At 70.1% G+C, this 56,885-nt stretch carries 50 protein-coding genes and 3 tRNA genes (2 of these 53 running past the window's edge); 27 read left to right on the top strand and 26 right to left on the bottom strand.

Going from position 1 to position 56,885, the window contains the following annotated elements:
* Nucleotides 1–63: the start of an MFS transporter gene (locus OHS16_RS21880; RefSeq protein ID WP_328540934.1), read on the bottom strand. It extends 1,176 nt beyond the left edge of the window; only the first 63 of its 1,239 coding nucleotides appear in the window; the start codon lies at nt 61–63; its stop codon lies beyond the left edge, outside the window.
* A gap of 313 nt (nt 64–376) precedes the next feature.
* On the opposite strand from OHS16_RS21880, the gene OHS16_RS21875 reads away from it, so the two are divergent.
* Nucleotides 377–688, top strand: a complete 312-nt coding sequence (locus OHS16_RS21875; protein WP_328538926.1) for a hypothetical protein — start codon at nt 377–379, stop codon at nt 686–688.
* A 272-nt stretch (nt 689–960) separates the two neighbouring features.
* Nucleotides 961–1,380 carry a TOBE domain-containing protein gene (locus OHS16_RS21870; RefSeq protein WP_328538925.1) on the top strand — a complete coding sequence of 140 codons (420 nt, stop codon included), beginning with the start codon at nt 961–963 and terminating at the stop codon, nt 1,378–1,380.
* Nucleotides 1,381–1,483: 103 nt separating this feature from the next.
* Here the strand turns inward: OHS16_RS21870 and OHS16_RS21865 are convergent, their stop codons facing one another.
* The 5 genes from OHS16_RS21865 to OHS16_RS21845 all read right to left on the bottom strand — a co-directional run bounded on the left by OHS16_RS21865 (nt 1,484) and on the right by OHS16_RS21845 (nt 3,370).
* The gene (locus OHS16_RS21865) at nt 1,484–2,005 is read right to left on the bottom strand and encodes a molybdopterin-dependent oxidoreductase (protein WP_328538924.1); all 522 of its coding nucleotides are present in this window, start codon (nt 2,003–2,005) and stop codon (nt 1,484–1,486) included.
* A gap of 152 nt (nt 2,006–2,157) precedes the next feature.
* Entirely contained in the window at nt 2,158–2,565 is a 408-nt protein-coding gene (locus OHS16_RS21860) for a TOBE domain-containing protein (protein ID WP_328538923.1), read from the bottom strand.
* Nucleotides 2,566–2,961: 396 nt separating this feature from the next.
* Nucleotides 2,962–3,038, bottom strand: a tRNA-Ile gene (locus OHS16_RS21855).
* Between the two features lie 181 nt (nt 3,039–3,219).
* Nucleotides 3,220–3,292: transfer RNA gene (locus tag OHS16_RS21850), tRNA-Asn, on the bottom strand.
* A 5-nt stretch (nt 3,293–3,297) separates the two neighbouring features.
* Nucleotides 3,298–3,370, bottom strand: a tRNA-Asn gene (locus tag OHS16_RS21845).
* A gap of 174 nt (nt 3,371–3,544) precedes the next feature.
* Here OHS16_RS21845 and OHS16_RS21840 point away from each other — a divergent pair.
* From OHS16_RS21840 to OHS16_RS21825, 4 genes are all read left to right on the top strand, one after another.
* Nucleotides 3,545–3,844, top strand: a complete 300-nt coding sequence (locus OHS16_RS21840; protein WP_328538922.1) for a YtxH domain-containing protein — start codon at nt 3,545–3,547, stop codon at nt 3,842–3,844.
* Between the two features lie 61 nt (nt 3,845–3,905).
* Nucleotides 3,906–5,351, top strand: coding sequence for an FGGY family carbohydrate kinase (locus OHS16_RS21835; RefSeq protein ID WP_328538921.1), 1,446 nt, complete (start codon nt 3,906–3,908; stop codon nt 5,349–5,351).
* A gap of 125 nt (nt 5,352–5,476) precedes the next feature.
* The gene (locus OHS16_RS21830) at nt 5,477–7,210 is read left to right on the top strand and encodes an ABC transporter ATP-binding protein (RefSeq protein WP_328538920.1); all 1,734 of its coding nucleotides are present in this window, start codon (nt 5,477–5,479) and stop codon (nt 7,208–7,210) included.
* The gene (locus OHS16_RS21825) at nt 7,210–9,132 is read left to right on the top strand and encodes an ABC transporter ATP-binding protein (protein ID WP_328538919.1); all 1,923 of its coding nucleotides are present in this window, start codon (nt 7,210–7,212) and stop codon (nt 9,130–9,132) included. The genes OHS16_RS21830 and OHS16_RS21825 overlap by 1 nt, the downstream gene beginning before the upstream one ends.
* A gap of 66 nt (nt 9,133–9,198) precedes the next feature.
* Here the strand turns inward: OHS16_RS21825 and OHS16_RS21820 are convergent, their stop codons facing one another.
* The 5 genes from OHS16_RS21820 to OHS16_RS21800 all read right to left on the bottom strand — a co-directional run bounded on the left by OHS16_RS21820 (nt 9,199) and on the right by OHS16_RS21800 (nt 16,304).
* Nucleotides 9,199–10,443, bottom strand: a complete 1,245-nt coding sequence (locus tag OHS16_RS21820) for an RNA polymerase sigma factor (protein ID WP_328538918.1) — start codon at nt 10,441–10,443, stop codon at nt 9,199–9,201.
* Nucleotides 10,444–10,571: 128 nt separating this feature from the next.
* Nucleotides 10,572–12,485: a DNA primase gene (gene dnaG / locus OHS16_RS21815; RefSeq protein WP_328538917.1), complete on the bottom strand. Its 1,914-nt coding sequence runs from the start codon at nt 12,483–12,485 to the stop codon at nt 10,572–10,574.
* A 185-nt stretch (nt 12,486–12,670) separates the two neighbouring features.
* The gene (locus OHS16_RS21810) at nt 12,671–13,933 is read right to left on the bottom strand and encodes an NAD(P)/FAD-dependent oxidoreductase (RefSeq protein WP_328538916.1); all 1,263 of its coding nucleotides are present in this window, start codon (nt 13,931–13,933) and stop codon (nt 12,671–12,673) included.
* A gap of 153 nt (nt 13,934–14,086) precedes the next feature.
* Nucleotides 14,087–15,367 (bottom strand): deoxyguanosinetriphosphate triphosphohydrolase, encoded by a 1,281-nt coding sequence (locus OHS16_RS21805; protein ID WP_328538915.1) that lies wholly within the window; start codon nt 15,365–15,367, stop codon nt 14,087–14,089.
* 139 nt (nt 15,368–15,506) lie between these two features.
* Nucleotides 15,507–16,304, bottom strand: a complete 798-nt coding sequence (locus tag OHS16_RS21800; protein WP_328538914.1) for a sirohydrochlorin chelatase — start codon at nt 16,302–16,304, stop codon at nt 15,507–15,509.
* 223 nt (nt 16,305–16,527) lie between these two features.
* Here OHS16_RS21800 and OHS16_RS21795 point away from each other — a divergent pair, with 223 nt between their 5' ends.
* From OHS16_RS21795 to OHS16_RS21785, 3 genes are all read left to right on the top strand, one after another.
* Nucleotides 16,528–17,115, top strand: a complete 588-nt coding sequence (locus OHS16_RS21795) for a dihydrofolate reductase family protein (protein ID WP_328538913.1) — start codon at nt 16,528–16,530, stop codon at nt 17,113–17,115.
* A 113-nt stretch (nt 17,116–17,228) separates the two neighbouring features.
* Nucleotides 17,229–17,894, top strand: a complete 666-nt coding sequence (locus tag OHS16_RS21790; RefSeq protein ID WP_328538912.1) for a SanA/YdcF family protein — start codon at nt 17,229–17,231, stop codon at nt 17,892–17,894.
* Between the two features lie 132 nt (nt 17,895–18,026).
* Nucleotides 18,027–20,126, top strand: a complete 2,100-nt coding sequence (locus tag OHS16_RS21785) for a molybdopterin oxidoreductase family protein (RefSeq protein WP_328538911.1) — start codon at nt 18,027–18,029, stop codon at nt 20,124–20,126.
* Between the two features lie 71 nt (nt 20,127–20,197).
* On the opposite strand, the gene OHS16_RS21780 is transcribed toward OHS16_RS21785, so the two are convergent.
* From OHS16_RS21780 to OHS16_RS21770, 3 genes are read right to left on the bottom strand one after another with little or no spacing between them, the layout of a single operon-like run.
* A complete protein-coding gene (locus OHS16_RS21780; protein WP_328538910.1) occupies nt 20,198–20,851 on the bottom strand; it encodes a response regulator transcription factor in 654 nt (217 codons plus the stop codon).
* An 18-nt stretch (nt 20,852–20,869) separates the two neighbouring features.
* The gene (locus OHS16_RS21775; RefSeq protein WP_328538909.1) at nt 20,870–22,114 is read right to left on the bottom strand and encodes a sensor histidine kinase; all 1,245 of its coding nucleotides are present in this window, start codon (nt 22,112–22,114) and stop codon (nt 20,870–20,872) included.
* Nucleotides 22,115–22,124: 10 nt separating this feature from the next.
* Nucleotides 22,125–22,742, bottom strand: a complete 618-nt coding sequence (locus OHS16_RS21770; protein WP_328538908.1) for a hypothetical protein — start codon at nt 22,740–22,742, stop codon at nt 22,125–22,127.
* A 201-nt stretch (nt 22,743–22,943) separates the two neighbouring features.
* On the opposite strand from OHS16_RS21770, the gene OHS16_RS21765 reads away from it, so the two are divergent.
* From OHS16_RS21765 to OHS16_RS21750, 4 genes are all read left to right on the top strand, one after another.
* Nucleotides 22,944–24,110 carry an NAD(P)/FAD-dependent oxidoreductase gene (locus OHS16_RS21765; protein WP_328538907.1) on the top strand — a complete coding sequence of 389 codons (1,167 nt, stop codon included), beginning with the start codon at nt 22,944–22,946 and terminating at the stop codon, nt 24,108–24,110.
* Nucleotide 24,111: 1 nt separating this feature from the next.
* Nucleotides 24,112–26,637 carry a nitrite reductase large subunit NirB gene (gene nirB / locus OHS16_RS21760; RefSeq protein ID WP_328538906.1) on the top strand — a complete coding sequence of 842 codons (2,526 nt, stop codon included), beginning with the start codon at nt 24,112–24,114 and terminating at the stop codon, nt 26,635–26,637.
* Entirely contained in the window at nt 26,634–26,957 is a 324-nt protein-coding gene (gene nirD / locus OHS16_RS21755; RefSeq protein ID WP_328538905.1) for a nitrite reductase small subunit NirD, read from the top strand. Before nirB ends, nirD begins: the two co-directional genes overlap by 4 nt.
* Nucleotides 26,958–27,160: 203 nt before the next feature.
* Entirely contained in the window at nt 27,161–28,090 is a 930-nt protein-coding gene (locus tag OHS16_RS21750) for an oxidoreductase (RefSeq protein WP_328538904.1), read from the top strand.
* Between the two features lie 25 nt (nt 28,091–28,115).
* Here OHS16_RS21750 and OHS16_RS21745 read toward each other — a convergent pair whose 3' ends face one another.
* Nucleotides 28,116–28,520, bottom strand: a complete 405-nt coding sequence (locus OHS16_RS21745; protein ID WP_328538903.1) for a VOC family protein — start codon at nt 28,518–28,520, stop codon at nt 28,116–28,118.
* A gap of 239 nt (nt 28,521–28,759) precedes the next feature.
* Here OHS16_RS21745 and OHS16_RS21740 point away from each other — a divergent pair, with 239 nt between their 5' ends.
* Genes OHS16_RS21740 through OHS16_RS21730 form a run of 3 tightly spaced genes read left to right on the top strand, consistent with a single transcriptional unit; the run spans nt 28,760 to nt 31,815 of the window.
* Complete coding sequence (locus OHS16_RS21740; protein WP_328538902.1) at nt 28,760–30,043, top strand: ABC transporter substrate-binding protein; 1,284 nt, start codon at nt 28,760–28,762, stop codon at nt 30,041–30,043.
* Between the two features lie 7 nt (nt 30,044–30,050).
* On the top strand, nt 30,051–30,956 hold the full coding sequence (locus OHS16_RS21735; RefSeq protein ID WP_328538901.1) for a carbohydrate ABC transporter permease: 906 nt from the start codon (nt 30,051–30,053) through the stop codon (nt 30,954–30,956).
* A 1-nt stretch (nt 30,957) separates the two neighbouring features.
* Nucleotides 30,958–31,815 (top strand): carbohydrate ABC transporter permease, encoded by an 858-nt coding sequence (locus OHS16_RS21730; protein WP_328538900.1) that lies wholly within the window; start codon nt 30,958–30,960, stop codon nt 31,813–31,815.
* A gap of 185 nt (nt 31,816–32,000) precedes the next feature.
* Here the strand turns inward: OHS16_RS21730 and ppdK are convergent, their stop codons facing one another.
* Nucleotides 32,001–34,721, bottom strand: a complete 2,721-nt coding sequence (ppdK, locus tag OHS16_RS21725; protein WP_328538899.1) for a pyruvate, phosphate dikinase — start codon at nt 34,719–34,721, stop codon at nt 32,001–32,003.
* A gap of 476 nt (nt 34,722–35,197) precedes the next feature.
* On the bottom strand, nt 35,198–36,325 hold the full coding sequence (gene dusB / locus OHS16_RS21720; protein ID WP_328538898.1) for a tRNA dihydrouridine synthase DusB: 1,128 nt from the start codon (nt 36,323–36,325) through the stop codon (nt 35,198–35,200).
* 52 nt (nt 36,326–36,377) lie between these two features.
* Between dusB and OHS16_RS21715 the strand changes: the two genes are divergently transcribed.
* Complete coding sequence (locus tag OHS16_RS21715) at nt 36,378–37,832, top strand: MFS transporter (protein WP_328538897.1); 1,455 nt, start codon at nt 36,378–36,380, stop codon at nt 37,830–37,832.
* Here OHS16_RS21715 and OHS16_RS21710 read toward each other — a convergent pair.
* Entirely contained in the window at nt 37,805–38,659 is an 855-nt protein-coding gene (locus OHS16_RS21710) for a helix-turn-helix transcriptional regulator (protein ID WP_328538896.1), read from the bottom strand. The genes OHS16_RS21715 and OHS16_RS21710 overlap by 28 nt on opposite strands.
* Nucleotides 38,660–38,760: 101 nt before the next feature.
* On the opposite strand from OHS16_RS21710, the gene OHS16_RS21705 reads away from it, so the two are divergent.
* On the top strand, nt 38,761–40,215 hold the full coding sequence (locus tag OHS16_RS21705; protein ID WP_328538895.1) for an MFS transporter: 1,455 nt from the start codon (nt 38,761–38,763) through the stop codon (nt 40,213–40,215).
* A gap of 89 nt (nt 40,216–40,304) precedes the next feature.
* Here the strand turns inward: OHS16_RS21705 and OHS16_RS21700 are convergent, their stop codons facing one another.
* Nucleotides 40,305–40,499, bottom strand: a complete 195-nt coding sequence (locus OHS16_RS21700) for a DUF6243 family protein (protein ID WP_328538894.1) — start codon at nt 40,497–40,499, stop codon at nt 40,305–40,307.
* Between the two features lie 373 nt (nt 40,500–40,872).
* Between OHS16_RS21700 and OHS16_RS21695 the strand changes: the two genes are divergently transcribed.
* The 4 genes from OHS16_RS21695 to OHS16_RS21680 all read left to right on the top strand — a co-directional run bounded on the left by OHS16_RS21695 (nt 40,873) and on the right by OHS16_RS21680 (nt 44,652).
* A complete protein-coding gene (locus OHS16_RS21695; protein WP_328540933.1) occupies nt 40,873–42,351 on the top strand; it encodes an amino acid permease in 1,479 nt (492 codons plus the stop codon).
* Between the two features lie 10 nt (nt 42,352–42,361).
* Entirely contained in the window at nt 42,362–42,817 is a 456-nt protein-coding gene (locus OHS16_RS21690) for an Lrp/AsnC family transcriptional regulator (protein WP_328538893.1), read from the top strand.
* A gap of 167 nt (nt 42,818–42,984) precedes the next feature.
* Nucleotides 42,985–44,004, top strand: coding sequence for an aldo/keto reductase (locus tag OHS16_RS21685; RefSeq protein WP_328538892.1), 1,020 nt, complete (start codon nt 42,985–42,987; stop codon nt 44,002–44,004).
* Nucleotides 44,005–44,058: 54 nt separating this feature from the next.
* Nucleotides 44,059–44,652 carry a TetR/AcrR family transcriptional regulator gene (locus OHS16_RS21680; protein ID WP_328538891.1) on the top strand — a complete coding sequence of 198 codons (594 nt, stop codon included), beginning with the start codon at nt 44,059–44,061 and terminating at the stop codon, nt 44,650–44,652.
* 441 nt (nt 44,653–45,093) lie between these two features.
* Here OHS16_RS21680 and OHS16_RS21675 read toward each other — a convergent pair whose 3' ends face one another.
* A complete protein-coding gene (locus OHS16_RS21675; RefSeq protein WP_328538890.1) occupies nt 45,094–46,476 on the bottom strand; it encodes a glycine--tRNA ligase in 1,383 nt (460 codons plus the stop codon).
* Nucleotides 46,477–46,632: 156 nt separating this feature from the next.
* On the opposite strand from OHS16_RS21675, the gene OHS16_RS21670 reads away from it, so the two are divergent.
* The 4 genes from OHS16_RS21670 to OHS16_RS21655 are packed head-to-tail and all read left to right on the top strand — an operon-like array spanning nt 46,633 to nt 49,785.
* Nucleotides 46,633–47,598: a metal ABC transporter substrate-binding protein gene (locus tag OHS16_RS21670; RefSeq protein WP_328538889.1), complete on the top strand. Its 966-nt coding sequence runs from the start codon at nt 46,633–46,635 to the stop codon at nt 47,596–47,598.
* Between the two features lie 50 nt (nt 47,599–47,648).
* On the top strand, nt 47,649–48,413 hold the full coding sequence (locus OHS16_RS21665; protein WP_328538888.1) for a metal ABC transporter ATP-binding protein: 765 nt from the start codon (nt 47,649–47,651) through the stop codon (nt 48,411–48,413).
* A gap of 1 nt (nt 48,414) precedes the next feature.
* Entirely contained in the window at nt 48,415–49,308 is an 894-nt protein-coding gene (locus OHS16_RS21660; protein WP_328538887.1) for a metal ABC transporter permease, read from the top strand.
* A gap of 57 nt (nt 49,309–49,365) precedes the next feature.
* Nucleotides 49,366–49,785 carry a Fur family transcriptional regulator gene (locus tag OHS16_RS21655; RefSeq protein WP_328538886.1) on the top strand — a complete coding sequence of 140 codons (420 nt, stop codon included), beginning with the start codon at nt 49,366–49,368 and terminating at the stop codon, nt 49,783–49,785.
* 116 nt (nt 49,786–49,901) lie between these two features.
* On the opposite strand, the gene OHS16_RS21650 is transcribed toward OHS16_RS21655, so the two are convergent.
* The 5 genes from OHS16_RS21650 to OHS16_RS21630 all read right to left on the bottom strand — a co-directional run bounded on the left by OHS16_RS21650 (nt 49,902) and on the right by OHS16_RS21630 (nt 55,879).
* Nucleotides 49,902–50,711 (bottom strand): isoprenyl transferase, encoded by an 810-nt coding sequence (locus tag OHS16_RS21650; RefSeq protein WP_328538885.1) that lies wholly within the window; start codon nt 50,709–50,711, stop codon nt 49,902–49,904.
* Nucleotides 50,712–50,729: 18 nt separating this feature from the next.
* Entirely contained in the window at nt 50,730–51,476 is a 747-nt protein-coding gene (gene recO, locus OHS16_RS21645; protein ID WP_328538884.1) for a DNA repair protein RecO, read from the bottom strand.
* Between the two features lie 306 nt (nt 51,477–51,782).
* Nucleotides 51,783–52,445: a response regulator transcription factor gene (locus tag OHS16_RS21640; protein WP_328538883.1), complete on the bottom strand. Its 663-nt coding sequence runs from the start codon at nt 52,443–52,445 to the stop codon at nt 51,783–51,785.
* Nucleotides 52,442–53,734, bottom strand: coding sequence for a sensor histidine kinase (locus OHS16_RS21635; RefSeq protein WP_443042662.1), 1,293 nt, complete (start codon nt 53,732–53,734; stop codon nt 52,442–52,444). The genes OHS16_RS21640 and OHS16_RS21635 overlap by 4 nt, the downstream gene beginning before the upstream one ends.
* A gap of 45 nt (nt 53,735–53,779) precedes the next feature.
* Nucleotides 53,780–55,879, bottom strand: a complete 2,100-nt coding sequence (locus OHS16_RS21630) for an MMPL family transporter (RefSeq protein ID WP_328538882.1) — start codon at nt 55,877–55,879, stop codon at nt 53,780–53,782.
* Between the two features lie 171 nt (nt 55,880–56,050).
* On the opposite strand from OHS16_RS21630, the gene OHS16_RS21625 reads away from it, so the two are divergent.
* A complete protein-coding gene (locus OHS16_RS21625; protein WP_328538881.1) occupies nt 56,051–56,452 on the top strand; it encodes a VOC family protein in 402 nt (133 codons plus the stop codon).
* Between the two features lie 10 nt (nt 56,453–56,462).
* On the opposite strand, the gene OHS16_RS21620 is transcribed toward OHS16_RS21625, so the two are convergent.
* Nucleotides 56,463–56,885 carry the 3' portion of a TerB family tellurite resistance protein gene (locus OHS16_RS21620; protein WP_328538880.1) on the bottom strand. The gene runs 273 nt beyond the window's last position, so 423 of the gene's 696 nt are visible here — the last part of the coding sequence; its start codon lies off the right edge, out of view — the gene reads right to left on this strand; the stop codon is at nt 56,463–56,465.

Raw genomic sequence — 56,885 nt, 5'->3', positions numbered from 1 at the left:
CAGCCGCCGGAAATGGGGTGAGGTGCGCAGCGGGGTGAGGTCGGCGAGTATGCGCCGGCGTATCGGCTGTCCCTGAGGCGGGTCCTGGGAGGGGTCCCGGGGCGGAACCTGGGGCGGGCTTGTCTGGGTCACACAGGATGCTAACCGCTTTCCCTCTACATCTACGTGGCACCGGCGGCCCCGGCCTATCGGTACCGGCAGTCGCGGACCGAACGGACCGGCCACCGAGTGAGCAATTCCCCTCCGCCGTAAGGAAGTTGCCCGCAAAGTGGTCTAGACCTGCGGCGGTTTGTGGGCCATAGTGGGCCTCGGCCCGGCCGGCCGCCCCTTCACCCGGCTCGTCAGTCCTGAGAGCATCCGAGAGAGAGATCCCCCCATGCGCGTGAAGACTCTGCTGGCCCTGGCGGCATGCTCGGTGACCGCGGCAGGCATCCTGGCCGCCGCCCCCGCGGCCCAGGCCGCGAGCCTCCCCTGCAACCTCGGCGGCAGCGGCAGTTCCGCCTCCGCCACCTGCTACAGCGGTTCTTCGTACACCTGGCGCCTGGTCGTCGACTGCAATGACGTGAGCAACGTCAGGTGGCCGGTCACCGTGACCACGCTGTACGGCGACTGGCACACGGGCGACGGCACCGAGAGCCTGTCCTGCGACGGCTCGCTGCGCGCGATCGGGCGCCTGGAAGCCCGCTGACCGCTTTCCCTTCCCCGCTTCTCCGCGCACGGGTGGCATTCCGTCCGTGCGCGGAGGCGAGCCGGGACCGCCGCCCGGCCCGGTGGCACGGACGGCCTGTGCGGCAGAACAGTCCATGCCGCCCCGCATATGGGGCACATCCCGCCCGCCCGGCTGCCACATGCGACCCGCACGGCAGAACCACAGATCACTGTTTCTGAGCACCGCGGCTAGAGTGCGGAGTACACACGACGCAAAGCTGTACATTCCACTCCGCGTGCGAGGCGTTCACCATGAGCTTGAGCATCCGCAATCAGCTGCCGGGCACCGTTGCCGGTGTCACCCCCGGAGAGGTCATGGCCACCGTCAAGGTCCGGCTCGACAGGGGTCAGGAGATCACCGCGGCGATCACCCTGGAGGCCGTTCGGGACCTCGGCATCGCCGAGGGCTCGCCGGTACGTGCCCTGTTCAAGTCCACCGAGGTGTCGCTGGCCACCGGCTCCGTCACGGGCCTGAGCATCCGTAACCGCCTCCCAGGGACGGTCGCGTCGGTCACCACGGGTGGAGCCATGGCCGGTGTCAAGATCGCCGTCGACGGCGGCGAGCTGACGGCGGCCATCACCCGGGACGCGGTCATCGATCTCGGCCTGACCTCCGGCTCCGCGGTGACGGCGCTGATCAAGTCCACCGAGATCTCCCTCGCCACCGGCTGAGGACGGCCCACGGCCGGGAACTGCCACCTGCCGGGCACCACCCTCATGTGCCGCCGGTGCTGGAGACCCCCGGGGACGCGGGGGCCTCCAGCGGCCTGTCGCGCTACCGGAAAGGCAGCGAAGGCGTCAGCGGCAGCGGCGGCCGCCCGGGAAACGTGCAGGCCCCGACCCAGACACCGGTGATCGCGCTGACGTAGCGGGCTCCGCAGCGGTCGGAAGGCACCACCAACTGGCTCCCCTCCAGATCAAGCGCCCGGCCGTCCATGACGGTGGCCAGCAGGACCGGGGAATCACCGAAGTCGGTGTCGATCTCCGCCCAGGAGAGCACCGCGTGATGACCGTCGCCACCCGTGACGGCCAGCAGGAACCGGGAACGGTCCTTGCGCCGGGCGGCGTCGAAGGACGGCCGTGCGTCGCCGACGACATCCCGCAGCAGCGGCCCCTCGAAACTGTGGTGCTGCGGTCCGTTCTTGCTGCACTCGAACACCACATCGGCCCGGTGCTGCCCCCAGCCGGCCCGCAGGTCCGCGACGCTCAGCGCGGCGGGCCGCGCCAACTGCCCGCCGACCAGCAGACGTCGGGAGTGTTCGGATGCGATACGGGACGGCGTGCCGAGTCCACTCATCAGGGTCCCCTCCAGCGGTCAACGCGGCGGCTGCTCCACCGTCATGCCCCGCCCGCCGATGGATGAACCACACATGCCAGCCGATGAGTCGACTACTCCTGGCTTTTGTGAGGCTCAGACCCGCATCGCCGGGTATCCACGACCTGCCCGCCTCAGCTCGGCGCACCGGGCCTGTCGACGTGTACATGTGTCGACTTCACGCGTGCGGTGGCCGTCGCACCGACCACGATTCCCAGTTCGTCGACCGCCTCGCGGCTCACCAGCGACACCAGGCGGTGCGGCCCCGACTGGATTTCCACCTGGGCGACCACATCGTCGACGGTGACCGCCGTGATGATCCCGGCGAACGAGTTCCGTACGGATGTCCGGGCCTCGCCGGGCACCGGATGCAGGCCTGCGGCGCGGTCCTTGGCGAAGGCGGCCAGGCTCACCCCGTCGATCATCCGGTTTCCCGCGCCGTCCCGGTCCATCGCGATCTGACCGCCGTCGGCCCAGCGGCGTACGGTCTCCGAACTCACACCCAGCAGACTCGCTGCGCGGCCAATGCTGTAGGACGGCATCCCGGCACTATAGGTGTCGCCGTACGGCCCTCATGGAGCGAGTGTTCCGGAGCAGGACCTCCGCACTTCCCCGGCCGGCGGTCCCGGCCGCGCCACCGCGGCGAAGTACCCGCTCCGAGCCGCCTTGGCGGACCGGCGGAAGAGGCGCCGGAGGACCGTTGCGCCGGCGTAACGGGGCGCGGCCCTCGGCAGTGGGGCCGGTGCCGGACAGCTGACGCCCTGTCGGATGTCCGCGAAGGGGGCCGTACGAGGGATATTCGCCCCGCCGCCTGCCGCGCGTCCTCAGCATGGCCCCCCGGCCGTGCCAACATGATCAGGAAAGACCGCCGAGGCCCTCTCGTGTCCGCTTCCGACCAGCCGAGACGCTGGTCAGAACGTTTCTTCGAGCACGCTGAGTGGTGGGGCGGGTGGGACTCGAACCCACGGCCGACGGATTATGAGTCCGCTGCTCTAACCGGCTGAGCTACCGCCCCATTACGGCGTGGCGCGTACACCTGTGCGCGCCGTCTGCCGCAGCATAGCCGCTCATACGATCTCCTGCCTCGGATGGTCGGCATCGCTCAACCATGAGGACTCCGTCGCAGGCCGGACGGTTCCATCAGGGCGGGGACCGCACACGAAAAAGGGCCCCGAGGGGCCCTTCTCCGTCTTCTGCTCCCCCGACTGGACTCGAACCAGTAACCCTCCGGTTAACAGCCGAATGCTCTGCCAATTGAGCTACAGGGGACCGCGCTCCCCCGACTGGACTCGAACCAGTAACCTGCCGGTTAACAGCCGGCTGCTCTGCCAATTGAGCTACAGGGGAATGCTGCGTTGCACCGAACGTACCCAATCCGGACCGTCCCGGGGGGCGTGTGCTCGCTGCGACACATACATTAGCGCAAGCAGGGGGGTGCTCCGCCAATCGGTTCCGCCCCCGGGTGATCACGCGTGATCCGGGTAGGCGGGCAGCATCAGCGCAAAGGGAAGGGTGGCAGCCATGCGGTACAAGCTCACGTTCGTCGTTGGACTCGCTCTCGGTTACGTGATCGGCACGCGGGCGGGCCGCGAGCGGTATGAGCAGTTGAAGAAGTCGGCCCGCCAGGTGGCGCAGAACCCGGCGGTGCGCAACGCGGCCGAGTCCGCGGCGCACAACGGGCGCGACGTGGCGGGCAAGGCACTCCACTCGGTGAGCGAGAAGGTCGGGGACCGGATGCCCGAATCGGTGGCCCAGCGGGTCCGCTCGCTGCGGGAGCGCAACGGCGTCGTCGAGGACGACTGGGGCACCACGAACACCTGACCTGTGACCTGAGGCGGTCCCGTAACCCCCGGGGGCACCCGATGTGCGGCACAATCTGACCATGGGGATAGTCGCCGGTCTTGACAGCTCGTCCGCGTTCACCCGCATCGTCGTCTGCGACACGGACACGGGCGCCGTGCTGCGCCAGGGGTACGCGCCGCACCCGGTCGAGGCGAAGTCGCACGAGGTCGATCCGCAGGTGTGGCTGCTCTCGCTCGGCGAGGCGGCCGCCGGCGGCCTGCTCGAAGGCGTCCAGGCCATCGGTGTGTCGGCACAGCAGCACGGTCTGGTCCCACTGGACCGGCAGGGCAATCTGGTCGGCCCCGCGCTGGTCGGCAACGACAAGCGGGCTCAGGTGGCCGCCGCTGATCTGATCGACGCGCTCGGCAGCCGTTCGGCCTGGGCGGAGGCAGTGGGATCGGTACCGCAAGCCTCGCAGCCGGTGGCCAAGCTGCGCTGGCTCGCCAAGCACGAACCCGATGCGGCCGCCAGGATCACCGCACTGCTGCAGCCGCACGACTGGCTGGTGTGGCAGCTGCTGGGGCGGCCGGCACGGCGGACCACCGACCGGGGCGCGGCCTCCGGGACCGGCTACTGGTCGGCGGCGACCGGCTCCTACCGTCCCGATCTGGTGGAGCTCGCGCTGGGACACCAGGCGGCGGTACCGGAAGTGCTGGGACCGTCCGACGCCGCGGGGACCACCCCCGAGGGGCTGCTGATCTCCGCGGGTACCGGCGAGACCATGGCAGCGGCGTTCGGACTCGGCGTATCGACCGGAGACGTGGTCGTGTCGCTCGGGGCTTCCGGCTCGGTGATGGGCGTGCATCACGAGGCGCTGACCGATCCGACCGGGATGATCACATCCTTCGCCGACGCGACCGGGATGCATCTTCCGGTCGTCCATACACTCAACGCCGTCCGGGCGTTGCGCGGCACCGCCGAACTGCTCGGCGTCGACGACCTCGGCGCGCTGTCCGCGCTTGCGCTGACCTCCACCCCCGGCGCCTCCGGGCTCGTGCTCCTTCCGTATCTGGAGGGCGAGCGCACCCCCCAGCTGCCGCACACCGCCGGCACCCTGTCCGGACTGCGGCGCGAGTCGATGAAGCGGGAGCATCTGGCGCGGGCGGCCTTCGAGGGCATGCTCTGCTCGCTGGCGGACGCGATGGACGTGCTGAGGGACCGCGGGGTCGAGGTGCGCCGGGTGTTCCTGCTCGGCGCGGCCGCCGAACTGCCCGCCGTGCAGGCCGCGGCGCCGGCGATCTTCGGCGCACAGGTCGTCGTCCCGCAGCCGGCGGACTACGCGGCGGTCGGCGCCGCCCGGCAGGCGGCGTGGGCACTCGGTGTGTCCGAGGGCACACTCGGCCCGCAGGCTCCGCCGGCCTGGCAGGGGGCGGCCGCACAGATACTCGAACCGGGCGACGATCTCCCCGTCGGGCAGGCGGTACGCAAGCAGTACAGCGCGATCCGCGACCAGATCCACCCCGGAGCCTTCGGCTCCTCTTCCTGACTCCCGGGCTTCTTGACCGGCCCTTGGGGAAAAGGGTTCGATTTCGGGTTCCCGTGTGTCGGAAACTGGGTCTCCGTGCCCGAGCCCCCGGCCCGATCCTGCCTGCCGACCCCGAGAGACAGCGCGTGCTCATAAAAATTCTGCGGACCTACCTGCGTCCGTACAAGAAACCGATGGCCCTGCTGGTGCTGCTACAGCTGTTCCAGACCTGCGCCACTCTCTACCTGCCCACCCTCAACGCGGACATCATCGACAACGGTGTCGTCAAGGGAGACTCGGGTTACATCCTGGGCTTCGGCGGCCTCATGATCGCCATCAGTCTCGTTCAGGTCGGCTGCAACATCGGGGCCGTCTACTTCGGTGCCCGGACCGCTGCCGCGGTCGGCAGGGACATCCGTGCCGGGGTCTTCGACCGGGTGCAGTCCTTCTCGGCCCGTGAGGTCGGGCACTTCGGTGCGCCGTCCCTCATCACCCGTACCACCAACGACGTCCAGCAGGTCCAGATGCTGACGCTGATGGCGTTCACTCTGATGGCCTCCGCGCCGATCATGTGTGTCGGCGCCATCGTCCTGGCGCTCGGTCAGGACGTGCCGCTCTCTCTCGTGCTGATCGCGGTCGTCCCGGTGATGCTCGTCCTGGTCTCGCTGATCATCCGGCGGATGCGTCCGCTGTTCCGGAAGATGCAGGTGCGGCTCGACACGGTGAACCGGGTGCTGCGCGAGCAGATCACCGGCAACCGGGTCATCCGCGCCTTCGTGAAGGACGACTACGAGAAGGGCCGCTTCGAGGGGGCCAACACCGAGCTGACCGAGGTCTCGCTGGGGACAGCGCGGCTGATGGCGCTGATGTTCCCCACTGTGATGACCGTGGTCAACATCTCGTCGATCGCGGTGGTCTGGTTCGGCGCGCACCGCATCGACAGCGGTGCGATGCAGATCGGCGCGCTCACCGCGTTCCTCGCCTATCTGATGCAGATCGTGATGTCGGTGATGATGGCCACCTTCATGTTCATGATGGTGCCGCGCGCCGAGGTGTGTGCCGAGCGCATCCAGGAGGTGCTCACCACCGATTCCAGCGTGGTACCGCCGCTGCAGCCGGTACGGGAACTGGCCAGGCACGGCCATCTTGAGATCCGCGGCGCCGGGTTCAAGTACCCGGGCGCCGAGGCCTCCGTACTCAGGGAGGTCGCGCTGCAGGCACTGCCCGGTGAGACCACCGCGGTCATCGGGTCGACCGGCAGCGGCAAGTCGACGCTGCTCGGCCTGGTGCCGCGGCTGTTCGACGCCACCGGCGGGGAAGTGCTGGTGGACGGCACCGATGTGCGGAAGATCGACCCGGTGCTGCTGGCCAGCACCGTGTCGCTGGTCCCGCAGAAGCCGTATCTCTTCTCCGGCACCGTCGCGACGAACCTGCGCTACGGGAACCCCGACGCCACCGACGACGACCTGTGGCACGCGCTGGAGGTCGCGCAGGCCAGGGACTTCGTCGCGCAGCTCGATGGCGGGCTGAACGCCCCGATCTCGCAGGGCGGGACCAATGTCTCCGGCGGGCAGCGGCAGCGTCTGGCGATCGCCAGAACACTGGTGCAGCGCCCGGAGATCTATCTCTTCGACGACTCCTTCTCGGCGCTGGACTACGCGACCGACGCGGCGCTGCGTGCCGCGCTGCGCCAGGAGACGTCCGAAGCGACGGTGGTGATAGTCGCCCAGCGCGTCTCCACCATCCGTGACGCCGACCGGATCGTCGTCATGGACGAGGGCCGGGTCGTCGGTACGGGGCGCCATCACGAGTTGATGGCCGGCAATGAGACATACCGGGAGATCGTGCTCTCCCAGCTCACCGAGGCGGAGGCGGCCTGATGGCGGGTCCTGGTGGACGCATGATGGCAGGGCCCGTCCAGAAGTCCACGGACTTCAAGGGGTCGGGCAAACGGCTGCTGCGGATGCTCGCGCATGACCGCCCGGCCATGTTCACGATGCTGACCGCGGTCATAGGCAGCGTCGCGCTCTCGGTGGTCGGGCCTAAGATCCTGGGCCGGGCGACCGACCTGGTCTTCTCCGGGATCGTCGGCCGGCAGTTGCCGAAGGGCATCACCAAGGCGCAGGCGCTCCAGGGGCTGCGCGACCGCGGCCAGGGCGGGATGGCCGACATGCTCGGCGGCATCAGCTTCACGCCGGGCCAGGGCATCGACTTCACCGAGGTCGGCAAGGTCCTGCTCCTCGCGCTCGCGGCCTTCGTGTGTGCGGGACTGCTGATGCTGGTGGCCACCCGGATGGTGGCGCGGATCGTCAACCAGACCGTGTACCGGATGCGCGAGGACATCCAGGGGAAGCTGTCGACGCTGCCGCTGTCGTACTACGACAAGCAGAAGCGCGGCGAGGTGCTGAGCCGCACCACGAACGACGTCGACAACATCGGCCAGACCATGCAGCAGACGATGGGCCAGCTCATCAACTCGCTGCTGACCATCATCGGTGTGCTGGTGATGATGTTCTGGATCTCCTGGATCCTCGCCCTGGTCGCGCTGGTGACGGTGCCGCTGTCGGTCGTGGTCGCGACGCGGGTCGGCAAGCGGTCACAGCCGCAGTTCGTGCAGCAGTGGAAGGTGACGGGCAAGCTCAACGCCCACATCGAGGAGATGTACACCGGTCACGCCCTCGTGAAGGTCTTCGGACGGCAGGACGAGTCGGCCGAGGCCTTCCGCGAGCAGAACGACGCCCTGTACGACGCGAGCTTCAAGGCGCAGTTCAACAGCGGGATCATGCAGCCGCTGATGATGTTCGTCTCGAACATCAACTACGTGCTGGTGGCGGTCGTCGGCGGTCTGCGGGTCGCCACCGGCTCCCTGTCGATCGGTGACGTGCAGGCCTTCATCCAGTACTCGCGGCAGTTCTCGATGCCGCTGACCCAGGTCGCCTCGATGGCGAACCTGGTGCAGTCCGGTGTCGCGTCCGCCGAGCGGATCTTCGAACTGCTCGACGCCGAGGAGCAGGCGCCGGACTCCGTGTCCGCAGGCCGGCCCGACGATCTGCGCGGCAGCATCTCGCTGGAGAAGGTCTCCTTCCGCTACGAGCCGGACAAGCCGCTGATCGACGATCTTTCGCTGTCGGTCGAGCCGGGCCACACGGTGGCGATCGTCGGTCCGACCGGCGCGGGCAAGACGACTCTGGTGAATCTGCTGATGCGGTTCTACGAGGTGACCGACGGCCGGATCATGCTCGACGGCGCCGACATCGCGAAGATGTCACGCGAGGAACTGCGTTCGGGTATCGGCATGGTGCTCCAGGACACCTGGCTGTTCGGCGGCACCATCGCGGACAACATCGCGTACGGGGCCTCCCGCCAGGTGACCCGCGAGGAGGTCGAGGAAGCCGCCAGGGCTGCCCATGCCGACCGCTTCATCCGCACCCTGCCGGACGGGTACGACACGGTGATCGACGACGAGGGCACGGGGGTGAGCGCGGGCGAGAAGCAGCTGATCACGATCGCGCGGGCCTTCCTGTCCGACCCGGTGATCCTGGTGCTCGACGAGGCGACCAGCTCGGTCGACACCCGTACCGAGGTGCTGATCCAGAAGGCGATGGCGCGGCTGGCGCACGGACGCACCAGTTTCGTCATCGCGCACCGGCTGTCCACGATCCGTGACGCCGACGTGATTCTGGTGATGGAGAGCGGGGCCATCGTCGAGCAGGGCTCGCACGACGAACTGCTGGCCGCGGACGGCGCGTACGCGCGCCTGTACGCCGCACAGTTCGCGCAGGCCGTGGTGGAGGTCGAATGACGGCGGGCCGTGGTCCCCGGCGCCCGCCGGGGACCACGGCCCTGCTCCGGGGCCGAGCGCCCCTTCTCAGTCCAGGTAGCCGCGCAGCTGGTCGGCCAGGGCGTGGTCGCGCAGCTTGTTGAGCGTCTTCGACTCGATCTGACGGATCCGCTCCCTCGTCACGCCGAAGATCCGGCCGATCTCCTCCAGCGTCCGCGGTCTGCCGTCCTCCAGCCCGTACCGCAGCTGGACGACCTTCCGCTCCCGTTCGCCCAGCGTGGACAGCACCGCCTCCAGATGCTGACGCAGCAGGAGGAAGGCCGCCGACTCCACGGGCGACGCCGCGTCGCCGTCCTCTATCAGGTCTCCGAGGGCCACATCGTCCTCCTCCCCCACCGGGGTGTGGAGGGAGACCGGCTCCTGGGCGAGCCGCAGGACCTCGCCGACCCGCTCGGGGGTGAGTTCGAGCTGGTCCGCGACTTCCTGCGGGGTGGGTTCGTAGCCGCGTTCCTGAAGCATCCGCCGCTGCACCCTCACCACCCGGTTGATCAACTCGACCACGTGGACGGGGACTCGTATCGTCCGCGCCTGGTCCGCCAGGGCCCGGGACATGGCCTGGCGGATCCACCAGGTCGCGTAGGTGGAGAACTTGTAGCCGCGGGCGTAGTCGAATTTCTCAACCGCCCTGATCAGGCCGAGGTTTCCTTCCTGGACCAGATCGAGCATGGTCAGACCCCGCCCCACATAGCGCTTGGCCACCGAGACGACCAGGCGCAGGTTGGCCTCGATGAGGCGGCGCTTGGCCATCCGGCCCATGACCACCAGCCGGTCGAGGTCGACGGCGAGCCGGGAGTCGAGGTCGCTGGCACCGGCGAGGCGTTCCTCGGCGAAGAGACCGGCTTCCACACGGCGGGCCAGGTCCACCTCGTCCGCCGCGGTGAGCAGGGGGATGCGGCCGATCTCGCGCAGGTACTGACGGAAGAGGTCGGACGTCGGGCCGGCGGTGTCGGCGGCCCTGGCACGGGGCGGTCCTGGACCGTCCGCCGGGTCCTCCGTCACGACCTCGGCCGGGGGCCGGTCCCCCTCGGCGGCGGGCCCGGTTCCGGGAGCGGGCGAGGCCGGTTCCCGTCCGGGGACTGCCGGGGCCACTTCGGTTTCGGTCAGGGTCCGGGTCTGCACGGGGGCGGCCTCCAGGATGACTGCCGGTTCGGGGGCGTGCGGCAGCGGGACATCGGCGGCCGGGCCGCCTTCCGTCCCGTACTCGATGAGCGGGTCCGCGGGAGCCGGTGGCCCACTGCCGGTGGACCGGCCGTACTCCGAGGACTCAGACACCGCAGTCCAGTGTGGGGTACGACACATCGCCGCCACGAGGGGCGTGCGGTGACTTTCTGAGTCCGCCCCGTGACCCGGCGGTTACGGGGCAGGCGGGGGGGCCGGAGCCCCGTCGGGAAAGGCCCGGGTCAGAGTGCCTCGGCGCCGCGGTTGCGCAGCGAGCGGCCGTACTGCTGGAGCGTCCAGAGTTCGTTCTGCACGGCGGCGTACTGCTCGGCGTCGCCCTGTGTGGAGGCCCGGGCCAGAGTGCCCTGGACCTCCATGACCCGGCGGTCCACCGCGCGCAGCCGGACATGGACCAGCTGCTCGCCCGCGTACACCTCGTCCACCGTGCGACGCATGATCGCCTCGACGGCGAGCTCGGTCACCACGGCGCGGACCACGTCGTCCGGCGCGGCCTCGCGCACCCGGGTGAGATAGGCGGAGGAGTCGGTGATGCCCTGATCGGCACCACCCGCCTCCATGATCGCGAGTCGTACGGCCGCGTAGGGCGGGGCGGTGAACTCGTCGATGCCATAGGCGTCGAAGGCCGGTGAGACCAGCTCGGGCCGCTGGAGCGCGAGCTTGAGCAGTTCACGCTCGGTGCGGTGCGCGGGGCTGCGGAGGTTGAGCGCGGGGCCGCTGAACCCGGCGGGCGGCGCCTGGACCCGCTGCTGGGCGGTGTCGCCGCGGGCGGAACCGCGCGAGGGGCCCGGCCCGCCGCCCCGGCCGCGGGCCCACTGCGCCAGCTGGCTGATGCGTTTGACCACGAACTGGGTGTCCAGGATGCCGATCATGCCGGCCAGCTGGACGGCGACCTCGTGCTGCGAGGCGCTGTTCTTGATCCTCGCCACCACCGGCGCGGCCTCGTCGAGCGCCGCGGCCCGGCCGGCCGGGGTCTCCAGGTCGTAGCGGGAGATGATCTGGCGCAGCGCGAACTCGAAGAGCGGGGTGCGCGGTTCGACCAGGTCCTGCACCGAGCCGTCGCCCTGGGCGAGCCGCAGATCGCAGGGGTCCATACCGTCGGGAGCGATGGCGATGTAGGTCTCGGCCGCGAACTTCTGATCGTCCTCGAAGGCGCGCAGAGCGGCCTTCTGGCCGGCCGCGTCACCGTCGAAGGTGAAGATCACCCGGGCGCTGCCGTTGTCCATCAGAAGCCGGCGGAGGATCTTGATGTGGTCGGTGCCGAAGGCTGTGCCGCAGGTGGCGACCGCGGTGGTCACTCCGGCCAGGTGACAGGCCATGACATCGGTGTAGCCCTCGACGACCACCGCCCGGCTCGACTTGGCGATCTCCTTCTTCGCCAGGTCGATCCCGTACAGCACCTGCGACTTCTTGTAGATCGCCGTCTCGGGGGTGTTCAGATACTTCGGGCCGTTGTCGTCGTCGCGCAGCTTGCGCGCACCGAATCCGACGACTTCGCCGCTGATGTCCCGGATCGGCCACATCAGCCGGCCCCTGAAGCGGTCGATGGGCTTGCCGCCCCGGGTCTCCTGGGCGAGCCCCGATGCGAGCAGCTCCTTGTCGGAGAACCCCTTGCCGCGCAGGAAGCGGGTGAGATGGTCCCAGCCCGCGGGGCTGTAGCCGACGCTGAAATGGGTGGCCGCCGCCTGGTCGAAGCCGCGCTCGGCGAGGAACTTGCGGCCGGTCTCGGCCTCTGCGCTGTCCAGCTGGCCGATGTAGAAATCCGCGGCGGCCCGGTGTGCCTCGACCAGCCGGATGCGCTCGCCGCGCTGGCTGTTCGGGGTGTAGCCGCCCTCCTCGTACCGGAGGGTGATGCCCGCCGTGCCGGCCAGCCGCTCGACCGCCTCGCTGAAGGAGAGGTGGTCGATCTTCATGATGAAGGCGAGGGTGTCCCCGCCCTCCTGGCAGCCGAAGCAGTGGAACAGGCCCTTGCTGGGACTGACCTGGAAGGAGGGGGACTTCTCGTCGTGGAAGGGACAGAGGCCCTTCAGATTCCCGCCGCCGGCGTTGCGCAGCTGGAGGTACTCGGAAACGACGGCGTCGATCGGGACCGCGTCCCGGACCGCCTTCACATCGTCATCGTTGATCCTGCCTGCCACGCATGAAGTCTACGGTCCGGGTCGGACACCTTGTGCGGGCCGTCCCGGACCGCCCGCCCGGCTGTCGGTCCGTACGGGATCCGGGCCTTCCCCGGAAGACGGGGGCGTCCGGTGATGACGGTCCAGGGTTCACCGCTGAAGCGGCCCCGCCCCCCGGGGGCGGGGCCAGGACGCCGGGTGCCGGGTCAGCTGCCGAGGGTCTCCAGGCCGACCGAAGGGTCGGCGACCGCTTCGGGGTCCAGCTGCGCGCCGGAGCGGATCAGCCGCTGGAGCTGGTCGGTGACGTCCCACACATTGACGTTCATCGCGGCCAGCACCCGGCGGTCCTTCATCCAGAACGCGATGAACTCCCGCTTGCCCGCATCGCCCCGGATGAGTACCTGGTCATAGGCGCCCGGCGGCGCCCAGCCCGAGTACTCGAGGCCCAGGTCGTACTGGTCTGAGAAGAAGTACGGGATCCGGTCGTACGACACCTCCTGGCCGAGCATCGCGCGCGCGGCTGCGGGACCGCTGTTGAGTGCGTTGGCCCAGTGTTCGACGCGGAGCCGGGTGCCGAGAAGCGGGTGCTGGACGGCCGCCGCGTCGCCCGCCGCGTAGATGTCGGGGTCGGATGTGCGCAGTGAGGCGTCGACCGCGATGCCGCCCCCGTGTCCGCGGTCGGTCATCTCGAGGCCCGCCGCCTCGGCGAGCGAGGTGCGCGGCGCGGCGCCGATCGCCGCGAGTACGTCATGGGCCGGGTGTTCCGTGCCGTCGTCGGTCTGGACGGCCAGGACCATGCCGTCCTGCCCGGTGATCTCGGTGAGGCGGGCACCGAAGTGGAAGCGGACTCCGTGCTGGGCGTGCAGATCGGTGAAGATCTGGCCGACCTCCGGACCGATGACCGAGTGCAGTGGCGTCTGGTTCGGCTCCACGACGGTGACCTCGGCGCCGTAGCCGCGCGCTGCCGCGGCCACCTCCAGGCCGATCCAGCCCGCGCCGGCGATCACCAGGTGTCCGTTGTCGCGTCCCAGGGACGCGAGGACCTGCTTCAGCCGGTCGGCATGGGCGAGCCGGCGCAGATGATGGACGCCCGCGAGGTCGGTGCCGGGGATGTCGAGGCGCCGCGGCTCCGCACCGGTGGCCAGCAGCAGTTTGTCGTAGTGGATCGCGGTGCCGTCGCCGAGCCGTACCGCCTTGGCGTCGCGGTCGACCGTGACGACCGTCTGGCCGAGGTGCAGTTCGATGTCCGCCTGTGCGTACCAGGCCGGTTCGTGGACGTAGACGCTGTCCCGCTCGTCCTTGCCCGCCAGGTATCCCTTGGAAAGGGGTGGGCGCTCATAGGGGTGGTCGCGCTCGTCCCCGATGAGGATCACGCGACCCGTGAACCCATCGGAGCGGAGGGTTTCGGCGGCCTTCGCCCCCGCGAGCCCTCCGCCGATGATGACGAACGTCTGATGTGCGTCGACCACTTGATGCCTCCTTGTAGTGCTGGCGCCACTGGGAGCGTCCCGCACGGCGTGTGATGGGGGAAGAGGGTGTGAGGTGTTGAGGCTCACGCACGGTCAGGAATGGCCGGTCATGATGGCATGCCGCCCCGTCCTGCTGTCCATCGGGACCGCGTTTCAGTGACGGCCGGTCAGTCGCGCGTGCAGAGAACGTGCCGACGCGTCGGTCAATGAGCCGATCTGGTCGACGATCACCCGTTTGCGGCCGCGTTCGCCGGACGCCGCTTCGAACAGCGCCCGGAACTGCGGGTCCAGGCCGTCCGGTGCGCGGGTGGTGAGCGCCGCTGCGAGCTCGGCGAGGACGATGCGCTGGTCGACGCGGAGCAGCTCCTGTTCCTCGCGCTGCATGACGTAGCGGTCGGCGAGTGCCTTGAGTACGGCGCATTCCAGCCGTGCACCGTGCGGGACGACGAGTTCGGCCGCGTATCTGGTGAGCGGCCCGTCGCCGTACGCCCGGCGGGTGGCGGTTTCGGCGGCCAGACAGAAGCGGCCGATGAGCTGGCTGGTCGCGTCCTTCAGCCGCGCCTGCGCGACAGCCGTCCCGTCGTATCCGTGCGGCCACCAGTCCTGGGCGAGGAGCCGGTCGAGCGCGGCTGCGAGCTCTTCGGGTTCAGTGTCCTCCGGTACGTAGCGGCCGATGGCCACCGCCATGATCTCGGCCCGCTCCGGCCCGGAGTTGAGGCAGTCGGGGTCGATGTGCCCGGCGTGCAGCCCGTCCTCGACATCGTGGACGGAGTACGCCACGTCGTCCGACCAGTCCATGACCTGCGCCTCGAAACACTTCCGGTCCGCGGGGGCGCCCCGTCTCGCCCACTCGAAGACCGGCAGGTCGTCCTCGTACACCCCGAACTTCCCGGAGCCCGGTTCGGTGGGGTGCGCGCCGCGCGTCCAGGGGTACTTGGTGGCGGCGTCCAGGGCGGCGCGGGTGAGATTGAGTCCCGCGCTGACCAGTTCCCCGCTGTCCGGGTCGCGCACGAATCTCTTGGGCTCGAGGCGTGTCAGCAGCCGCAGCGACTGCGCATTGCCCTCGAAGCCCCCGCAGTCCTCGGCGAACTCGTTGAGCGCCAGCTCCCCGTTGTGGCCGAACGGCGGGTGCCCCAGGTCGTGGGCGAGACAGGCCGCTTCGACGAGGTCCGGGTCGCAGCCGAGTGCGTCACCCAGCTCCCTGCCGACCTGGGCGCATTCCAGGGAATGCGTGAGGCGGGTGCGCGGGCTCGAGTCCCAGACGGAACTGCGGGAACCGGGTGTCACCACCTGGGTCTTGCCCGCGAGACGGCGCAGCGCGGCGGAGTGCAGCACCCGCGCGCGGTCGCGCTGAAAGGCGGTCCGGCCCGGTCGCTTGTCCGGCTCGGTGTCCCAGCGTTCGAAGTCGGTCGAGGTGTACGCGGTGCCTGCCATGCCCCGACAGTACTGAGTTTCCGTCGACCGGTGCGGCTGGGGCAGGAGTCCGGCGCGCGGCGGGACCACGGCCGGTGCGGTGCGCGCCCGGCCGGCGCGCAGCGGTGCGCCGGCATCGTGGCCGGCGGGATCCGTCCCCTCAGGCAGCGGCCAGGCGACGCTGCCGCGTGGCCACCGGGCTGTGCAGCGCCCGGTCGTAACGGTGCAGCAGCAGACGGGCGACGGCGGGGTGCGCGCCGAGCGGGGCGGCGGCGATCCAGGGCGCCGCCCCGGCGCTCTGGGTGGCGAAACGGCCGGGGGCGGTGAAGTACGAGGCGACGGCCACCCGGTGCCGGCCGCGGGCGGCGAGCGCCCGCACAGCGTCGGGCACCGCGGGTGACCTGGTGGAGGCGTACGCCGGTACGACCGGCACTCCCCCGAGCCGCTCGCTCAGCATCCCGGCCGTGCGGCGGACGTCGGAGGCCGACGCCGGGTCACGCGAGCCGGCCGCGGCGAGTACCACCCCGGCGGACCGGGACCCGTGGTCCGCGGGGCGCCAGCCCGCTTCGACGAGCCGTGCGTACAGCGCCTCGACCACCAAGGGGTGCGGCCCCAGCGGATCGGCGAAGCGGGTGTGCAGGTCCGGGGCGGTGGCGGCGGCCCGGGGGATGTCGTGGCTGACGTGATGGCCACGGCTGAGCAGCAGCGGGACCAGGACGGCGGCGCGTACCGGGCTGCTCCCCCGCCCGCCGCCGCTTTCGTCCGTCAGGCCGGCGAGTGCGGCGGGCAGCAGGGGTTCGTTCAGTTCGATGTGGCCCAGGTGCACGGAGAGCCCTGGGCGCAGTTCCCGTACCCGTTCCATGAGCGTCCGTACGGTGCGCAGGGCCCGCGGGTCACGGCTGCCGTGCGCCACGGCGACGAGGGCGGGGGCTGGGGCGTGCACGGACGTCCGGTTCATGGGGCCGATCCTGCCCGGCCGAGATTGCCGGCTCGTTGCCCGGCGGTCACGGGCGTTTGTCGCGGACCTCCCGGGCCGCCCGCGGCGGTCGTGCCCCGCTCCGTCGCGCCGGTGGCCCGGCGGCGGTGCCCCGGAGAGCCGCCGGACCTCCGGTAGCCGGACCGTCCCCGGTGGAGGAACGTGGGAACGAGCCCACGGGACGGCCCTACGGAGGAACAGACCGATGTCGAAGGTGATCGCCAATATGACCATGTCGCTCGACGGGTTCGTCTCGCACCCCACCGACGGCGTCGACCACCTCTTCCAGTGGTACGCGAGCGGGGACGTCCCCGTCCGCACCGCGGATCCGAAGATGACGTTCCGGTTGTCCGCCGCGAGTGCCGAGCGCATGAACCGGGCGTTCGAGGGGATCGGGGTGCTGTTGTACGGGCGGCGCACGTTCGACGAGTCGGGCGGCTGGATCGGCGGCCACCCCATGGGCAAACCGGTCATCGTCGTCACGCACAGCATTCCGGACGGCTGGCCGCGCGCCGACACACCGGTCACCTTCGTCACCGACGGGCTCGAGAGCGCGATGGCGCAGGCCAAGGCGACCGCCGGCGACAAGGCTGTCGCCGTCGGCAGCGCCGACCTCACCCAGCAGTGCCTGAATCTGGGGCTGCTCGACGAACTGCAGATCGACCTGGTGCCGCTGCTGCTCGGCGACGGAATCCGCTTCCTCGACCACATCAGCAAGACCCCTCTGGTGTTGCAGGAGCCGTCGGTGATCGAGGGGAGAGGAGTGACACATCTGTCGTACCGCGTGCGTTGACCCCGCCGGGGCGGCGCGGTGGCAGGGTCGGTGGCGGGGTCGGTGGCGGGCCGAACCGAACGCCTGCCCGGAGCGTCTCTGACGACGACACGGCCACCACCGGGGGGACTTTCATGCGCAGGCCACAGCTGCCGAGAACGCGACGCGGGAAACGACTGGCCGTCCAGGCGGTCGTGCTGGGGTGTGTGCTGGCGCTCGCGCCGGCCACCTGGGTGTTCGCGGTCGCCGGCAGCCGGGTGCGGACGGCGGCCGATGTGCCGGCGGCCGATGTCGCCGTCGTGTTCGGCGCCGGGCTCCGGGAGGGCCGGCCATCGCCGTACCTCGCGCACCGGCTGGACGCGGCCGCCGCGCTGTACCGGGCGGGCAAGGTCCGGGTGGTACTCGTCACCGGGGACAACAGCCGCAAGGACTACGACGAACCGGATGCGATGCGGGCCTATCTGGTCCGGCAGGGTGTGCCGGGCCGGCAGGTCGTCGGTGACTACGCGGGATTCGACACCTGGGACTCCTGTGTCAGGGCCAGAAAGATCTTCGGGGTCGACCGTGCGGTGCTGGTGAGCCAGGGATTCCACATCCGGCGGGCGGTTGCCCTCTGCCGGGCCGCGGGCATCGACGCGTACGGCGTGGGGGTCAGCGATGTGCACAACGTGACCTGGTACTACGGCGGAGCACGTGAGGTCTTCGCGGCGGGGAAGGCCGCGCTGGACGCCGCGTTCAAGCCCGATCCGCAGTTCCTCGGCCCGCACGAGCAGAGCGTCGCCCGCGCCCTGAAGCGGTGAGCCGCGCAGGTCGGGGCCATCGGGCGGCTCTCCACTTCCTCACAGCCCCCGGAACGTTGCGCTGAGGTCGGTGTACCCGGTGCGTAATGCGTCGTCGCCTGAGCCGTAACACCGCGGATGCAGGCTCGTCCCATGTCCACAGGCATCTCCGCGACCACGGCGACCCACTGCCCGTACTGCGCCCTGCAGTGCGGGATGAACCTGCGGCCGGGGGCCGGCGGCCTCGAGGTGGTGGAGCGCCCGGACTTCCCGGTGAACCGGGGGGCGCTGTGCGGCAAGGGGCGTACGGCTCCCGCCGTGCTCTCGCCCGCGGTGCGGCTGACCGAGCCGCTGGTACGCCGCACGGCCACCGGCAGGCTCGAACCGGCCGGCTGGGACGAGGCGCTGGGGAGGATCGCCGAGGGGCTGCGGCGCACCCGGACCGAGCACGGCGCGGATGCCGTCGGGGTCTTCGGCGGCGGCGGGCTCACCAATGAGAAGGCCTACGCCCTGGGCAAGTTCGCCCGGGTCGTCCTGGGCACATCGCAGATCGACTACAACGGCCGCTTCTGCATGTCGTCCGCGGCCGCCGCCCACCAGAAGGCGTTCGGGCTCGACCGCGGTCTGCCGTTCCCGCTGGAGGACATCCCTCGCACCGGCTGCGTGATCCTGGTCGGCTCCAACCTCGCCGAGACCATGCCGCCCGCGCTGCGGTACCTCACGGAGCTGCGGGAGAACGGCGGCCTGCTCATCGTCGTCGACCCGCGCCGCACCCGTACCGCCGAGCAGGCAGATCTGCACCTGGCCCCCCGGCCGGGCACCGATCTGGCGCTCGCGCTGGGCATGCTGCACGTGCTGATCGCCGAGGGCCGCACCGACGACGACTTCATCGCGGCGCGGACCACCGGCTGGCAGGACGCGCGGGCAGCGGCGATGGCGCACTGGCCCGAGATGGTGGAGCGGATCACCGGTGTTCCACTCCCCCGGCTCCGGGAGGCCGCGCGGATGTTCAGCGAGGCGGAGTCCGCGATGGTCCTCACCGCGCGCGGCCCCGAGCAGCAGTCCAAGGGCACCGATACCGTCGGCGCCTGGATCAACCTGTGCCTCGCCGCCGGAAAGGCGGGCAGGCCGCTGTCCGGGTACGGCTGTCTCACCGGACAGGGAAACGGCCAGGGTGGCCGCGAACACGGCCAGAAGGCAGACCAGTTGCCCGGTTACCGCAAGCTCACCGACCCGGCGGCGCGACGTCATGTCGCCGGGGTGTGGGGCGTCGATCCGGACACTCTGCCGGGGCCGGGGCGCAGCGCGTACGAACTGCTCGACGCACTGGGCGGAGACGTGAAGTCCCTGCTCCTCATGGGGTCCAACCCGGTTGTCTCCGCGCCGCACGCCGCCCATGTCGAGGGCCGGCTGCGGGCATTGGACTTCCTCGCGGTGGCGGACGTGGTGCTCTCCGAGACGGCGGCGCTCGCCGATGTCGTTCTGCCGGTGGCGCAGTGGGCCGAGGAGACGGGGACGACCACGAATCTGGAGGGCAGGGTGCTGCTGCGCCGCGCCGCGCTCCCGGTGCCGGCGGGGGTCCGCAGCGATCTTCAGGTGCTGCACGGCCTGGCCGGGCTGCTCGGCCACAAGAAGGGGTTCTCCGCCGCGCCCGAGGAGGTGTTCGACGAGCTGAGGCGTGCCTCGGCCGGCGGGGGCGCCGACTACTCGGGGATCAGCTACGCCCGCATCTCCGCTGAGGACGGCGTCTTCTGGCCGTGTCCCGGCGAGCGGCACCCCGGCACGCCCCGGCTCTTCCTCGACCGGTTCGCCACCCACGACGGCCGCGCACGGTTCGCCGCGGTATCGCACCGGCCGGCCGCCGAGGAGCCGGACGCGGACTTCCCGTTGTTCCTGACCACGGGGCGGGTGGTGTCCCAGTACCAGTCGGGCGCCCAGACCCGGCGGGTGGCCGAACTCAACGCGGCGGCGCCCGGCCCCTTCGTGGAGCTGCATCCGCGGCTGGCGGACCGTATCGGCGCGGTGAACGGCGAGCCGCTGACCGTGACGTCCCGCCGCGGACAGGCCGTGGCACCGGCCCGGATCACCGACACGATCCGCCCCGACACCGTCTTCATGCCCTTCCACTGGCCGGGCGCGGGCCGCGCCAACACCCTCACCAATCCGGCGCTCGACCCGGTTTCCCGGATGCCCGAGTTCAAGGTGTGCGCGGTACGGGTGGAGCGGGAGCCGGACGCACCGCACACCCCGTAGGGCCTCGGCTTTCCGCAGCACCCGCGCCCCTGAAGGGCCGGATGGGCTTCGGCATGGCCGATGTTCCGCTGTCAGGCCCCCGCGTCCTCCAGATACCGGAGCACCGCCAGCACCCTGCGGTGGCCCGTCTCCGACGGCGGCAGGTCCAGTTTGGTGAAGATGTTCGAGATGTGTTTCTCCACAGCGCGCTCGGAGACGACGAAGGACGCGGCAATGGTGTGGTTCGTGTGCCCCTGCGCCATCAGACCCAGCACCTCCCGCTCCCGCGGGGTCAGTGCGTCCAGCGCGGAGGTACGGCGGCCGGCGCCGAAGAGCTGGGCGACGACCTCCGGGTCGAGTGCGGTGCCGCCGGCCGCCACCCGGTGCAGGGCGTCGACGAACTCCCCGATGTCCACGACCCGTTCCTTCAGCAAGTAGCCGACTCCGCCGACGCCGTCTCCGAGCAGCTGCGCCGCGTACTTCGTCTCCACGTACTGGGAGAAGATCAGCACGCCGACGCCGGGCGAGGACCTGCGGATGGCGACCGCGGCGCGGAGTCCCTCGTCCGTGTGTCCGGGCGGCAGCCGGATGTCGACCACGGCGGCGTCCGGGCGGTGTTCCCCGACCGCGGCGAGCAGCGCCTCCGCGTCCCCGACCGCTGCTGCCACCTCCACCCCGCGCAGGCTGAGGAGTTGGACGAGGCCGTCACGCAGGATCGCTGAGTCCTCGGCAATGACGACGCGCATGGGGCCTGCCTCGGAATGTCATCGGTACGGGAGGGTGACGGTCACCACCGTAGGTCCTCCGACGGGGCTTTCGCAGGTCAGTGTGCCGTCCACGGTACGGACCCGGGCCCGCAGCCCGGTCAGTCCGCTGCCCGCACCGACTACCGCTCCTCCGCACCCGTCGTCGCGTACGGAGAGCCGCAGAGCGCCCTCCGCGCCGCGTACCGCCACCCGGACCTCCGGAGCCCGGCTGTGCTTGACCGCGTTGGCGAGGAGTTCGGCCGTACAGAAGTAGGCGATCGACTCCAGGGCGGGGGACGGCCGTTCGGCGATGTCGGCGGTGACGGTCACCGGCAGGGCGCTGTCCGCCGCGAGGGTCGCGAGTGCGGTGTCCAGGCCCTGGTCCAGTACCGGCGGATGGATGCCCTTGACCAGGACGCGCAGGTCGGCCACCGCCTGCTTGGCGTTGGTGCGGGCCATTTCGACGGTGGCGAGCAGCTGGTCCCGGCCGGCTCCGGCCTCGACGAGTTCGGCGATCACGGTGAGGTGCATGCCGAGGCCGACCAGCCGTGCCTGGGTGCCGTCGTGCAGATCGCGTTCGATACGGCGCAGCGTCGCGGCGGCGTCGTCGACGGCCTGGGTGCGGGTCTCCTCCAGGGTGCGGATGCGCTGACCCGCGGCGTCCGGGCCGAGCAGGGAACGCAGCAGGAGACCGTGCGGGACGAGTGCGCAGCGCACCAGCCACGGTGCGAGGAGCAGCAGCAGGATGCCGGCCGCCACGACGATCAGCCACCTCGGCCAGGAGTCGAGCTGGACGTTCGCGATCTCCAGCGAAACATGGCGCACCGAGCCGTCGGGCTCGCGGACCGTCCAGTAGTTCCACCGCTTGATCAGCGGGTGCAGGAGGAACAACAGGCCGTAGACGTACCCGCACACCGCGGCGGCCAGCGGCGGTACGGCGGTCAGCGGCGCCGCCAGCGCACAGCCCACCGCCCGCCAGGCGGCCCGGTCCCCGAGCACGGACCGCCGCCAGCCGAACACGCCCCGCTCCTCGCGACCCGCCGGCGGGTCGATCCGTATGCCCAACAGGCTGCTGCACAGCTTTCGTTGCAGGTGTCCGGCACCAAGTGCCCCACGCGCCGTCAGCGCGATGAGCCACAGTCCGAGCGGGGTGACCGAGAGGACTCCGCCGGCCAGCAGCCCCGCGAGGACCAGCACCATGCCCAGCAGGGCGATGGGCAGGGCCAGGACCGCGTAGAGGAGGGCACACAGACGTCGTCGCATGAGGGACAACCTAGAGCTGGTGGATGATCGGCACGGAGAGCAGGGCGCACACGGCGGCGACACCGAGGGCGATGCCCGTGGTGCGCAGGAGCGCGGTGCGGTCCGTGCCCAGGAAGCCTGTCACCAGCCGCGACTGGAGTGCGGTGAACCCCTTGACGACCCAGGGGGTGAGGAACAGGAACGTCACCCCTCCGCCCACGGCATGCACGGCCCAGGCCCCCGCCATGGTGGGGCCGCCCCAGGAGTGGGCGGGGCCGCCGTCGGTCCGCAGCGGATAGCCCAGGTTGATTCCCACGATGGTCCAGAAGTAGCAGACGACCGTGAAGGCGACGAGGTTCAGCGGGGCGCTGATCACCGCATGCGCGAGGGCGATCGGCCCGGTGCGTGCCGGCTCCTCGGTGTCCAGGTGGAGCAGCCGGCGGGCGAGACCGCGCTGGACCCGGCCTGCGGGGCCGCCGACGAGAGCGAGCGGGACGCACACCAGGCCGACCGGGAGTACGAGCAGGATGTATGCCGTACGCCGCCAGGTAGCGGCGCGGAACGGCTCATGGAGGATCGTCAGGGCGCGGTCGGCCGCGCTGCCGCGGCGGGTACTCCGAGGGGCGTCGGGCTGCTGTGTGAGGTCCATGCGTCCAGCCTTCCGGCTGGACGGCGCCGGATCGATCGTGCCCGCACGGAGGCGGATGGTTCGGTTTGCCCCACCCCCTCGACGGGGCACGGCGGCGGGCGCCGGGCCTCACACCCCGCCCCGGCCCGCGCTGAGCGCAACGTGCCCGCGGGGAAACAGCCGGGATCCCGTCGGGTAACACCCACCGCGCACGCTGCGGTTATGGGCAAGGACATCGTGGTGATCGGCGGCGGCACGGCCGGCTCCCGGCTGGCCGGACAGCTGGCGGGCTCGGGCTCGGCCGTCACGGTGCTCGGCGAGGAGACGCACGCTCCGTACAACCGGGTGCTGCTCGCCGATGTCCTCGCGGGCCGTTACGGGCCCGAGGTCATCTCCCTCCCCGCTACCGAGGTACGGCGCGGGGTGCGGGCGGTCAGGATCGACCGTGCCGACCGGGTCGTGCAGTGCGACGACGGCAGCGCGGTCCCCTACGGCACCCTGGTCCTGGCCACCGGATCGAATCCGGTCCTGCCGCCGCTGCGCGGGCTCGGTGACGAGCTGCCCGACGGTGTCCACCCGTTCCGCACCATGGACGACTGCCTGGCGCTCGCCGCCGCCGTCACCGGGGGCACCCGCGCCGTCGTCATCGGTGGCGGGCTGCTCGGTGTCTCGGCCGCCAGGGCGCTTGCCGAGCGCGGCGCCCAGGTGGTGCTGGCCCAGCAGGGCGAGCATCTGATGGAGCGCCACCTCGACCTCGCTGCGAGCGATCTGCTGCGCGGACATCTGGAGTCACTGGGCGTCGAGGTGCACACGGAGTGCCGGGTACGCGGTCTGCGCGGCACCGATGTCCAGCTCGCCGACGGCTATGTGCTCGGTTCCGATCTGACCGTGCTGGCCTGCGGAGTACGCCCGAGGACCGGCCTCGCCGGGGCCGCCGGTCTCGAGGTGCGCCGGGGGATCGTCGTGGACGACGAACTGCGGACGTCCGATCCGGACATCCACGCCGTCGGCGACTGCGCCGAGCACCGGGGCCGGATCTACGGCCTGGCAGGCCCGGCCGTGGAGCAGGCCGACGCGCTCGCCGCGCTGCTGACCGGCAGGGCCGCCGCCTACACCGGCACCCGCGCCCTGACCCGGCTCACGCTGCCCGGCGTGGGCCCCCTCGATCTCGCCGCCTTCGGCGAGACCACCCCGCTCCCCGGCGACGACGTGGTGCGTCTCGCCGATGCCACCCGGGGCTCCTACCGCAAGGTCGTCCTCCGCGGCGACCGCCTCGTGGGTGGCGTACTTCTCGGCGATCTCACCGCTGTCGATGAGCTCGCCCGCACCTGGGAGGGCGACGAACCGCTCCCCTCCACCCCGCTGTTCCATCTGCTTGGAGGCTCCTGAGATGTCCACTCCCACGATCGTGGTCATCGGCCACGGGATGGTCGGCCAGCGTTTCCTCGAGGCACTCGCCGAGCAGGGCGTCACCGACAGGGCGAGCGTGGTGGTGCTCTGCGAGGAACCCCGCGCCGCCTACGACCGGGTCCAGCTGACCTCGTACTTCTCCGGCCGTACGCCGGACGACCTCTCGCTGGTCGAGGACGGCTTCCTGGAGCGCCACGGCATCGAGCTGCGCCTCGACGACCCGGCGCAGACCGTGGACCGCGCCGCACGCACGGTCACCTCACGGGCGGGGAAGGTCTTCGGCTACGACACGCTGGTGCTGGCCACCGGCTCGTACCCCTTCGTGCCGCCGGTGCCCGGCAAGGACGCGACGGGCTGCTTCGTGTACCGCACCATCGAGGACCTGCTCGCGATAGAGGAGTACGCGAGGACCGCGAAGACCGGCGCGGTCGTCGGCGGCGGCCTGCTCGGCCTCGAGGCGGCAGGCGCGCTCAGCGGGCTCGGACTCGACACCCACATCGTGGAGTTCGCACCGCGGCTGATGCCGGTGCAGGTCGACGAGGGCGGCGGCGCCGCGCTGCTGCGCACCATCAGCTCGATGGGTCTGACCGTGCACACCGGTGTCGGCACCCAGGAGGTGACCACCGGTCAGGACGGCGCGGTCAGCGGCATGGCGCTGTCGGACGGTTCCACCCTCGCCACCGACCTGGTGGTCTTCTCCGCCGGGGTCCGTCCGCGCGACCAGCTGGCCCGCGACTGCGGTCTCGCGGTGGGCGAGCGCGGCGGCATCACGGTCGACGAACAGTGCAGGACATCGGACCCGGCGGTCTTCGCGATCGGCGAGTGCGCGCTGGCATCGGACGGCCGGGTCTACGGTCTGGTGGCGCCCGGCTACGAGATGGCCGAGACGGCGGCGGTCACCATCGCAGGTGACTCCAGGTCCTTCTCGGGCGCGGACCTCTCCACCAAGCTGAAGCTGCTCGGCGTGGACGTGGCGTCCTTCGGGGACGCCCACGGTCACGCCGAAGGATCCCTCGACGTCGTCTACTCCGACTCCCGCTCGGGGGTCTACAAGAAGCTGGTGGTCTCCCCCGAGGGCGCCCTGCTCGGCGGCATCCTGGTGGGGGACGCGGACGCCTACGCGATGCTGCGCCCGCTGACCGGTTCGGTACCGCCCATCGCTCCCGAGCAGCTGATCGCGCCCGCCGGCTCCGCCGTCACCCTGGGCCCCTCATCGCTGCCCGACGATGCGGTGATCTGCAACTGCCACAACGTCACCAAGGCCGCCATCACCGCCTGCTCGGCACTCCCCGAGGTCAAGAAGTGCACCAAGGCCGGTACGGGCTGCGGCAGCTGCGTCAAGCTGATCGGCCAGCTGCTGCCGGAGACCGGCGACAAGGGGCTCTGCGGCTGCTTCCCGCACACCCGCAGCGAGCTGTACGAGATCGCCCGCACCCTGCGGATCAACTCGTTCGCCGAACTGCTCGACAGTCACGGCCGCGAGAGCGCACGCGGCGGGGAGGGCTGCGAGGTCTGCAGGCCGACCGTCGGTTCCATCCTGGCGAGCCTGGCCCCGGGCATCGAGGCCAGCGGATACATCCTGGACGGTGAGCAGGCAGCGCTCCAGGACACCAACGACCACTTCCTGGCGAACCTGCAGAAGAACGGTTCCTATTCGATCGTGCCGCGCATTCCCGGTGGCGAGGTCACCCCGGAGAAGCTGATCGTGATCGGTGAAGTGGCACGGGACTTCGGCCTCTACACGAAGATCACCGGAGGCCAGCGCATCGACCTCTTCGGTGCCAGGGTCGAGCAGCTTCCCCTCATCTGGACGCGCCTGGTGGACGCCGGCTTCGAGTCGGGACACGCCTACGGGAAGGCGCTGCGCACCGTGAAGTCCTGTGTGGGGCAGACCTGGTGCCGCTACGGCGTGCAGGACTCGGTGAAGATGGCGATCGACCTGGAGCTGCGCTACCGCGGCCTGCGGGCCCCGCACAAGCTGAAGTCGGCGGTCTCCGGATGTGCCCGCGAGTGCGCCGAGGCCCAGTCGAAGGACTTCGGTGTGATCGCCACCGCCAACGGCTGGAACCTCTACGTCGGCGGGAACGGCGGCGCGACCCCGCGCCACGCGGACCTGCTCGCCCAGGATCTGTCCGATGCCGAACTGGTGCGCCTGATCGACCGGTTCCTGATGTTCTACATCCGTACGGCGGACCGGCTGGAACGCACCGCGGGCTGGCTGGAGCGCCTCGACGGCGGCCTCGACCACCTGCGGGACGTCGTCGTGCACGACTCGCTCGGACTCTGCGGCGAGCTGGAGGCGCTCATGGCGGCGCACGTCGCCAACTACCGCGACGAATGGGCGGAGACCATCAACGACCCGGAGCGGCTGCGCCGCTTCGTCTCGTTCGTCAACGCCCCCGACGCCCCGGACCCGACCGTCGCCTTCGTCCCGGAGCGCGACCAGATCAAGCCCGACCTGATGATTCTCACCCTGGACGCCCTGGAAGGGACGATCGCGCGATGACTCTCGAACTGCTGGTGAACCAGGACTGGTTCACGGTCTGCGACCGCTCCGACCTGACGCCGGGCCGGGGTGTCGCGGCGCTGCTTCCTGACGGCCGCCAGGTCGCTCTCTTCCTGGACCGCGGCGCCCGCCCCTACGCCATCGGCAACCGCGACCCGTTCAGTGGCGCGCAGGTACTGTCCCGCGGCCTCATCGGTACGCACGAGGGGCGGACCTTCGTCGCGTCGCCACTGCTCAAGCAGCGCTTCGACCTGGAGACCGGCGCCTGCCTCGACGACGACCTGGTCTCCGTGCCCGCCTTCACGGTCCGGGCGGCCTGATCACTGCGCGCGCCGTGCGACAGGCCCGGACCGGCCGCACGGCGCGCGCCTCTCCCGCAGGGCGCCGCTGCCCGACAGCGGGGCCGGCCGGGGAGGGGCCGCAGGGCGGAGCGGCGACCGGCCCGACGGACGGGCCGGACGGGCTCGGCCGCCGTGGTGGGGCCGACGGCCCGGTCCGTTCGTCCGGTCGTACGCTGGGGCCCATGACCAAGGCCTGGAACGCCAGTGACATCCCCGACCAGAGCGGGCGCACCGCCGTGGTCACCGGGGCCAACAGCGGTATCGGCTTCGTCACCGCACTCGAACTGGCCCGGCGCGGAGCACACGTGGTGCTCGCGTGCCGCAGTGAGGCCCGGGGCACCGAGGCCGAGGCCCGGATCCGGCGCGAGGTGCCCGGTGCGTCCGCCGAGTTCGTACCGCTGGACCTGGCGGACCTCTCCTCGGTACGGGAGTTCGCCGCCGGGTACACCGCCGACCGCCTCGACCTCCTGATCAACAACGCCGGAGTGATGGCCCTCCCCTACACCAGGACGGCCGACGGCTTCGAGACCCAGTTCGGGGTCAATCACCTGGGGCACTTCGCCCTCACCGGGCTGCTGTTCCCGAAACTGCTCGCCACGCCCGGCGCCCGGGTGGTGAGCCTGTCCAGCGGGTTCCACGCCCTGTCCAACATCGACATCGGGGACCTCAACAGCGAGCGCCATTACCGCCGCTGGATCGCCTACGGACGCTCCAAGACAGCGAATCTGCTGTTCGTCCACGAGCTGGCGCGCCGTCTCACCGCCGCCGGTTCCGATGTCGTGGCCGCGGCGGCGCACCCGGGCTATGCGGACACCAATCTCCAGACGGCCGGCGTCCGGATGGAGGGGCGCAGGAACGCCGAGCGGGTGGCGGAGCTCGGCAACCGGCTGATGGCTCAGCCCGCCGAGGCCGGAGCGCTGCCCACGCTCTACGCGGCGACCTCACCCGGCGTACGACCCGATTCCTTCACCGGGCCGCGGTTCCTGGGCTGGCGCGGGGCTCCCGCGCCGTCCTGGCGGGCGAAGTGGACGACCAACGATGTGGCCGGCGAGCGGCTGTGGGCGGCATCGGAGCAGCTCACCAGGGTGTCTTACCAAGGGCTCACGGTCTGACGTCCCCGGCGCGCCGGCGGCCCGGTCAGCTCTCGACCGCGGCGGGGTCCATGTACATGACCTCCCAGATGTGACCGTCCGGGTCCTGGAAGGAACGCCCGTACATCGGGCCCTGGTCCTGAGTGTCGTTGGCCGGCGTCCCGCCGGAGGCCAGAGCCGTGTCGGCGAGGCGGTCGACCGCCTCTCTGCTCTCGGCGGAGAGGCAGACCAGCACCTCGGTGGTCGTGGTGGCGTCCGCGATGCTCTTCCGGGTGAACTGCTTGAAGAACGGTTCGGTGAGAAGCATCGCGTAGATCGTGTCGCTGACGACCACGCACGCTGCGTTCTCATCGGTGAACTGCGGGTTGATCGAGTATCCGAGCGCGGTGAAGAAGGACTTCGAGACCTCGAGGTCCTTGACCGGCAGATTGACGAAGATCAGCTGCGGCATGATCGGCTCTTTCCCGTGGTGGCGCGCCCCGTGGCGCGCCGTTCACAGAAGTAGACGTACGCCCGCAGGAAAACTCATCGGTCCTGCCGCAACGAACCGTCCCGGGTCCTTCCTCACTCTCCCCGCGTCACCCGTGGCGACGACATCCGCGCGCAACACCCCTGTCGTAATCCCGTCGCATGGTTGATCGTTGGGCCGTACAACGACGATCAGGGCCCACGGAACCAGGGGGACGCATCATGACCATCAGTCGCAGGCGACTGCTCAGTACCGGTGGCAGCCTCGCACTGACCGGGGCACTCGCGGCAGGTTGCGGGTCCAACACCGGACGGGACAACGACGGCTCGGGCGACGCACACAGCGGCGGCGCAGTCACGCTTCAGCAGTGGTACCACCAGTACGGCGAGGCCGGAACCGAACAGGCCGTACGGCGGTACGCCGGCGCGTACGGCAAGGCAGACGTCAAGGTGCAATGGCGGCCGGGGAACTACGACCAGCAGACCGCGGCGGCGCTGCTCACCTCGTCCGGGCCCGATGTCTTCGAGGTCAACGGGCCCACCCTCGACCAGATCCAGGGCGGCCAGATCGCCGATCTCACCGATCTCTTCGACGGCGTGAAGAACGACTTCAATCCCGCCGTGCTCGCACCCAAGACCTGGGAAGGCAGGATCTGGGGCATCCCGCAGGTCATCGACATGCAGTTGCTCTTCTACCGCAAGAGTCTGCTCCAGGACGCGAATCTGCGGCCTCCGGGCACTCTCGACGAACTGATTTACGCTGCCGCGGAGCTGACGCGCAAGAAGGTCAAGGGACTGTTCCTGGGCAATGACGGCGGAGCCGGGGTGCTCGGCGGAACACCGCTGTACGCGGCCGGACTCAGCCTCATCACCGAGGACGGCAAGGCCGGCTTCGACGACCCGGCCGCGGCCCGCACTCTGGGGAAGTTCCACCGGCTCTACGCCGACAAGTCGCTGCTGCTCGGCGCGCCCACCGACTGGTCGGACCCGTCCGCGTTCATCCAGGGGCTCACCGCCATGCAGTGGTCCGGGCTGTGGGCACTGCCCGCCGTCAAGAAGGCCCTGGGCGACGACTTCGGCGTACTGCCCTTCCCCCGGGACGGCGCCGCGGGCAAACCCAGTGTCCCGGTCGGCGCCTACAGCTCCGCGGTCAGCGCACGCAGCAGGCACCGGGCCGAGGCGAAGGCGTTCGCCAAGTGGCTCTGGATCGACAGGACCGCCTATCAGGAGGACTTCGCCCTCTCCTACGGGTTCCATGTCCCGGCCCGGATCTCGCTGGCGAGGAAGGCGCAGAAGCTGCGGGAGGGCGCGGCGGCCGACGCCGTCCGGTACGCCACCGAGAACGGCTACGCCCAGCCGCTGCTGTGGACACCGGCCGACCAGACCGCGTACCAGGACGCTCTCAGCCGCATCATCAAGGACGGGGCCAATCCGGACACCGAGCTCAAGGCGGTGGTCCGCAGGACCAACGACGAACTGCGACGGGTCAAGAAGAAGAAGTCCTGAGGCACTAGTGAGGCAACAGTCGAGTCACCGCACCCTGTGGTTCTGGGTCTTCGTCGGCCCGTTCGCCGCCGGCCTCGGGCTCTTCACCTACGTACCGCTGCTGTGGAGCCTCTACCTCAGCTTCTTCGACGCGCACAACACGGTATCGCCGACGAAGTTCGTGGGGCTCGACAACTACACGTCGATGCTGCGCGACGGGGCGTTCACCGGCAGTCTGTGGACCTTCACGGTCTTCTCCCTCTTCATCGTGCCCGCGACCTACGCCCTCTCGCTCGCGCTGGCGCTGATGGTGAACAGGCTGCGGTTCGCCCAGGCCTTCTTCCGGTCGGTCTTCTTCCTGCCCGCGGCGTGCTCGTACGTCGTCGCGGCCCTGATCTGGAAGCTGTCGATCTTCAACGGAGTGCGGTTCGGGCTCGCCAACACGGTGCTCGACTGGTTCGGCCGCGACCAGACCGCCTGGCTCTCGACGACCCACCCGCCCTGGTACTGGCTGGTGATCGTCACCGTGCGGCTGTGGTTGCAGGCAGGCTTCTACATGGTGCTGTTCCTCGCCGGGCTCCAGCGGATCCCGGCGCAGCTCTACGAGGCGGCAGCGGTCGACGGGGCCCGGCCGGGCCCGCAGGTCTTCCGGTACATCACCTTCCCTCAGCTGCGCGCCACCTCGGTGGCCGTTGTACTGCTGCTCGTCATCAACGCCTTCCAGGCGTTCGACGAGTTCTACAACCTGCTGAGCGACGCCCGCGGCTATCCGCCGTACGCGCGGCCCCCGCTCGTCTATCTCTACTACACGGCTCTGGGGCAGGGGCAGAACCTCGGTCTCGGCAGCGCGGGAGCGGTCATCCTCGCTCTGATCATCGCGGTGGTGACGATCGTCCAGGCCCGGTGGTTCGGGCTCGGCAGAAAGGAGGACTGAGATGGCCCGAACACCGGCCGGCCACGATCAGGGCCTGGTGCGGGCGGGGCGTGCGCTGCGCGTCGTGCTGCTGATCGCGCTCGCGGCGCTCTTCCTGATCCCCTTCTACCTGCTGCTGCGCAACGGCCTCGCGACCGAGCAGGACATCACATCGCCGGAGTGGACCTTCTTCCCTTCGGACCTCCGGTGGTCGAACATCACCGAACTCTTCGACGACCCCGCGGTCCCGATGGCCCGCTCCCTGCTCAACTCGGCGCTGATCGCCGTCGCGACGACGCTCGGTACGGTGCTGCTCGCGTCACTGGCCGGATACGGACTGGCCCGGATCCCCTACCGGCACGCGGGCAAGGTCTTCTACGCGATCCTCGGCACGCTGATGGTCCCCGCCGCCGTCACGTTCGTGCCGAGCTTCGTGCTTGTCTCGACGCTCGGCTGGATCTCGACCCTGCGCGGGCTGATCGTCCCGACGCTCTTCTCCGCCTTCGCCTGTTTCATCTTCCGTCAGTACTTTCTGGGCTTCCCGCAGGAACTGGAGGACGCGGCGAAGGTCGACGGCCTGGGGTACTGGCGCACCTACTGGCGCATCGTCGTGCCCAACTCCCGGCCGGTCTTCGCGGCGGTCGGCACGATTGTCTTCATCGGGGCGTGGAACGCGTTTCTCTGGCCGCTGGTGATCGGCCAGGACAAGAACGCCTGGACGGTGCAGGTGGCGCTCTCCACCTTCACCACCGCCCAGGTGGTCAACATCCATGAGCTGTTCATCGCGGCCGCGGTGTCGATCCTGCCGTTGCTGCTGGTGTTCCTGCTGCTCCAACGGCACATCGTGGCAGGCGTGGAGCGCTCCGGGATCGACGACTGAGGACGAGCGGGACGCAGGCCGGTACGGGAGCGGGCGCGACGGAACGGGCGGGCGCCGCTCGGTCCGCGCGCGACGGAGGGGCGGCAACCCCCGCACGGGGTACCGCCCCTCCGTCTGTCACACCGGAGCCGCCGACGAGGTCGGTGAGGGTCTCGACGTGACCCGCCGGCTGCTCCGGAGCCTGCTCAGCGGCTGTCGCTGCCCTTCGACAGCGCCGCCGCGCGGCCCGCCTCGAGCCGGGCCACCGGGATACGGAAAGGCGAGCAGGAGACGTAGTCCAGCCCCACCTCGTGGAAGAAGTGCACCGACTCCGGGTCTCCGCCGTGCTCGCCGCACACGCCCAGCTTGAGGTCCGGGCGGGTGGCCCGGCCGGCCTCGCAGGCGCTGCGCACCAGCGAGCCCACGCCGTCCCGGTCGATCGTCTCGAACGGGGACACCCCGAAGATGCCCTTCTCCAGGTAGGCCGTGAAGAACGAGGCCTCCACGTCGTCACGGGAGAAGCCCCACACGGTCTGGGTGAGGTCGTTGGTGCCGAAGGAGAAGAACTGCGCGGCCTCGGCGATCTGGCCGGCGGTGAGCGCGGCACGCGGCAGCTCGATCATGGTGCCGATGGTCAGCTTCAGTGCGACACCGGTGGCGGCCTCCACCTCGGCGATGACCCGGTCGGCCTCCTCCCGGACGATCTCCAGCTCCTGGACGGTGCCCACCAGCGGAATCATGATCTCCGCCCGCGGGTCGCCCTTCGCGTTCTTGCGCGCGGCGGCAGCCTCGGCGATGGCCCGTACCTGCATGGCAAACAGACCCGGGATGACCAGGCCCAGACGCACTCCGCGCAGACCCAGCATCGGGTTCTGCTCATGGAGCTTGTGCACCGCCTGGAGCAGACGCAGATCGTTCTCGTTGGCGTCCTTGCGGGACTCGGCGAGGGCGACCCGGACCGAAAGCTCGGTGATGTCGGGAAGGAACTCGTGCAGCGGCGGGTCGAGCAGCCTGACGGTGACGGGCAGCCCGTCCATCGCCTCGAAGAGCTCGATGAAGTCCTTCTTCTGCAGCGGCAGAAGCGCACCGAGCGCTGTCTCCCGCTCGTCGTCGGTGTCGGCCAGAATCAGCCGCTCGACCATCTCACGGCGCTCGCCGAGGAACATGTGCTCGGTGCGGCAGAGACCGATGCCCTGCGCCCCGAACCGCCGGGCGCGCAGCGCGTCCTCGGCGTTGTCCGCGTTGGCCCGCACCCGCAGCCTGCGGCGGCGGTCGGCGTACGCCATGATCCGGTGCACCGCCTCGACCAGCTCGTCGGCGTCGTCGGCGCCCGCGTGCATCCGGCCCTCGAAGTACTCGACGACCGGTGACGGTACGACGGGCACCTCGCCCGCGTAGACCTTGCCGGACGAGCCGTCGATCGAGACGACGTCGCCCTCCTCGATGACCACACCGTTGGGGGCGGTCATCCGGCGGCGCTTGGTGTCGACCTCGATCTCCTCCGCGCCGCAGACACAGGTCTTGCCCATGCCGCGGGCCACGACGGCGGCGTGCGAGGTCTTGCCGCCGCGGGAGGTGAGGATGCCTTCCGCCGCGATCATGCCGTCGAGGTCGTCCGGGTTGGTCTCGCGACGGATGAGAATGACCTTCTCGCCCGAACGCGACCACTTGATCGCGGTGTAGGAGTCGAAGACGGCCTTGCCCACGGCCGCGCCCGGTGATGCGGCGATGCCCCGGCCGATCCTGTCGACCTTGGCGTCCTCGTCGAAGCGCGGGAACATCAGCTGGGCGAGCTGCGCGCCGTTGACCCGCTGCAGCGCCTCGGCCTCGTCGATCAGGCCCTGGTCGACCAGCTGGGTGGCGATCCGGAAGGCGGCACCCGCGGTGCGCTTGCCGACCCGGGTCTGGAGCATCCACAACTGGCCGCGCTCGATGGTGAACTCGATGTCACAGAGATCCTTGTAGTGGGTCTCCAGGGTCTCCATGATCTGCATCAGCTGGTCGTAGGACTTCTTGTCGATCTGCTCGAGATCGGCGAGCGCCACGGTGTTGCGGATGCCGGCGACGACATCCTCGCCCTGGGCGTTCTGAAGGTAGTCGCCGTAGACGCCCTGATGGCCGCTGGCCGGGTCACGGGTGAAGGCGACTCCGGTACCTGAGTCGGGGCCGAGATTGCCGAACACCATGGAACAGACGTTGACGGCCGTGCCGAGGTCGCCGGGGATGCGCTCCTGGCGACGGTAGAGCTTGGCCCTGTCGGTGTTCCAGGACTCGAAGACCGCCTTTATGGCGAGGTCCATCTGCTCGCGGGGGTCCTGCGGGAAGTCCCGGCCCGCCTCCTGCTTAACGATCTTCTTGAACTGGCGGACCAGCTTCTTCAGATCGGCCGCTTCGAGGTCGGTGTCCACGCTGACCTGCTTGGCGGACTTGGCCGCTTCCAGCGCATCCTCGAAGAGTTCGCCGTCGATGTCGAGCACCGTCTTGCCGAACATCTGGATGAGGCGGCGGTAGGAGTCCCAGGCGAAGCGCTCGTCGCCGGCCTGCTTGGTGAGGCCGACCACGGACTTGTCCGAGAGGCCGATGTTCAGGACGGTGTCCATCATGCCCGGCATGGAGAACTTGGCGCCGGAACGGACCGAGACGAGCAGCGGGTTGTCGGGCTGTCCGAGCTTCTTGCCCATCGTCTTCTCGAGGGCGTCGAGGTGTGCACTCACCTCGTCGCGGAGCGCGGCAGGCTCGTCACCGCTGTCGAGATAGACCTTGCAGGCCTCGGTGGTGATCGTGAAACCCGGAGGGACGGGCAGACCGAGGTTGGTCATCTCGGCGAGGTTGGCGCCCTTCCCGCCGAGCAGGTCCTTGAGGTCCTTGTTGCCCTCGGTGAAGTCGTAGACGAACTTCGTTACGTGGAGGTCTTTGTTTTCCGACACGGGTCTCGACTCCTCGAGGACGCGGTGGCTGCCCTGACGGCGAGGAACATACCCAGATCGAAGGCGCCTGGGTACGTCCACTTGTGCGTCATACGGCCGTAACCACTCGTCTGCCAGCAGATCGAAAGTGTTCAGAAGGGTGGAGTCAACACCCATCTGACTTCATCTCTTGAACGCAATGGAGCGCTGTGTGAGCGTAAGCGTCTGGCGCACCCACGCACGGCAACCATGACTTCACGGGAAGAATGATCGAGCATTGGCACCCAGTGCCACCCTTTGAGAAATGCACCCCGCATCAACCCGCTCGTTTGAGCGCAACCCCCATCAGGCGTGGCGAGAATCACGCCGCCTGAACCGGCCTCACGCCAGGATCCGGACTCCGGCGACCCCCCTGGCGGACGACCGGTACCGCACACCGGACACTCTGCACTCAGTGCCGTGCACAGATGAGCGGTGCCGGTTCCGGCGTGGCGGTCTCAGCCCCCCGAGGTGTCCAGTTCGGCCTCGGCACTCACTCCGGAGCAGTCGTAGGGGTCCTTCAGCCAGCCGTCCGGAAGCACCACCCGGTTGTTGCCCGAGGTGCGGCCTCGCGGGCCGTCCGCACCGTCCGGCCACGGCTGGCCGAGGTCCAGCTCCTGCAGCTGCCCGCCCAGTTCATCGAGCGAGGAGGTCACCGCCAGCTTCCTGCGCATCTCGGATCCGACCGCGAATCCCTTGAGATACCAGGCCACATGCTTACGGAAGTCGATCACGCCGCGGGTCTCGTCGCCGATCCACCCCCCCAGCAGTGTCGCGTGCCGCAGCATCACGGCCGCGACCTCCCGCAGTGTGGGCGCCTGCCGGGTGGCGGCCCCCTCGAAGGCGCTCACCAGGTCACCGAAGAGCCATGGCCGCCCCAGGCAGCCGCGGCCCACCACCACACCGTCACAGCCGGTCTCGCGCATCATCCGCAGGGCGTCGTCGGCGCACCAGATGTCGCCGTTGCCGAGCACCGGGATCTCCGGCACATGCTCCTTCAACCGCGCGATGGCGTCCCAGTCGGCCGTGCCGCCGTAGTGCTGGGCGGCGGTCCTGCCGTGCAGGGCGACGGCGGTGACGCCCTCGTCGACGGCGATCCGGCCGGCGTCGAGATAGGTGAGGTGGTCGTCGTTGATGCCCTTGCGCATCTTGATGGTCACCGGGAGGGCGCCCGCGCTGGACACGGCCTCGTGCAGGATCGCCCGCAGCAGCGGCCGCTTGTACGGAAGCGCCGATCCGCCGCCCTTGCGGGTGACCTTGGGAACCGGGCAACCGAAGTTCAGGTCGATGTGATCGGCCAGGTCCTCGTCGACGATCATGCTGACCGCCTTGCCGACGGTGACCGGATCCACTCCGTAGAGCTGGATCGAGCGGGGTGTCTCGGTCTTGTCGAAGTGGATCAGCTGCATGGTCTTCGCATTGCGCTCCACCAGCGCCCGCGTCGTGATCATCTCGCTGACGAACAGCCCCTTGCCGCCGCTGAATTCACGGCAGAGGGTACGGAACGGGGCGTTGGTGATACCCGCCATGGGGGCGAGTACGACGGGCGGCTGCACGGAGTGGGGGCCGATGGAGAGGGTGGTCATGGACCCATTGTCGCGTACCGAAGGAGTCGTTAGTTAGCCGTACTATTGATGAATGCCCGAGCTCAGTTACCGCCGGCGGATGCTGGTGCTGGCGATCTGCTGCATGAGCCTGCTGATCGTCAGTCTCGACAACACCGTCCTCAACGTCGCCCTGCCCTCGATGGCCCGCGAACTGCACACGTCGGTATCCGGGATGCAGTGGACCATCGACGCCTACACGCTGGTCCTGGCATCGCTGTTGATGCTGGCGGGCTCGATGGCCGACCGGATCGGCCGCCGCAAGGTCTTCAAGACCGGCCTGGTCGTGTTCACCGCCGGCTCGGTGCTCTGCTCCGTCGCACCGAACCTGGAATCACTGGTCGTCTTCCGGATGGTCCAGGCCGTCGGCGGTTCGATGCTCAATCCGGTCGCCATGTCCATCATCACCAACACCTTCACCGAGCCGCGTGAGCGCGCCCGGGCGATCGGGGTCTGGGGTGGCGTGGTCGGAATCTCCATGGCCGCGGGGCCGCTGATCGGCGGGCTGCTGGTGGACTCGGTCGGCTGGCGCTCGATCTTCTGGATCAATCTGCCGGTCGGCCTGGCCGCTCTCCTGCTGACCTGGCGCTATGTGCCGGAGTCCCGTGCGCCGAAGGCCCGCAGGCCCGACCCCGTCGGCCAGTTGTGCGTCATGGTGCTGCTCGGCTCGGTGACCTACGCGATCATCGAGGCCCCGTCCGCGGGGTGGACGTCGCCGGTCATCCTGTCGTTCGCGGGTGCGGCGCTGCTCGCGCTCGCCGTGCTGCTGAGATACGAGCCCAGGCGCCCGGAGCCGCTGATCGATCTGCGTTTCTTCCGCAGCGCCCCGTTCAGCGGCGCCACCGTCATCGCGGTCTGCGGCTTCGCCGCGCTCGCCGGCTTCCTCTTCCTCAACACCCTGTATCTGCAGAACGTCCGCGGCTTCTCGGCCCTGCACGCCGGGCTCTACATGCTGCCGATGGCGGCGCTCACCTTCGTCTGCGCCCCCTTGTCGGGGCGTCTGGTGGGCAGCCGCGGACCACGGCTCTCGCTGCTGGTGGCCGGGACGGCGATGGCGCTCAGCGGCCTCTTGTTCGCGGCGCTCGACGCGGAGACGAACACCGCCCTGCTCTTCACCGGCTATGTGCTGTTCGGCATCGGCTTCGGCATGGTGAACGCACCGATCACCAACACCGCGGTCTCCGGGATGCCCCGCGCGCAGGCCGGGGTGGCGGCGGCCGTCGCCTCGACCAGCCGTCAGATCGGGTCGACGCTCGGGGTGGCGGTGATCGGGGCCGTACTGGCCTCGGGCATCAGCGGCGCCACCCACACCGACGGCTTCGCGGAGGCGGGCCGCACGGCCTGGTGGATCATCACCGGCTGCGGCCTTGCGGTCCTGGTCTTCGGGCTGCTGACCAGTGGCGCCTGGGCACGCAACTCCGCGCTGCGGACGGCCGAACACCTCGGCGAGCCCGAGACGGCTCAGAGCGTCGCGGGCGCCAGGGCGTAGAGGCGCTCCAGACGTTCACGGGACTCGGTGTTGGCCGGGACGTACGTCACCAGGCGCGGGCCCGGCATGGGCCCAAGCCAGAGATTGGTGTGATCCAGCAGCAGCGGTCCGACGTCACGGTTGTGGAACCGCTTGGTCTTGCCGCCCTGGCCCACGACCTCGTGGCGCGCCCAGATCTCCCGGAACTCCGGCGACACGCTCTCCAGCCGCCTCAGCAGGGCCTTCCAGGCGGGCTCCGCCAGGTGCTCGGCCATCGCGCCCCGGAACTTCGCGGCCATCACACGGTTCATCTCGTCGAGATCGACGACGGAGGAACGCCAGTCCTCGTTGGTGTAGGAGAGCAGCATGCAGTTGCGGTCCTCGGGCGCGACCGCGTCGAGGTCGCAGAGCAGCCGCCCGTAGGTGCGGTTGTACGCGAGGATGTCGTAACGACTGTTCTGGATACACGCAGGGATGGGGTCGAGCTGCTCGATCATCACCGCCACCGCGGGTGTGATCACAGGGCAGGTGGTGTTGGGGGCCGGATCGATCGCACCGGCCAGCGCGAAGAGATGGGCGCGCTCGCTGGAGTCGAGAAGCAGCGAGCGGGCCACCGCGTCGAGCACCTGCGGGGAGACCTGGATGTCCCTGGCCTGTTCCAGCCAGGTGTACCAGGTGACACCCACCGCGGAGAGCTGGGCGACCTCCTCGCGGCGCAGCCCAGGGGTACGCCTGCGGCTGCCGCGCGGAAGCCCGACCTGCTCGGGGGCGATCCGTTCGCGGCGGCTGCGCAGAAACTCGGCGAGCTCGTGCCTGCGTACATCGCTCTCCTGCGCCACAGTGGTCATGCGTCCAGCATGCCGGATGGCTCAGCCCATTGCCAGGTACTCCTTCTACCAGGATAAAGAGACTCTGGTACCAGGCTGTGGGGTCGCGCATCCTCGTTCTCGTGAGTAACACGACTGCGTCAGTACGGACCACTTCCTCCCTCACCCCCACCGGCACCCGGCACGACCACCCCACCCCGGTGCTCGGCACGCTCGGGCTGTTCACCGTGCTGCTCGGTGCCGCGCTTCCGCTCATCGACTTCTTCATCGTCAATGTCGCGCTGCCCACCATCGACCGGGACCTCGCCGCGGGCCCCGCGATGCTGGAACTCGTCGTCGCCGGATACGGCGTCGCGTACGCCGTCCTGCTGGTGCTGGGCGGACGGCTCGGCGACATGATCGGCCGGCGCCGGCTCTTCCTGATCGGCATCGCCGCCTTCGGGCTGACCTCGCTGGCCTGCGGTCTCGCCCCCGACGCCCTGACCCTGGTCGGAGCGAGGGTGGCGCAGGGTGCCTCGTCGGCGCTGATGCTGCCGCAGGTGCTCGCCACCATCCAGGCGACCACGGCGGGCCCCCGGCGGGCCAAGGCGATGGGGCTCTACGGAGCCACCGCGGGCCTCTCCATGGTCGCCGGGCAGATCATCGGCGGCGTCCTGGTGGCCGCCGATGTGGCCGGCACCGGCTGGCGTTCGATCTTCCTGGTCAATGTGCCGGTGGCCGTCCTCGGGATGATCCTCGCGGCCCGTTCCGTACCGGAGACCCGGTCCGACAGGCCGGCACCGGTGGACGTGCCCGGCACCCTGCTGCTGGGACTCTCGCTGATCACCCTGCTCGCGCCGCTGACCGAGGGCAGGGCGGCCGGATGGCCGCTGTGGACCTGGATCTCGCTGGGCGTCTTCCCGTTCGCCGCGGCGGCGTTCTTCCTGACCGAGCGGGCGGCCGACCGCAGGGGCGAGGTACCGCTGGTGCCACCGAGCCTGCTGCGTCTGGACTCACTGCGCCGCGGGCTCGCCCTGGTGCTGCCGTTCTCGGTCGGCTTCGGCGGATTCATGTTCGTGATCGCGGTGGCGTTGCAACAGGGTCTGCGGATGGGCCCGGTGACGGCCGGCCTCGCGCTGGTGCCGATGGCGGCCGCCTTCTTCCTGGCCTCACTGGCAGGACCCCGACTGGTCGGCCGGTTCGCCAGCCGGGTGGTGACGGCGGGCGCGCTGATCCAGGTGGTGGGTGTCGCGGTGATCGCCGCGACCGTGTGGTGGGGCTGGCCCGGCCTGGGCATCGCCGCGCTGGCCCCGGGGACCGCGCTGGCCGGGTTCGGGCAGGGTCTGCAGCTGCCTGTGCTGTTCCGGATCGTGCTCTCCGACGTGCCGGCCGACCGGGCCGGGGTCGGCAGCGGTGTCATGACCACCACCCAGCAGTCCGCCCTCGCACTGGGGGTGGCGACGCTCGGCAGCCTCTTCCTGTCGCTGAGCTCATCGGTGGGGATGCGGGAGGCTCTGGTGATCACCCTGCTGCTCCAGCTCGGCACGATCGTGGTCACCGCGCTGCTCAGCCTCCGGCTGCCGCGCGCTGTGCGGTAGCCGGGTGCGGGTGGGGAGACGGCCGCGGGCCCGGATCGCGTACGGCGATCCGGGCCCGCAGTTCTCTGTTTCGTGCCGTGCGGCGGCCGTCAGTCCTGGGCGCCGTCCTCGGGGGTCACGGTGCCCTCCGCGCGCTCACGCATCTTCCGCAGCAGTTCCTGCTTCTGGTCCGCCGCCGACCGGCGGTCCTCGGCGCTCGCGGCGGCCGATCCTGATTCCCCGGAGCGGGGCATCTTCTTGCGCTGCCCGCCCACGCCAAGAAGGTTGTTACGACTCTTTGCCATGCCGGCCAGCGTACCCGGCGCGCCGGCGGGGGCCGCACCGTTTTCCCGTCGGCGCCGGTCGTGAGCCGGCCTCCGAGCGCGCCTGAGGCACCTGTGCGCCCGGGAACCGTGCTGCGCGCACGCGATCGGCCACTCTCCGCGAATGTGCGCAACGAATCGCCGCAGATGCGCAAGGAACCTGCATTACGGACCACTGCACCCACCTCGTAGGGTTCTGCCCTGTACGTGGAGCGGTGGAGACCCCAGCTCGGCGGTCCTCACCTGCTGTGCGCCTGGACGCGCACCCCTGGCCGGGGCCGTCATCGCGGGTCGCCGCCGCCAGAGCCGGCAGCGATGAAGGAGCCTCACCGTGGCACGACCTGACGCAGCGCCGATCGTCCGGAGCCGCCCGGATCCCGGCCCCGGTTCCGGGCCGGGAGGCGGTGGAACGGGCTCCCGGCTGATGCGCCGCAAACCCGTCGAGCGCCTGATAGCCGAGGGCGGCCAGGGCGAGGGCGGGCAGCTCAGGCGCTCGCTCGGCATGTGGCAGCTGACCATGATCAGTATCGGGGCCACACTGGGCACCGGCATCTTCGTGGTCCTCGGCGAGGCGGTCCCCAAGGCCGGACCCGCGGTCGTCATCTCCTTCGTGATCGCCGGGCTCACCGCCCTGTTCTCCGCCCTGTCGTACGCCGAGCTGGCCGGCACCATCCCGGTCTCCGGCTCCTCGTACTCGTACGCCTACGCGACCCTGGGCGAGTTCATCGCCTGGATCTGCGGCTGGTGCCTGATGCTGGAGTACGGCGTCTCCGTGGCGGCCGTCGCCGTCGGCTGGGGCCAGTACCTCAACGAGTTCCTGGACGGCACCGTTGGGATCACCATCCCCACCGCGCTGTCCGCCCCGCCCGGGGACGGCGGCATCGTCAACATCCCCGCCCTGCTCGTCGTCCTGCTGGCGATGGCCTTCCTGCTGGGCGGTGCGCGCGAGAGTGCCCGGGCCAACACCATCATGGTCGTGGTGAAGATCGCCTCGCTGGTGCTGTTCTGCGTGGTCGCAGCCGCGGGCATCAAGGCCGGCAACTACAAGCCCTTCATGCCGCTCGGCATGACCGGCGTCAGCGCGGCCGGTGCCAGCCTCTTCTTCTCGTACATCGGCTTCGACGCCGCCTCCACCGCCGGCGAGGAGGCCAGGAACCCCAAGCGCGACATGCCTCGCGCGATCATGCTGTCCCTGCTGATCGTCACCGCGCTCTACTGTCTCGTCGCCCTCATCGCGGTCGGCGCCATGCCGTGGCAGAACTTCGGCAACGCCGACGCCGCTCTCGCCCAGATCATGCGGGACGTCACGGGCCAGAGCTTCTGGGCGGTGCTGCTCGCCGCGGGAGCCGTGATCGCCATCGCCAGCGTTGTCCTGACCGTGCTCTACGGACAGACCCGCATCCTGTTCTCCATGGCCCGCGACGGTCTGGTGCCCAAGGTGTTCGCCAGGGTGAACCCGCGTACCGGGACCCCTGTCGCCAACACACTGATCGTCTCGCTGTTCTGTGGCATCCTCGCCGCCGTCGTCCCGCTGGGCGAGCTGGCCAACGCCACCAGCATCGGCACACTCTTCGCGTTCGCCCTGGTCAACGTGGCCGTCATCGTGCTCCGCCGGACCCGGCCCGACATGCCGCGCACCTTCCGGGTGGCGTTCTCCCCGGTCACCCCGGCCATCGGATTCGCCCTGTGCCTCTGGATGATGACCAGCCTGGGCGCCGCCACCTGGGTGTGGTTCGGGATCTGGATGCTCCTGGGCCTCGCGCTGTACTTCGGATACGGCATGCGCCGCTCCCAGCTCGCCCGTGAAGGCGCGCCTGCCCGGGACGAAGTGTGATCCCCCCGCGTTGCGACTGAACGATCTCGACGAACGCATCGTCCACGCTCTCGCCGGAGGGGCCCGCCGCTCCTACGCGGACATCGGCGCCCAGGTCGGCCTGTCCGCCCCCGCCGTCAAGCGCAGGGTCGACCGGCTGCTGCGCTCCGGTGCCATCACGGGCTTCACCGTGCGGGTGGACCCCGCCGCAATGGGCTGGGAAACGGAGGCGTTCGTCGAGATCCACTGCCGCCGCAGCACCTCCCCCGGGGACATCCGCCGCGGTCTGTCGCGCTACCCGGAGGTGGCGTCCGCCTCGACCGCCACCGGCGAGGCGGACGCCGTGATCCAGATCTACGCCGCTGACGTACGCCATTTCGAGCGGGTGCTGGAGCGCATCGCGGGCGAACCGTTCGTCGAACGCACCAAGTCCGTCCTGGTGCTTTCCCCGCTCGTGCGCCGGTTCAGCTCCGGCGTTCCTGCGTAACGCTCCGCACGTCGCCGGTCCTCACGCGCGGAGCACCCCGGGCGGCTGCTCCGGGCGGGCCGCCTGTCGCACGTCGCACAGCGAATGACAGATATTGAAATCTGTCATTCGCTATGCCATAGTCGCCCCTGCGTCGGTTTCCCCGGCTTCCTACGGAGGAGTGCCTCATGTCCGTCACACCCGTCCCCGCCCGCGTCCTCGGCGCCACCGGCCCCCGGGCATCGGTGCTCGGCCTCGGCTGCATGGGCATGTCCGCGCTCTACGGCGAAGCCGACCGCAACGAATCCATCGCCACCATCCATGCCGCCCTGGACGCCGGGATCACCCTGCTCGACACGGGCGACTTCTACGGCATGGGCCACAACGAGCTGCTGATCGGCGAGGCGCTGCGCACCGCCCCATCGGCGCAGCGCGAACAGGCCCTCACCAGCGTCAAGTTCGGCGCACTGCGTACCGTCGAGGGCGGTTTCACCGGTTACGACGGCCGCCCCGCCGCGGTCAAGAACTTCGCCGCCTACTCGCTCCAGCGCCTCGGTACCGACCACATCGACATCTACCGGATCGCCCGGGTGGATCCCGACGTGCCGATCGAGGAGACCATGGGCGCGATCGCCGAGCTGATCGAAGCCGGTCACGTCCGGCACGCCGGACTCTCCGAGGCCGGTGCCGACACCATCCGCAGAGCCGCGTCCGTCGTTCCCGTCGCCGATCTCCAGATCGAGTACTCGCTGGTCTCCCGGGGCGTCGAGGAGGCCATCCTGCCGGTCACCCGCGAACTCGGCATCGGCATCACCGCGTACGGGGTTCTCTCCCGCGGTCTGATCAGCGGCCACTTCACCCGGGACCGCGAACTGGCGCCCGGCGACTTCCGCTCGATGAGCCCGCGCTTCCAGGGCGAGAACCTCCAGCACAACCTCGGCCTGGTCGACGAGCTGCGCAAGATCACCGAACAGAAGGGTGCATCCGTCGCCCGGATCGCCATCGCCTGGGTCGCCGCCCAGGGCACCGACATCGTCCCGCTGATCGGCGCGCGCAGCCGTGAACGGCTGGCGGAGGCCATCGGCGCCCTCGATGTGACGCTCGACGCCGACGACCTAGCCGCCATCGAGCGGGCGGTACCCGCCGGCTCCGCCGCGGGCGAGCGTTACCCGGCAGCCCAGATGGCCCACCTGGACAGCGAGCGCTGAGGCCCCGGTACGGTCGCGGGGTCGTTCCGCCCCCCGAAAGGCAGCACAGACCCCATGACACCCGAAGCCCTGACACCCGAGCGCATCCTCCGGGCCACCGAGGATGTGCTGCGCCGCCACGGCCCGGCCAAGGCGACGGTGGTCGATGTGGCACGGGTGCTGGGTGTCAGCCACGGAAGTGTCTACCGGCACTTCCGCACCAAGGCCGCTCTGCGGGAGGCAGTCACCGAACGCTGGCTGGACCGCTCGGTGGCCGACCTCGCCCAGTACACCGACCGGTCGTCAGGCCCGGCGCCGGTACGTCTGGAGGGCTGGCTGAACGCGCTGTTCGCGGCCAAACGCCGTAAGGCGGGCGGGGACCCCGAGCTGTTCGCCACCTACAGCGTGCTGATCGCCGAGAGCAGCGGAGTCGTCGAGCGTCACATCGGGGCCCTGACCGGTCAGCTCGCCCGGATCGTCGAGGACGGCTGCGCACAGGGCGAGTTCACGGTCGGTCACACCGATCACGCGACCACCGCCCGTGCGATCTTCGATGCCACCGGCCGCTTCCACGATCCGGTGTACGCGGCTCAGTGGAGCGGCGCCGGCATCGAGGAGGCGTTCGTCGCGGTGCGCGATCTGGTGCTGCGGGGACTCGGGGCGCGCTGACGGGCGCAGACCCCCCGGCCGGTCATCTTGTGGGGTAGCTGATGCGTACCCTTCCGGACCCCGAGGAGACCTGGATGAGCCGGTCCGCGAGCGGATCGTCGATACCCCCTCCGGCGCTCCAGGTGCCCGAGCGGGTGCCGCCCCGCACCCGGTACCGCGAGCCGGTGGGCACGATGACGACGAATTCTCCCGCGCCCGACGCCCCGGTCAGTCTCCGCGGCGCCGAGGCGAAGTCCAGCTCCGCGCGGCCGGCGCCGGTGCACCACTGCGGCGCCCGGCCGGGATCTGGTCACCGCCTGCACACTTGCCGTCTGCGCCGAACTGCCCCTGGCCGCGGTGTGCGCGGTGCTGGCGGCCCGTCGTTCCTGAGAGTCCGGGACGACCGGGGGCCCCGGCTCCGCTGAAGCGGAGCCGGGGCCCCCGGTCGTGCGCGTCCGGCTGTCAGCAGCCCAGCAGGTGGCTGCCCAGGTACGACTGGATCTGGTCCAGCGAGACCCGGTCCTGCTTCATGGTGTCGCGCTCGCGCACGGTCACCGCGTTGTCGTCGAGGGTGTCGAAGTCGACGGTGACACAGAACGGTGTGCCGATCTCGTCCTGGCGGCGGTAGCGGCGGCCGATGGCGCCCGCGTCGTCGAACTCGATGTTCCAGTTCTTGCGCAGGTCGGTCGCCAGCCCCTTGGCCTTGGGCGAGAGCTGCGGGTTGCGCGAGAGCGGCAGGACCGCGACCTTGACCGGCGCCAGGCGCGGGTCGAGGCGCATCACGGTGCGCTTCTCCATGACGCCCTTGGCGTTGGGAGCCTCGTCCTCGTTGTACGCGTCGAGCATGAAGGCCAGCATCGTCCGGCCGACGCCCGCCGCGGGCTCGATGACATACGGGGTCCAGCGCTCGCCCTTCTCCTGGTCGAAGTAGGAGAGGTCCGTGCCGGATGCCTTGGCGTGCGCGGAGAGGTCGAAGTCGGTGCGGTTGGCGACGCCTTCGAGCTCGCCCCACTCACTGCCGCCGAAGCGGAACCGGTACTCGATGTCGGCGGTGCGCTTGGAGTAGTGGGAGAGCTTCTCCTTCGGGTGCTCGAACCACCGCATGTTCTCCTCGCGCATTCCGAGGTCGCGGTACCAGTTCCAGCGCTGCTCCATCCAGTATTCCTGCCACTGCTCGTCCTCGCCCGGCTTGACGAAGAACTCCATCTCCATCTGCTCGAACTCGCGGGTGCGGAAGATGAAGTTGCCCGGAGTGATCTCGTTCCGGAAGGACTTGCCCATCTGCGCGATACCGAACGGCGGCTTCTTGCGCGAAGTCTGCTGCACCTGGCCGAAGTTGGTGAAGATGCCCTGGGCCGTCTCGGGACGCAGATAGGCGACGGAGCCGCTGTCCTGGGTCGGGCCGAGGTGGGTGGAGAGCAGACCCGAGAAGTTCTTGGGCTCGGTGAAGGTGCCCTTGTTGCCGCAGTTGGGGCAGTTGAGGTCGGCGAGGCCGTTGGCGGGCGCGTGGCCGTGCTTCTCCTCGTAGGCCTCCTCCAGGTGGTCCGCGCGGAAACGCTTGTGACAGGAGGTGCACTCGGTGAGCGGGTCCGAGAAGGTCGCCACATGGCCCGAGGCCTCCCACGTCTCGGAGGCCAGGATGACCGACGAGTCGAGACCGACCACGTCCTCGCGCGAGGTGACCATGTAGCGCCACCACTGACGCTTGATGTTCTCCTTCAGCTCGACACCCAGCGGCCCGTAGTCCCAGGCGGCCCGCTGGCCGCCGTAGATCTCACTGGAGGGGTAGACGAAGCCACGGCGCTTGCTCAGGCTGACGATGGTGTCGATCTTGTCGGCGGCCACGGTGCTCTCTTCATTACGACGATGGCGAACAGCGGAATGCTTCAGGTTACCGGCGGCTGCACCCCCCGGATCAAATCGGTTCCCCCTTCACGCCCGGATCGGCTCGCGACGGACGCTTGTTGACAATCGTTTCCACTTTAGTTGAAAATGACTGTCATGAACGTACGACGCCTCATACCCGTCGCCGCCGTCTCCGGAGCCGTCGCTCTCGGCATGGCCGCCGTCTCCGCCTGCGCGGGTTCCCCCATCGCGACGGACCGCAAGGACGGCAGACTCGATGTGGTGGCGTCGTTCTATCCACTGCAGTACCTGACCCAGCAGATCGGCGGCGATCACGTCTCGGTCACCGTCCTGACGAAGCCCGGCGCCGAGCCGCACGATCTCGAGCTCAGCCCCCGGCAGACCGTCGCGCTCTCGGGTGTCGACGCGATCGTCTACCTCAAGGGGCTCCAGCCCGCTGTCGATGAGGCGATCGCGCAGTCCGGGGTGAAGCACACCGCGGACGCCGCCGCCATGACCTCGCTCGAGAAGCACGGCACCGAGGTCGACGGCCGTCACCACACCACCGGCAGCAACAGCTCGCACTCGGAGAGCGAAAAGGGCACCGACCCGCACATCTGGCTCGATCCGGTGAAGTACGCGCAGGTCGCCAGGGGCGTGAACAGGACGCTCGCCGCCGCCGACCCGGCCCACAGGGCGGACTATCAGAAGAACACCGACGCCCTGGTCAAGAAGCTCGGCGCGCTCGACAGGCAGTACCGGGACGGGCTGAAGAACCGCACATCCGACACGTTCGTCACCACCCATGCCGCCTTCGGCTACCTCGCCGAGCGCTACGGCCTCACCGAAGAGGCCATCAGCGGTATCGACCCGGAGAGCGAGCCCAGCATCTCGCGCATGAGGGACCTGCACGGTCTCGCGGCGCGGCATCACGTCCACACCGTCTTCTTCGAGACGATCGCCAACCCCGACACCGCGAAGACCCTGGCCGGCGACCTCCATCTCACGACGGACGTGCTGGATCCGCTGGAGGGAATCACCGCCAGGTCCAAGGGCGATGACTACATCGAGGTCATGCGGTCCAACCTCGTCGCGCTGCAGAAGGCGCTCGGCGCGAAGTGAGCGCCACGACCGCCCAGAACACCGGCACAACGGCACCGGAGGTACGAGCCATGAAGCAGGAACCCGTCATCTCGCTGCGCGGGGCGACAGCCACGCTCGGCTCACGTCCGGTGCTGCGCGGCATCGATCTCACGGTGCACCGCGGCGAGGTCGTCGCCCTGCTCGGCGCCAACGGCTCGGGCAAATCGACCGCCGTTCGCTCGGTGATCGGACAGGTCCCGCTCACCGACGGCGGGATCGAACTCTTCGGCACCCCCCTGAACCGCTTCCGCGACTGGGGTCGCATCGGTTACGTACCCCAGCGCACCACCGCGGCCGGCGGGGTGCCCGCGACGGTCCGCGAGGTGGTCTCGTCCGGCCGGCTCTCCCGTGCCAGGCTGAAATGGCCCTCAAGGGCCGACCGTGCCGCCGTCTCGCGCGCCATCGCCCTGGTGGGCCTCACGGACAGGGCGGGCGATTCCGTGAACGCCCTCTCCGGCGGACAGCACCAGCGGGTCCTGATCGCCCGCGCCCTGGCGTCCGATCCCGAACTCCTGATCATGGACGAGCCGATGGCGGGCGTCGATCTGGCAAGCCAGGAAATCCTTGCCACGACCCTGCGGGAGCAGGTCTCCGCACGGACGACCGTCCTGCTCGTACTGCACGAACTGGGCCCCCTGGAACCGCTGATCGACCGGGCGGTCGTCCTGCGCGACGGCTGTGTCACCCATGACGGCCCGCCGCCCGAGGCCGTCGGTCAGCACGCCCTGCCGGGCCACGACCACGTCCACCCGCACTCGGCCGTCGAGCCGGCCCGTACAGGACTGCTGAGCTGACATGGAAATCCTCCAGAGCGTTCTCATGCAGCGAGCGCTGCTCGCCGCCGTCCTGGTCGGGATCACCGCCCCGGCCATCGGCATCTATCTCGTCCAGCGCCGGCAGGCCCTGATGGGCGACGGCATCGGGCACATCGCCATGACCGGCGTCGGCCTCGGTTTCCTGCTCAACACCAGCCCGGTGTGGATGGCGACACTCGTCTCGGTCGTCGGTGCGGTCGGCATGGAGCTGATCCGCTCCTACGGGCGGATGCGCGGCGATGTCGCGCTCGCCATGCTCTTCTACGGCGGAATGGCGGGCGGTGTGCTGCTGATCAACATCTCCTCCACCGGCTCCACCGCCAACCTCTCCTCGTATCTCTTCGGCTCGCTGGCAACCGTCTCCAGCAGTGAGGTGACCTCGATCTGCGTGCTGGCCGCGTTCGTGGTGCTGGTGACGCTCGGGCTGCGCAGGCAGCTCTTCGCCGTGAGTCAGGACGAGGAATTCGCCCGGGTGACCGGACTCCCGGTGCGGGTACTCAATCTCCTGATCGCGGTGACCGCCGCCATCACCGTCACGGTGGCCATGCGGGTGGTAGGGCTGCTGCTGGTCAGCGCGCTGATGGTGATCCCGGTGGCCGCGGCCCAGCAGCTCACGAAGTCGTTCGCGACGACCTTCGCGCTGGCCGTGCTCATCGGTACGGCTGCGACCCTGTCCGGCACGATCGTCTCCTACTACCAGGACGTTCCGCCGGGCGCGACAATTGTGTTGCTGGCCATCGGCGTCTTCATCGCCCTGACAGCGCTGGCCGCACCGCTCGCCAGAAGGCGTGCACGGGCCGCGGAGGCCGCCGAGGCAGGTTGCGGCCTCCGGGTCCCGGCCACGCGTCAGCCCGCGGACGCGGTCAGGACCTGACCGAACTGGCACAATGGCCCCACATATCGGCGGGCGACGGACGGCAAGGAGGCACCTGTGACGGCGGGAGCACCAGTACGAGGCCGGTCGACCCGGCAGCGGGCCGCGGTGGCTGCGGCGCTCGACGAGGTGGACGAGTTCCGCAGCGCGCAGGAGCTGCACGACGTGCTCAAGCACCGCGGCGACTCGGTCGGCCTGACGACCGTGTACCGCACCCTGCAGTCGCTGGCGGACGCGGGAGAGGTCGATGTGCTGCGCACCGGGGACGGCGAGTCCGTGTACCGGCGCTGTTCCACCGGCGATCACCATCACCATCTGGTCTGCCGGACCTGTGGCAAGGCCGTCGAGGTCGAAGGGCCCGCGGTGGAGAAGTGGGCCGAGTCGATCGCGGCGCAGCACGGCTATGTGAATGTGGCGCACACGGTGGAGGTCTTCGGCACCTGCTCGGAGTGCGCGGCCTCGGCTTCGGACGGCTGAGCCCGGTCCCGGCGGCCGGGTCACGGCGCGGCGCGCCGTCCGCCCGGCCCCGGCCGTCCGAGATCTGCCTCTGGGGCTGAGGCCGCGGCTGAGGTCTGCCGCGGCTCGCCCCCGGGTCAGGCCGAGGTCTCCTCTATCGCTCCGCCGAACCGCCGGTCCCGCTGGGCGAATTCGAGGCAGGCACGCCACAGGTCACGCCGGTCGAAGTCGGGCCACAGCACGTCCTGGAAGACCATCTCCGCGTAGGCGCTCTGCCAGATCAGGTAGTTGGACGTGCGCTGCTCGCCGCTCGGGCGCAGAAAGAGGTCCACGTCCGGCATGTCCGGGTAGTAGATGTACTTGGCGAAGGTCTTCTCATTGACCTTCGCGGGGTCGAGCTTGCCCGCCGCGACATCGCGTGCGATGGCCTGCGCGGCGTCGGCGATCTCCGCGCGGCCACCGTAGTTGACGCAGAAGTACAGCGTCATCGCGTCGTTGTCCTTGGTCTGCTCCTGGGCGACCTGGAGCTCCTCGACAACCGATTTCCAGAGCTTGGGCATCCGGCCCACCCAGCGGATCCGGATGCCGAGCTCGTCCATCTCGTCGCGCCTGCGCCGGATGACGTCGCGGTTGAAGTTCATCAGGAAGCGCACCTCTTCCGGCGAGCGCTTCCAGTTCTCGGTGGAGAAGGCGTACAGCGAGAGGTTCTTGACGCCCATCTCGATACAGCCGTTGAGCACTTCGAGCACGGTGCTCTCGCCGACCTTGTGCCCCTCGGTGCGCGGCAGCCCGCGGTCCTTCGCCCAGCGGCCGTTGCCGTCCATCACGACGGCGACATGGTTGGGCACCAGTTCGCCCGGGATCTTCGGCGGGCGCGCGCCCGACGGGTGCAGTTCGGGGACCTTGTACTCGCGTTTACTGCGCCCCAGAATCCCGCGTCGTGCCATGAGCTCGTCTCCCTCTCGCTACTTCTCTACGTACCGCATCGAGCGCAGTCCGCGCTCCAGGTGCCAGTGCAGATAAGCGGACACCAGCCCGCTGCCCTCCCTGACGTGCCGCGGCTCGGCCGCGTCGGCAGTCGTCCAGTCCCCGGTCAGTAGCGCACTGAGCAGTCCGACGGCCTCCGCAGAGGGTACGACGCTGCCGGGCACCCGGCAGTCCCCGCACACCACGCCGCCGCCCGCGACCGAGAAGAATCGGTTCGGGCCTTCGAGGCCGCATCTCGCGCAGTCGCCGAAGCTGGGCGCATAGCCGTTGACGGCTAGCGAGCGCAGCAGGAACGCGTCGAGGATGAGATTCGGTGCGTGCTCACCCCGGGACAGCGTGCGCAGCCCGCCGACCAGCAACAGGTACTGCTGCACGGAGGGCTCGCCCTCGTGGTCGGTGAAGCGCTCCGCGGTCTCCAGCATGGCCGTGCCCGCGGTGTAGCGGGCGTAGTCACCGGCGATCGAGCCACCGTACGGAGCGATGGTCTCGCTCTGTGTGCACAGCGGCAGCCCGCGCCCGATCAGTTCGCTGCCGCGCGCGAAGAACTGCACATCGACGTGGGAGAACGGCTCCAGCCGCGCCCCGAATTTCGACTTGGTCCGCCGCACCCCGCGGGCAACGGCGCGCACCCGCCCGTGCCCGCGGGTCAGAAGCGTGATGATGCGGTCGGCCTCACCGAGCTTCTGGGTCCGCAGCACGATGCCGTCGTCCCGGAACAGACTCATGCGCTCCATTGTCGCGTACGGGTGACACGGGCGGCGCCGAGCACCGGTTCCGGAGCCGGGCCGGCCCCCGGCCCCCCTGCACAGGAGTGGCGAGGCAACCGGAGCCCGCCCAGGGCACCCCCCTCGCCCCGCACCTGAACAGTGTGGCCACTTCTGTTCACCAGCGGCTCATAGGAGCAGCTGGATGACACTCCGGCAGCAAGTGCTCACGTTTTTACGAAGGGCCCGTGGGACACCCGCTCCCGGAACGGCCGGTGATGCCGGGAAGGGCATTCAGGACAGCGGAAACAAAACTGAGGACAGCCCTCAGGAGCCCGGGACGACCAGACCCGACTCGTAGGCGATGATGACCAGTTGGGCCCGGTCACGGGCGTCGAGTCTGCCCATGATGCGGCTGACGTGGGTTTTGGCGGTGAGCGGGCTGAGTCCGAGGGACTCGGCGATCTCGGTGTTGTTCAGACCTCGCGCCACGAGGGCGAGTACCTGGCGCTCCCGGTCGGAGAGGCCGTCGGGGCCGCCGGTGGCCGGGGGTTCGGGGCTGCGCAGCACCCTGGCGATCAGCCGGGCGGTGGGGCCCGGGGAGAGCAGGGCGTCGCCGGCGGTGACCATCCGGATCGCGTCGAGAAGGTCCGCCGGCCTGGTGTCCTTGACCAGGAAGCCCGACGCTCCTGCGCGCAACGCGTCGACGACATGGTCATCGGTGTCGTAGGTGGTCAGGACCAGTACCCGGACTCCGGCAAGGTCCTCGTCGGCCGCAATCAGACGGGTGGCCGCGATACCGTCCAGATCCGGCATCCGCAGATCCATCACCACGAGATCGGCGCGGGCCGACCGGGCGAGCGCGACCGCCTCACGGCCGGTGCCGGCCTCGCCCACCACCTCCATGTCGGGGGCCGACCCGATCAGCATGGCGAAAGCGGCGCGTACCAGCGTCTGGTCGTCGGCCAGCAGCACACGGATCAGGCTCATACGGTCCCCTCCTCTTGGAGCAGTGGCAGTACGGCACACACCTCGAAGCCACCGTCGGGGCGCGGCCCCGCGGCCAGCGTGCCGCCCAGGCTGCGGGCCCGCTCCCGCATCCCGATCAGCCCGAACCCCACGGCCCCGGGAACGGCTGATCCTCTGCCGCCCCCCGCCGGGACCGCTCCGGCGTGCGGCGAGCCGTCATCGCTGACCGTGACCCGCAGCGTTCCGGCGACAGGCAGCACCCGCACGCGTATCCGTACGCCGGGGCCGGCGTGCCGTACCGCGTTGGTCAGTGCCTCCTGCACGATCCGGTAGGCCGCCGCGGCGGCAGCGGGCCGGACACCGGCCGCCGGCAGGGTCAGGTCGACCGAGGCTCCGGCCGCCTCGGCTGCGCGCACCAGGTCAGGCACGGCCGCAAGATCGGGCAGCGCGGCCGGGGCCGGAAGCGGGTCTTCGGAACTCCTGTCGGACCGCAGCACCTCCAGAGTGGTCCGCAGTTCTCCGCGGGCCGACCGACAGGTCTCCGAGACATCGTCGAGGGCCTTCGCGATGGCGGCCCGGTCCAGACGTTCGGGGTCGGTGAGCAGGACGTGGGAGGCCACCGATGTCTGTACACCGATCAGGGTGATCGAGTGGGCGAGCAGATCGTGCAGATCGCGGGCGATCCGCAGCCGCTCCTCGGCGACCCGGCGGGCGGCCTCCTCCTCTCTGGTCCGCTCGGCCCGCTCGGCCCGGCCGACGACGGACGCGATGTAGCGGCGGTAGGTGCGCAGGTCCACTCCGAGGATCAGCACCGACAGGATCCAGCCCGATGTGCGCAGCGCCTGCTGGCCCTCGTGCGCACCCACCTGGAACATCACCGTCACGGCGAGCGAGATGACTCCGGCGCCGATCAGCAGCGCGTGCAGCGGCCGCCGGGTGACGGCCACGGTGTAGACGGCGACCAGGGAGCCCGGGACCGCCGCGAAATGGCTGTTGTCGGCCGCGTGGTACGGAACGACACAGGCGAGCACCGCCAACAGGACGAGCACCGGGCGGCTGTGTCGCCACACCAGCGCCACGACACTGCAGGTCAGCAGCGTCCAGCCGAGGACATCGGGCCGCCTGCCCTCGTCACCCCAGAAGACCAGGGCGACGGCCGTCACCGCGACGGCCGCCGCCAGGAACGCGTCGTTGCGCAGACGGTGCGGCACGGTCAGCGGGTCGCGGCCCATCGCGGCCGCTATGCGTTCCCCCAGATTCGGGCGGCCCGCTGTTCCGGTCGCCACGACCGTCGTCTCCGGCTTGTCCACCGTTCCGTCCTCCCGTTGTCCACCGCGCCGTGGCCGCCCTCGCGTTCAGTGCGTACCCACCCGTGCGCGTTCCTGCTGCGGTGCTCCGGCGGCGGGCCGCCGGCTGAGCTTTCCGGGCCACCACATCAGACGCCCGAGCAGCAGGCTCGCGCTGGTCACCAGAAAGGTCCGCACGAGGAAGGTGTCGAGCAGAACACCGACCGCCACCACCAACCCCATCTCGACCATCATCACCAGCGGCAGGTTCATCAGGACCGAGAACGTCGCGGCCAGGACGACGCCGGCGGAGGCGATGACACTGCCGGTCGTCCGCAGCGCGGTCAGCGCCGCGTCGGCCGGGCGGGCACCCGCCAGGGTTTCCTCACGGGTGCGGTGCATCAGGAAGATGCCGTAGTCGACGCCGAGTGCCACCAGGAAGACGAACCAGAGCAACGGCAGCCCCGGGTCGATGCCATCGAACCCGAGCAGCGGCGAGAAGACCAGCCCGCCGATGCCCATGGCAGCGCCCCATACCGCGACTACCGCGGCCACCAGGATCAGCGGCGCCACCAGACTGCGCAGCAGGACGATCAGGATGAGCAGCACGGCGCTGAGCACCAGGGGGACCACAACCCCTCGGTCGTGAGCGTTGGTGTGCTCCAGGTCGAGCTGCTGGGCGCTGGGGCCGCCGACCAGGCTGCCGGGCAGGTCCGCCCGCAGCGCTTCGATGGTGCGGGTCTCGCCCTTGGACTCGGGTGCGTCCTCGGCGATGACGGAGATCTCCGTCCACCCGGCCGCACTGCGTCCGCGTGTCGCCGACGCCACTCCGCCGGTGCCTCTGGCCCGCGCCAGCGCACCGTCGGCGCTCCGCGTCGGTGCCAGCACGCTGATGGGCTGGCTGCCGCGCTCGGGAAAGGCGGCGGTGGCGGTCCGCAGCGCGGACACGGACTCCGGGCGGTCGGTGAAGCCGTCCTGCTGGGCGAGGTCACCCGGCAGCCGGAACACACCGAGGGCGAGCGCGCCCAGCAGGATGCCACCGCAGGCAAGGATCACGCCGGGCCTGCGGCCCGCGGTGCTGCCGATCGCGGCGAAGGCCGAGCGGCGCTGCCGGGGCGCGCTGCCGTACGCGGGGACGAGCGGCCAGAACACCCGGCGGCCGAGCAGGACGAGCACGGCGGGCAGCAGCGTCAACATCGCGGCAAGCGCACCCATCACGCCCACCGCACCGACCGGGCCCAGCCCGCTCGAGCTGTTCAGATCGGCGGCGAGGAGACAGAGCAGACCGGCGGCGACGGTCCCCGATGACGCGAGCACGGCGGGCCCGCATCCGCGCAGGGCCGCTCGCATCGCCTCGTAGGGCCGCGGCACGCGACGCAGTTCGTCCCGGTATCTCGCGGTGAGCAGCAGCGCGTAGTCGGTGCCGGCGCCGAAGACCAGCACGGTCATGATCCCGGCGCTCTGACTGGTGACCGTGAGGCCGAAGCCCTGGGCAAGACCGTAGACCGCGGCCCGGGTGGTGAGGGCCGCCGCGCCCACCGCGAGCAACGGGACCAGCCAGAGGAACGGGCTGCGGTAGATGACGATCAGCAGCAGGGCGACGACCAGTACGGTCGCGATCATCAGCTTGCCGTCGATCGAACCGAAGACGCTGCTCATGTCGGCCTGTACGGCGCCCGGCCCGCCGACCTCGGCGCTCAGCCCCGCGCCGCCGTTCACCTGTTCCCGTACCGAGTCGACGAAGGCGGTGCGGGCCGCGTCGTCACTGCCCGGCCCGTTCGCCGAGACCGGCGCCATCAGCGTCGTGCCGTCCACGGAAGCGACGGCCGCAGGAGTGGCGGAGAGCCGGTGTGCCGCGGCGACGGCCGCGATCTGCCGCTCCGCGGTCGCCCGGTCCTCCGCGGTCAGCCCGCCCGCACGGTGATACACGAGCACCAGGTCGGTGGACTCCCCACCAGGCAGGGCCTGTTGAATTTTCGCCACTTGGGTGGAGTCGGCACCGGCCGGCAGATAGTCCACGATGTTGTCGCGCTGCACATCGCCGAGCCGGCCGGCGAACGGCGCTGCGATCGCGAGAACCGCGACCCACAGGGCGACGACGGCCCACGGCAGCAACCAACGCCGCCGGCCGCCCGGTTCGTCCCCGGATCCCGTGTTCCCTGGCCTCATGCGGTTCCTCCTCAGGACGGATCAGCTGTCCCTTCCAGAGTCCCGGCCGGAGAGCTCCCGGTCATCGCGCGCCGGGCCGACTCCGCGGATACCGCCAGGGGTGGTCCGCTGGGCGCATTACTCCCCCGGGAGTACGCGGTGCAGCGGGCGGAGCAACTACACTCCCGCCCCATGATCGATTCCAGCACCCGGGTGCGCGTCGCGCGGCCGTCGGGGGATCTCGCCGCCGCCGAGCGTTTCTACGTCGAAGGGCTCGGGCTGGAGGTCATCTGGCGCACCGGCGCGCACGTGTCCGGCGAACACGATCTGCTGATGGTCGGCCCACCCGGGGGCAGCTGGCACTTCGAGCTCACCCACGACCCCGAGGATCCTTTGGTCCCGGCACCCACCGTGGACGACCTGTTCGTGGTGTACCTGGGGGAGCCGGTCGCCGAGGACCTGGTGCACCGGCTGATCGAGACGGGCGGCACCCGCGTCACCTCGCACAATCCCTACTGGGACACGCACGGGGTGACCGTGGTGGATCCGGACGGCTACCGGCTGGTCCTCTGCTCGCGCACCTGGGACTTCTGAGCCTGACGGTTCAGGACGGCATCCGGGCCGCCGCCGTCAGCAGGCGTGAGGTGTCCTGGGCGCAGAGCTGCAGCGCCCCGCCGACGGTGGCCAGCACCTCTCGTTCCGCCGGGCTGTACGGCCCGTCCGCCAGAGCGATACGGGCGCCCTGGAGGAGAATCGATTCGCGGCCCGCCGGGGCGAGGTGCGGAGCCAACGGCTGCAGGGCCTCGTGCAGTTCGATGGTCAGCGCCGCGCCGCACGGCTCGGCGTCGGTGACGAAGCGGCCCGTGTCGGCGGCGAGGGCGTCGACCAGTGCGGTCAGCTGCTCCTCGGTGCATTCGTCGAACCCGGCGGCCCTGACCGTGGCGACCGCGGTCTCGGTGACGGTGTGGGACGAAGCTCCGCCTGCGGTGAGCACGGCGAGCGTGACGGTGTGCACGGCGTCGCGCAG

Origin of the sequence: Streptomyces sp. NBC_00344, from assembly GCF_036088315.1 — a bacterium.
Classification (GTDB): Bacteria; Actinomycetota; Actinomycetes; order Streptomycetales; family Streptomycetaceae; genus Streptomyces.
This window is presented reverse-complemented; position numbering and strand designations above follow the sequence as displayed.

Bases quoted from the DNA above. Each gene is read 5' to 3' on its own strand.
- OHS16_RS21875 (WP_328538926.1), top strand. From the start codon at position 377: ATGCGCGTGAAGACTCTGCTGGCCCTGGCGGCATGCTCGGTGACCGCG.
- OHS16_RS21870 (WP_328538925.1), top strand. From the start codon at position 961: ATGAGCTTGAGCATCCGCAATCAGCTGCCGGGCACCGTTGCCGGTGTC.
- OHS16_RS21865 (WP_328538924.1), bottom strand. From the start codon at position 2,005: ATGAGTGGACTCGGCACGCCGTCCCGTATCGCATCCGAACACTCCCGA.
- OHS16_RS21860 (WP_328538923.1), bottom strand. From the start codon at position 2,565: ATGCCGTCCTACAGCATTGGCCGCGCAGCGAGTCTGCTGGGTGTGAGT.
- OHS16_RS21840 (WP_328538922.1), top strand. From the start codon at position 3,545: ATGCGGTACAAGCTCACGTTCGTCGTTGGACTCGCTCTCGGTTACGTG.
- OHS16_RS21835 (WP_328538921.1), top strand. From the start codon at position 3,906: ATGGGGATAGTCGCCGGTCTTGACAGCTCGTCCGCGTTCACCCGCATC.
- OHS16_RS21825 (WP_328538919.1), top strand. From the start codon at position 7,210: ATGGCGGGTCCTGGTGGACGCATGATGGCAGGGCCCGTCCAGAAGTCC.
- OHS16_RS21805 (WP_328538915.1), bottom strand. From the start codon at position 15,367: ATGGCAGGCACCGCGTACACCTCGACCGACTTCGAACGCTGGGACACC.
- OHS16_RS21800 (WP_328538914.1), bottom strand. From the start codon at position 16,304: ATGAACCGGACGTCCGTGCACGCCCCAGCCCCCGCCCTCGTCGCCGTG.
- OHS16_RS21795 (WP_328538913.1), top strand. From the start codon at position 16,528: ATGTCGAAGGTGATCGCCAATATGACCATGTCGCTCGACGGGTTCGTC.
- OHS16_RS21790 (WP_328538912.1), top strand. From the start codon at position 17,229: ATGCGCAGGCCACAGCTGCCGAGAACGCGACGCGGGAAACGACTGGCC.
- OHS16_RS21785 (WP_328538911.1), top strand. From the start codon at position 18,027: ATGTCCACAGGCATCTCCGCGACCACGGCGACCCACTGCCCGTACTGC.
- OHS16_RS21780 (WP_328538910.1), bottom strand. From the start codon at position 20,851: ATGCGCGTCGTCATTGCCGAGGACTCAGCGATCCTGCGTGACGGCCTC.
- OHS16_RS21775 (WP_328538909.1), bottom strand. From the start codon at position 22,114: ATGCGACGACGTCTGTGTGCCCTCCTCTACGCGGTCCTGGCCCTGCCC.
- OHS16_RS21770 (WP_328538908.1), bottom strand. From the start codon at position 22,742: ATGGACCTCACACAGCAGCCCGACGCCCCTCGGAGTACCCGCCGCGGC.
- OHS16_RS21765 (WP_328538907.1), top strand. From the start codon at position 22,944: ATGGGCAAGGACATCGTGGTGATCGGCGGCGGCACGGCCGGCTCCCGG.
- nirB (WP_328538906.1), top strand. From the start codon at position 24,112: ATGTCCACTCCCACGATCGTGGTCATCGGCCACGGGATGGTCGGCCAG.
- nirD (WP_328538905.1), top strand. From the start codon at position 26,634: ATGACTCTCGAACTGCTGGTGAACCAGGACTGGTTCACGGTCTGCGAC.
- OHS16_RS21750 (WP_328538904.1), top strand. From the start codon at position 27,161: ATGACCAAGGCCTGGAACGCCAGTGACATCCCCGACCAGAGCGGGCGC.
- OHS16_RS21745 (WP_328538903.1), bottom strand. From the start codon at position 28,520: ATGCCGCAGCTGATCTTCGTCAATCTGCCGGTCAAGGACCTCGAGGTC.
- OHS16_RS21740 (WP_328538902.1), top strand. From the start codon at position 28,760: ATGACCATCAGTCGCAGGCGACTGCTCAGTACCGGTGGCAGCCTCGCA.
- OHS16_RS21730 (WP_328538900.1), top strand. From the start codon at position 30,958: ATGGCCCGAACACCGGCCGGCCACGATCAGGGCCTGGTGCGGGCGGGG.
- dusB (WP_328538898.1), bottom strand. From the start codon at position 36,325: ATGACCACCCTCTCCATCGGCCCCCACTCCGTGCAGCCGCCCGTCGTA.
- OHS16_RS21715 (WP_328538897.1), top strand. From the start codon at position 36,378: ATGCCCGAGCTCAGTTACCGCCGGCGGATGCTGGTGCTGGCGATCTGC.
- OHS16_RS21710 (WP_328538896.1), bottom strand. From the start codon at position 38,659: ATGACCACTGTGGCGCAGGAGAGCGATGTACGCAGGCACGAGCTCGCC.
- OHS16_RS21700 (WP_328538894.1), bottom strand. From the start codon at position 40,499: ATGGCAAAGAGTCGTAACAACCTTCTTGGCGTGGGCGGGCAGCGCAAG.
- OHS16_RS21685 (WP_328538892.1), top strand. From the start codon at position 42,985: ATGTCCGTCACACCCGTCCCCGCCCGCGTCCTCGGCGCCACCGGCCCC.
- OHS16_RS21680 (WP_328538891.1), top strand. From the start codon at position 44,059: ATGACACCCGAAGCCCTGACACCCGAGCGCATCCTCCGGGCCACCGAG.
- OHS16_RS21670 (WP_328538889.1), top strand. From the start codon at position 46,633: ATGAACGTACGACGCCTCATACCCGTCGCCGCCGTCTCCGGAGCCGTC.
- OHS16_RS21665 (WP_328538888.1), top strand. From the start codon at position 47,649: ATGAAGCAGGAACCCGTCATCTCGCTGCGCGGGGCGACAGCCACGCTC.
- OHS16_RS21660 (WP_328538887.1), top strand. From the start codon at position 48,415: ATGGAAATCCTCCAGAGCGTTCTCATGCAGCGAGCGCTGCTCGCCGCC.
- OHS16_RS21650 (WP_328538885.1), bottom strand. From the start codon at position 50,711: ATGGCACGACGCGGGATTCTGGGGCGCAGTAAACGCGAGTACAAGGTC.
- recO (WP_328538884.1), bottom strand. From the start codon at position 51,476: ATGAGTCTGTTCCGGGACGACGGCATCGTGCTGCGGACCCAGAAGCTC.
- OHS16_RS21640 (WP_328538883.1), bottom strand. From the start codon at position 52,445: ATGAGCCTGATCCGTGTGCTGCTGGCCGACGACCAGACGCTGGTACGC.
- OHS16_RS21630 (WP_328538882.1), bottom strand. From the start codon at position 55,879: ATGAGGCCAGGGAACACGGGATCCGGGGACGAACCGGGCGGCCGGCGG.
- OHS16_RS21625 (WP_328538881.1), top strand. From the start codon at position 56,051: ATGATCGATTCCAGCACCCGGGTGCGCGTCGCGCGGCCGTCGGGGGAT.